The 56,502-nt window shown below is 72.2% G+C and carries 50 protein-coding genes and 4 tRNA genes (2 of these 54 cut by a window edge); 38 read left to right on the forward strand and 16 right to left on the reverse strand.

The genetic code is table 11. The features are described from left to right. The 4 genes from ABT118_RS01230 to ABT118_RS01245 all read right to left on the reverse strand — a co-directional run. Positions 1 to 362, reverse strand: partial view of a DUF5926 family protein gene (locus tag ABT118_RS01230; RefSeq protein WP_350644065.1) — the 5' portion only. 625 nt of this gene lie to the left of the window's left edge; 362 of the gene's 987 nt are visible here — the first part of the coding sequence; it begins with the start codon at positions 360 to 362; its stop codon lies off the left edge, out of view. A gap of 116 nt (positions 363 to 478) precedes the next feature. Further along, on the reverse strand, positions 479 to 1,006 hold the full coding sequence (locus ABT118_RS01235) for an ATP-binding protein (RefSeq protein WP_502884446.1): 528 nt from the start codon (positions 1,004 to 1,006) through the stop codon (positions 479 to 481). Between the two features lie 221 nt (positions 1,007 to 1,227). Then, a complete protein-coding gene (locus ABT118_RS01240) occupies positions 1,228 to 2,037 on the reverse strand; it encodes a glycerophosphodiester phosphodiesterase (RefSeq protein ID WP_350644066.1) in 810 nt (269 codons plus the stop codon). A 90-nt stretch (positions 2,038 to 2,127) separates the two neighbouring features. Next, entirely contained in the window at positions 2,128 to 3,477 is a 1,350-nt protein-coding gene (locus tag ABT118_RS01245) for a purine-cytosine permease family protein (RefSeq protein ID WP_350644067.1), read from the reverse strand. A gap of 342 nt (positions 3,478 to 3,819) precedes the next feature. On the opposite strand from ABT118_RS01245, the gene ABT118_RS01250 reads away from it, so the two are divergent. The 10 genes from ABT118_RS01250 (at position 3,820) to ABT118_RS01295 (ending at position 13,324) form a co-directional block, all read left to right on the forward strand. Further along, positions 3,820 to 5,496 (forward strand): S1C family serine protease, encoded by a 1,677-nt coding sequence (locus tag ABT118_RS01250; protein WP_350644069.1) that lies wholly within the window; start codon positions 3,820 to 3,822, stop codon positions 5,494 to 5,496. A 47-nt stretch (positions 5,497 to 5,543) separates the two neighbouring features. Further along, a tRNA-Ser gene (locus ABT118_RS01255) sits at positions 5,544 to 5,631 on the forward strand. A gap of 301 nt (positions 5,632 to 5,932) precedes the next feature. After that, positions 5,933 to 6,442, forward strand: coding sequence for a hypothetical protein (locus ABT118_RS01260; RefSeq protein WP_350644071.1), 510 nt, complete (start codon positions 5,933 to 5,935; stop codon positions 6,440 to 6,442). A gap of 164 nt (positions 6,443 to 6,606) precedes the next feature. Next, positions 6,607 to 7,035 carry a transketolase-like TK C-terminal-containing protein gene (locus ABT118_RS01265; protein ID WP_350644073.1) on the forward strand — a complete coding sequence of 143 codons (429 nt, stop codon included), beginning with the start codon at positions 6,607 to 6,609 and terminating at the stop codon, positions 7,033 to 7,035. A gap of 434 nt (positions 7,036 to 7,469) precedes the next feature. Continuing rightward, positions 7,470 to 8,693, forward strand: a complete 1,224-nt coding sequence (locus ABT118_RS01270) for a 3-deoxy-7-phosphoheptulonate synthase (protein ID WP_502884447.1) — start codon at positions 7,470 to 7,472, stop codon at positions 8,691 to 8,693. Positions 8,694 to 8,774: 81 nt separating this feature from the next. Continuing rightward, entirely contained in the window at positions 8,775 to 9,548 is a 774-nt protein-coding gene (locus tag ABT118_RS01275; RefSeq protein WP_350644074.1) for a 2,3-dihydro-2,3-dihydroxybenzoate dehydrogenase, read from the forward strand. 255 nt (positions 9,549 to 9,803) lie between these two features. Beyond that, a complete protein-coding gene (locus ABT118_RS01280) occupies positions 9,804 to 10,439 on the forward strand; it encodes an isochorismatase family protein (protein WP_350644075.1) in 636 nt (211 codons plus the stop codon). Positions 10,440 to 10,469: 30 nt separating this feature from the next. Continuing rightward, positions 10,470 to 12,380 carry an anthranilate synthase family protein gene (locus tag ABT118_RS01285; protein ID WP_350644076.1) on the forward strand — a complete coding sequence of 637 codons (1,911 nt, stop codon included), beginning with the start codon at positions 10,470 to 10,472 and terminating at the stop codon, positions 12,378 to 12,380. Positions 12,381 to 12,441: 61 nt separating this feature from the next. Then, positions 12,442 to 12,783 (forward strand): hypothetical protein, encoded by a 342-nt coding sequence (locus ABT118_RS01290; RefSeq protein WP_350644078.1) that lies wholly within the window; start codon positions 12,442 to 12,444, stop codon positions 12,781 to 12,783. Between the two features lies 1 nt (position 12,784). Continuing rightward, positions 12,785 to 13,324: a shikimate kinase gene (locus tag ABT118_RS01295; protein ID WP_350644079.1), complete on the forward strand. Its 540-nt coding sequence runs from the start codon at positions 12,785 to 12,787 to the stop codon at positions 13,322 to 13,324. Positions 13,325 to 13,335: 11 nt separating this feature from the next. Here ABT118_RS01295 and ABT118_RS01300 read toward each other — a convergent pair whose 3' ends face one another. Then, positions 13,336 to 13,998, reverse strand: a complete 663-nt coding sequence (locus ABT118_RS01300) for a ScbR family autoregulator-binding transcription factor (RefSeq protein ID WP_350644080.1) — start codon at positions 13,996 to 13,998, stop codon at positions 13,336 to 13,338. Between the two features lie 492 nt (positions 13,999 to 14,490). Here ABT118_RS01300 and ABT118_RS01305 point away from each other — a divergent pair, with 492 nt between their 5' ends. Together ABT118_RS01305 and ABT118_RS01310 are read left to right on the forward strand one after the other, a co-directional pair. Next, on the forward strand, positions 14,491 to 15,408 hold the full coding sequence (locus tag ABT118_RS01305) for a ScbA/BarX family gamma-butyrolactone biosynthesis protein (protein WP_350644081.1): 918 nt from the start codon (positions 14,491 to 14,493) through the stop codon (positions 15,406 to 15,408). A 2-nt stretch (positions 15,409 to 15,410) separates the two neighbouring features. Continuing rightward, positions 15,411 to 16,394, forward strand: coding sequence for an NAD-dependent epimerase/dehydratase family protein (locus ABT118_RS01310; RefSeq protein WP_350644082.1), 984 nt, complete (start codon positions 15,411 to 15,413; stop codon positions 16,392 to 16,394). Here ABT118_RS01310 and ABT118_RS01315 read toward each other — a convergent pair. Beyond that, positions 16,331 to 17,149 carry a ScbR family autoregulator-binding transcription factor gene (locus tag ABT118_RS01315; protein WP_350644083.1) on the reverse strand — a complete coding sequence of 273 codons (819 nt, stop codon included), beginning with the start codon at positions 17,147 to 17,149 and terminating at the stop codon, positions 16,331 to 16,333. The genes ABT118_RS01310 and ABT118_RS01315 overlap by 64 nt on opposite strands. 302 nt (positions 17,150 to 17,451) lie before the next feature. Here ABT118_RS01315 and ABT118_RS01320 point away from each other — a divergent pair, with 302 nt between their 5' ends. Continuing rightward, complete coding sequence (locus ABT118_RS01320) at positions 17,452 to 18,666, forward strand: IS701 family transposase (RefSeq protein ID WP_502884448.1); 1,215 nt, start codon at positions 17,452 to 17,454, stop codon at positions 18,664 to 18,666. Between the two features lie 119 nt (positions 18,667 to 18,785). Here ABT118_RS01320 and ABT118_RS01325 read toward each other — a convergent pair whose 3' ends face one another. Continuing rightward, on the reverse strand, positions 18,786 to 19,661 hold the full coding sequence (locus ABT118_RS01325) for a shikimate dehydrogenase (RefSeq protein WP_350644085.1): 876 nt from the start codon (positions 19,659 to 19,661) through the stop codon (positions 18,786 to 18,788). Positions 19,662 to 19,991: 330 nt separating this feature from the next. Here ABT118_RS01325 and ABT118_RS01330 point away from each other — a divergent pair, with 330 nt between their 5' ends. From ABT118_RS01330 to ABT118_RS01390, 13 genes are all read left to right on the forward strand, one after another. Further along, complete coding sequence (locus tag ABT118_RS01330; RefSeq protein ID WP_350644086.1) at positions 19,992 to 21,449, forward strand: multicopper oxidase family protein; 1,458 nt, start codon at positions 19,992 to 19,994, stop codon at positions 21,447 to 21,449. Positions 21,450 to 21,601: 152 nt separating this feature from the next. Beyond that, positions 21,602 to 22,219, forward strand: coding sequence for an NAD(P)H:quinone oxidoreductase (gene wrbA / locus ABT118_RS01335; RefSeq protein ID WP_350644087.1), 618 nt, complete (start codon positions 21,602 to 21,604; stop codon positions 22,217 to 22,219). A 183-nt stretch (positions 22,220 to 22,402) separates the two neighbouring features. Beyond that, positions 22,403 to 22,903 carry an AtaL-like protein gene (locus ABT118_RS01340; protein ID WP_350644088.1) on the forward strand — a complete coding sequence of 167 codons (501 nt, stop codon included), beginning with the start codon at positions 22,403 to 22,405 and terminating at the stop codon, positions 22,901 to 22,903. A gap of 32 nt (positions 22,904 to 22,935) precedes the next feature. Beyond that, complete coding sequence (locus ABT118_RS01345) at positions 22,936 to 23,697, forward strand: SDR family NAD(P)-dependent oxidoreductase (protein WP_350644089.1); 762 nt, start codon at positions 22,936 to 22,938, stop codon at positions 23,695 to 23,697. Continuing rightward, positions 23,697 to 24,824: a transaldolase family protein gene (locus ABT118_RS01350; protein WP_350644090.1), complete on the forward strand. Its 1,128-nt coding sequence runs from the start codon at positions 23,697 to 23,699 to the stop codon at positions 24,822 to 24,824. The genes ABT118_RS01345 and ABT118_RS01350 overlap by 1 nt, the downstream gene beginning before the upstream one ends. A 93-nt stretch (positions 24,825 to 24,917) precedes the next feature. After that, on the forward strand, positions 24,918 to 26,147 hold the full coding sequence (locus tag ABT118_RS01355) for a 3-hydroxybenzoate 6-monooxygenase (RefSeq protein WP_350644091.1): 1,230 nt from the start codon (positions 24,918 to 24,920) through the stop codon (positions 26,145 to 26,147). Between the two features lie 2 nt (positions 26,148 to 26,149). Then, positions 26,150 to 27,334: a chorismate synthase gene (aroC, locus tag ABT118_RS01360; RefSeq protein WP_350645079.1), complete on the forward strand. Its 1,185-nt coding sequence runs from the start codon at positions 26,150 to 26,152 to the stop codon at positions 27,332 to 27,334. A gap of 206 nt (positions 27,335 to 27,540) precedes the next feature. Further along, positions 27,541 to 29,193, forward strand: a complete 1,653-nt coding sequence (locus ABT118_RS01365; protein ID WP_350644092.1) for a (2,3-dihydroxybenzoyl)adenylate synthase — start codon at positions 27,541 to 27,543, stop codon at positions 29,191 to 29,193. Positions 29,194 to 29,220: 27 nt separating this feature from the next. Then, the gene (locus ABT118_RS01370; RefSeq protein ID WP_350644093.1) at positions 29,221 to 30,261 is read left to right on the forward strand and encodes a ketoacyl-ACP synthase III family protein; all 1,041 of its coding nucleotides are present in this window, start codon (positions 29,221 to 29,223) and stop codon (positions 30,259 to 30,261) included. A gap of 159 nt (positions 30,262 to 30,420) precedes the next feature. After that, positions 30,421 to 30,846, forward strand: a complete 426-nt coding sequence (locus ABT118_RS01375) for a PPOX class F420-dependent oxidoreductase (RefSeq protein WP_350644094.1) — start codon at positions 30,421 to 30,423, stop codon at positions 30,844 to 30,846. A gap of 97 nt (positions 30,847 to 30,943) precedes the next feature. Further along, on the forward strand, positions 30,944 to 32,026 hold the full coding sequence (locus ABT118_RS01380) for an LLM class flavin-dependent oxidoreductase (RefSeq protein WP_350644095.1): 1,083 nt from the start codon (positions 30,944 to 30,946) through the stop codon (positions 32,024 to 32,026). Next, complete coding sequence (locus ABT118_RS01385; RefSeq protein WP_350644096.1) at positions 32,023 to 32,619, forward strand: CE1759 family FMN reductase; 597 nt, start codon at positions 32,023 to 32,025, stop codon at positions 32,617 to 32,619. Before ABT118_RS01380 ends, ABT118_RS01385 begins: the two co-directional genes overlap by 4 nt. Before the next feature lie 38 nt (positions 32,620 to 32,657). After that, the gene (locus ABT118_RS01390) at positions 32,658 to 33,590 is read left to right on the forward strand and encodes a glutathione S-transferase family protein (RefSeq protein ID WP_350644097.1); all 933 of its coding nucleotides are present in this window, start codon (positions 32,658 to 32,660) and stop codon (positions 33,588 to 33,590) included. A 52-nt stretch (positions 33,591 to 33,642) separates the two neighbouring features. On the opposite strand, the gene ABT118_RS01395 is transcribed toward ABT118_RS01390, so the two are convergent. The 3 genes from ABT118_RS01395 to ABT118_RS01405 all read right to left on the reverse strand — a co-directional run bounded on the left by ABT118_RS01395 (position 33,643) and on the right by ABT118_RS01405 (position 37,126). Continuing rightward, complete coding sequence (locus ABT118_RS01395) at positions 33,643 to 35,019, reverse strand: aldehyde dehydrogenase family protein (RefSeq protein ID WP_350644098.1); 1,377 nt, start codon at positions 35,017 to 35,019, stop codon at positions 33,643 to 33,645. Beyond that, positions 35,019 to 36,089, reverse strand: a complete 1,071-nt coding sequence (locus ABT118_RS01400; RefSeq protein WP_502884449.1) for an AMP-binding protein — start codon at positions 36,087 to 36,089, stop codon at positions 35,019 to 35,021. The genes ABT118_RS01395 and ABT118_RS01400 overlap by 1 nt, the downstream gene beginning before the upstream one ends. A gap of 86 nt (positions 36,090 to 36,175) precedes the next feature. After that, positions 36,176 to 37,126 (reverse strand): oxidoreductase, encoded by a 951-nt coding sequence (locus tag ABT118_RS01405; protein ID WP_350644100.1) that lies wholly within the window; start codon positions 37,124 to 37,126, stop codon positions 36,176 to 36,178. Between the two features lie 571 nt (positions 37,127 to 37,697). On the opposite strand from ABT118_RS01405, the gene ABT118_RS01410 reads away from it, so the two are divergent. Beyond that, positions 37,698 to 38,027: a hypothetical protein gene (locus ABT118_RS01410; protein ID WP_350644101.1), complete on the forward strand. Its 330-nt coding sequence runs from the start codon at positions 37,698 to 37,700 to the stop codon at positions 38,025 to 38,027. A gap of 227 nt (positions 38,028 to 38,254) precedes the next feature. Here ABT118_RS01410 and ABT118_RS01415 read toward each other — a convergent pair whose 3' ends face one another. Beyond that, positions 38,255 to 39,205 carry an EamA family transporter gene (locus tag ABT118_RS01415; protein ID WP_350644102.1) on the reverse strand — a complete coding sequence of 317 codons (951 nt, stop codon included), beginning with the start codon at positions 39,203 to 39,205 and terminating at the stop codon, positions 38,255 to 38,257. 120 nt (positions 39,206 to 39,325) lie between these two features. Here ABT118_RS01415 and ABT118_RS01420 point away from each other — a divergent pair, with 120 nt between their 5' ends. The 3 genes from ABT118_RS01420 to ABT118_RS01430 all read left to right on the forward strand — a co-directional run bounded on the left by ABT118_RS01420 (position 39,326) and on the right by ABT118_RS01430 (position 42,546). Beyond that, positions 39,326 to 40,219 (forward strand): DUF1906 domain-containing protein, encoded by an 894-nt coding sequence (locus ABT118_RS01420; RefSeq protein ID WP_350645081.1) that lies wholly within the window; start codon positions 39,326 to 39,328, stop codon positions 40,217 to 40,219. Positions 40,220 to 40,380: 161 nt separating this feature from the next. Beyond that, positions 40,381 to 40,764, forward strand: coding sequence for a DUF3761 domain-containing protein (locus ABT118_RS01425; RefSeq protein ID WP_350644103.1), 384 nt, complete (start codon positions 40,381 to 40,383; stop codon positions 40,762 to 40,764). 123 nt (positions 40,765 to 40,887) lie between these two features. Continuing rightward, positions 40,888 to 42,546 carry a long-chain fatty acid--CoA ligase gene (locus ABT118_RS01430; protein ID WP_350644104.1) on the forward strand — a complete coding sequence of 553 codons (1,659 nt, stop codon included), beginning with the start codon at positions 40,888 to 40,890 and terminating at the stop codon, positions 42,544 to 42,546. 76 nt (positions 42,547 to 42,622) lie between these two features. Here ABT118_RS01430 and ABT118_RS01435 read toward each other — a convergent pair whose 3' ends face one another. Further along, a complete protein-coding gene (locus ABT118_RS01435; protein ID WP_350644105.1) occupies positions 42,623 to 45,778 on the reverse strand; it encodes a response regulator in 3,156 nt (1,051 codons plus the stop codon). A 202-nt stretch (positions 45,779 to 45,980) separates the two neighbouring features. Here ABT118_RS01435 and ABT118_RS01440 point away from each other — a divergent pair. From ABT118_RS01440 to ABT118_RS01450, 3 genes are all read left to right on the forward strand, one after another. Beyond that, a tRNA-Ser gene (locus tag ABT118_RS01440) sits at positions 45,981 to 46,074 on the forward strand. 129 nt (positions 46,075 to 46,203) lie between these two features. Next, positions 46,204 to 46,279, forward strand: a tRNA-Arg gene (locus ABT118_RS01445). Between the two features lie 39 nt (positions 46,280 to 46,318). Further along, a tRNA-Arg gene (locus tag ABT118_RS01450) sits at positions 46,319 to 46,391 on the forward strand. A 79-nt stretch (positions 46,392 to 46,470) separates the two neighbouring features. Here ABT118_RS01450 and ABT118_RS01455 read toward each other — a convergent pair. Continuing rightward, positions 46,471 to 47,655: a globin domain-containing protein gene (locus tag ABT118_RS01455; RefSeq protein WP_350644106.1), complete on the reverse strand. Its 1,185-nt coding sequence runs from the start codon at positions 47,653 to 47,655 to the stop codon at positions 46,471 to 46,473. A gap of 372 nt (positions 47,656 to 48,027) precedes the next feature. Between ABT118_RS01455 and ABT118_RS01460 the strand changes: the two genes are divergently transcribed. The 3 genes from ABT118_RS01460 (at position 48,028) to ABT118_RS01470 (ending at position 53,456) form a co-directional block, all read left to right on the forward strand. Further along, positions 48,028 to 51,096 (forward strand): Ig-like domain-containing protein, encoded by a 3,069-nt coding sequence (locus ABT118_RS01460; RefSeq protein ID WP_350644107.1) that lies wholly within the window; start codon positions 48,028 to 48,030, stop codon positions 51,094 to 51,096. 165 nt (positions 51,097 to 51,261) lie between these two features. After that, positions 51,262 to 52,512, forward strand: coding sequence for an SPFH domain-containing protein (locus ABT118_RS01465; protein WP_350644108.1), 1,251 nt, complete (start codon positions 51,262 to 51,264; stop codon positions 52,510 to 52,512). Positions 52,513 to 52,703: 191 nt separating this feature from the next. Beyond that, positions 52,704 to 53,456 carry a C40 family peptidase gene (locus ABT118_RS01470; RefSeq protein ID WP_350644109.1) on the forward strand — a complete coding sequence of 251 codons (753 nt, stop codon included), beginning with the start codon at positions 52,704 to 52,706 and terminating at the stop codon, positions 53,454 to 53,456. Positions 53,457 to 53,526: 70 nt separating this feature from the next. On the opposite strand, the gene ABT118_RS01475 is transcribed toward ABT118_RS01470, so the two are convergent. Both ABT118_RS01475 and ABT118_RS01480 read right to left on the reverse strand, forming a co-directional pair. Continuing rightward, on the reverse strand, positions 53,527 to 53,772 hold the full coding sequence (locus ABT118_RS01475) for a hypothetical protein (RefSeq protein WP_350644110.1): 246 nt from the start codon (positions 53,770 to 53,772) through the stop codon (positions 53,527 to 53,529). A 295-nt stretch (positions 53,773 to 54,067) separates the two neighbouring features. After that, positions 54,068 to 55,036 (reverse strand): aldo/keto reductase, encoded by a 969-nt coding sequence (locus ABT118_RS01480; protein ID WP_350644111.1) that lies wholly within the window; start codon positions 55,034 to 55,036, stop codon positions 54,068 to 54,070. A 188-nt stretch (positions 55,037 to 55,224) separates the two neighbouring features. Between ABT118_RS01480 and ABT118_RS01485 the strand changes: the two genes are divergently transcribed. Both ABT118_RS01485 and ABT118_RS01490 read left to right on the forward strand, forming a co-directional pair. Then, a complete protein-coding gene (locus tag ABT118_RS01485; protein WP_350644112.1) occupies positions 55,225 to 55,437 on the forward strand; it encodes a hypothetical protein in 213 nt (70 codons plus the stop codon). A 150-nt stretch (positions 55,438 to 55,587) separates the two neighbouring features. Then, on the forward strand, positions 55,588 to 56,481 hold the full coding sequence (locus ABT118_RS01490) for a tyrosine-protein phosphatase (protein WP_350644113.1): 894 nt from the start codon (positions 55,588 to 55,590) through the stop codon (positions 56,479 to 56,481). 12 nt (positions 56,482 to 56,493) lie between these two features. On the opposite strand, the gene ABT118_RS01495 is transcribed toward ABT118_RS01490, so the two are convergent. Continuing rightward, positions 56,494 to 56,502, reverse strand: the end of a protein-coding gene (locus tag ABT118_RS01495) for an RNA polymerase sigma factor SigF (RefSeq protein WP_350644114.1). 891 nt of this gene lie beyond the right edge of the window; the window shows 9 of its 900 coding nt (coding positions 892–900); its start codon lies off the right edge, out of view; its stop codon occupies positions 56,494 to 56,496.

Genomic DNA, 56,502 nt, shown 5'->3' on the forward strand with positions numbered 1-56,502 from the left:
AGGATCGAGCCGTCCTGGCGGCGGAGCGCGGGCCAGGCCAGCGGCAGCACGGTGGCCAGCGTGACCGAGGGGACGTCACCGGTGGCGCTCTCGGCGATGCCCTTGGCCAGCGTCAGCGGGACGGTGGCGGCGGGGACCAGCTCGCGCAGCGCGACCCAGTCGGCCTCGCCGGGCAGGCCCTCGAACGGACGGTGCACCAGCTCGGTGACGGCGTGCGCGGCCTCCCGGCCGTGGCAGGCCTTGTACCGGCGGCCGGAACCGCACGGGCAGTCCTCGCGGGCCCCGACCACGGGGATCTCACCCGAGGTCACGGCGGTGGACGGACGGTTCTGCGGCGACTTCTTCGCGGCCTTCTTGGCCATGGTGCGGCTCTCCCGGTACGGCGACGTGCTTGCCCGGGCAGCCTACTGAGCTTTCCGGGTCGGCCGGCGCGATCCGGCCCCGTGCGGGTGTCAGGCGGTGCGTGCCGCCCCGGCGGTCAGGCGCTGCGGGCACCCTGCCGGGGGTGCAGCGGGAGCTCGGCCCAGACCGTCACCTGCCCGGGTGCGTCCCGGACGCCCCAGTCACCGGCCAGTCGGCCGACGATGGTCAGGCCGCGGCCACCGCGCGAGGTGAGCGAGGGCCTGGCCGGCAGCGGCCTGGTCACCGCGCCGCCGTCGGTCACCTCCAGCGTCAGCAGCCCGTCCCCGGACAGCTGCCAACGGACCGTCACCCCGCCGGGCTCGCCGTCCTCGCCGGTCCGTACGCCGACCAGGACGGGTGCGGGCACGGGGGCCGGCGCGTCGTCCTTGAGGTCGGCCAGCCGGCCCAGCGGGCGGGCGTACCGGCAGGAGTTGCTGAGCAACTCGGAGAGGATCAGGACCGCGTCGTCGACCACCGCCTCGGCGACCTCGTGGTCGCCGAGATCACGCCGTAGTCGGCGTCGTGCCGCTCCGACACCGGCGGGCCCGTGCGGCACCGCCATGGTCGATGAAGTCGGCACCTCGTGTGCCACCATCAACGCCACCCCCGGACCTCCTTCAGCATTCGCCGAGGGATGGATGCCCCTTGGTAATGCGTCGGAAACGGACGTCCGGCGATCGCGGCGGGACATTAACGGGCAGCGCAACTCACGGTACGCAAATGGTGATTACTCGCTCACGGACCGTTGTTCAAACGGCCGGAATTGGCCACTCCCGGTACTTCACGCCGGAGTTCACGCCAGTTCACGCCCCTCGCGCGGGGCGTTTATCGGCCGAGTTGTGCGAGCACGGCGTGCGGCCGATTGGTGATGATCGCCTCGACGCCCAGCTCCAGGCAGAGTTCGACGTCGGCCGCCTCGTCCACGGTCCAGACGTGCACCGGGTGCCCGGCCCGGCGCAGCGCGCGCACCAGCCCGGGGTTGGACCGGACCAGGTCAATGCCGGGGCCGGCGATCCTGGCGCCGCCGGGCAGGGCCCTGGTCCGCCCGAGCAGCGGCAGCCTGCGGTCGAACAGGTAGACGGTCGGCACCGCGGGCGCGGCCCGGCGGATCCGGTGCAGCGAGAGCTCGGAGAAGCTCATGATCCGGACCGAGGACTGCTCGGGACTGTCCGGAAGCAGCCCGTACCGGGTCAGCAACCGGAGCAGTTCGGCCTCCGTGCGCCCCGCGTACCGGGTCGGGTGCTTGGTCTCGATCGCCAGCTCCACCCGCCGCCCGGCGTCCGCGACCAGCTCCAGCAGCTGGGCCAGGGTCAGCACGGGGCTGGGTTCGGGCGATTCGGGGTGCTTCCAGGAGCCGAAGTCGAGCTCGTTCAGCTGAGCCAGCGTCAGGGCGGAGACCGCGCCCCGGCCGTCCGAGGTCCGGCGCACGGTCCGGTCGTGCACGCAGACCAGCTGGCCGTCGGAGGTCAGCCGGACGTCGGCCTCCAGACCGTCGGCGCCCTCCTCGATCGCGAGCCGGTACGCCGCCAGGGTGTGCTCGGGGCGGGCGGCCGAGGAGCCGCGGTGCGCGATCACCCGCACCGCCGTGCGGTCGACGGCGGGCTGGGCGGTCAGGGGCTCGTTCCGGGTGTCCACATCAACCACCCTACGAGGCCCCGGATGACCGGGAGGCGCCGCCACGGGGAACGTGCGGTGAAGAGTCACCGTGGCGGCGGCCCGGGGGTCTCAGCGGACCCGGTCGGCCTTGGAGCACAGCCAGGTGGCCACGGCCGCGACCAGGAAGGCGAACAGCGACGCCGAGGTCCAGGGCTGCGCCTCGAAACCGACCGCCGTCTGCAGGTCGTGCCAGAAGCCGCTCCAGCCGTCGATCGCGGTCGGCGCGATGAACTGGTAGGTCGCGAAGCCGAGCGCCCAGGGCAGCAGCATCAGCCAGCGGGCGGGGGCGTCCTCGGAGAGGTTCCAGCCGCGCCGGCCCGAGCCGAGGAAGTAGTCGGCCGCCAGCACCGCGAACATCGGCACGAAGACCGAGCCGATCAGGCCGAGGAAGGCGTAGTACGAGGCGGTGAACTCGTCGGTCAGCAGCGCCAGCACGGTCACCAGCGCGCCGATCCCGCCGGTCAGCAGCCGGCGGTCCACCTTCGGCAGCAGGTTCTGCACCGACATCGCGGTCGAGTAGACGTTGGCGAAGGACTGGTCGGTCTCCCGCACCACCAGCACCAGCAGGAAGGCCCAGCCCGCGGCCACCCCGGTGAAGGAGGAGAAGATCTTCTCCGGGTCGCCGTCGGACTGCAGCAGCGCCACCGCACCCAGCAGGTAGCACCAGACCTGCGCCAGCGTGTAGCCGGAGAAGGTGGCCCAGAACGCCGAACCCGCGGTGCGGGCGTGCCGGGTGTAGTCGGCGGCCAGCGGCACGAAGGAGATCGAGATCGCGATGATCGCGTCGGTGGCGGAGAGGAAGCCGGTCCAGTTGCCCGCCCCCGGGTTCGGCACGCCCTGCCGGACCAGCTGGACGGTGAAGTAGACCATCGCGACGCCCACCGCGATCGTCACGTACTTGCGCAGCACCGCGATCGAGCCGAGCGGCCAGATGGTCAGCGCGGTGGTCAGCGCACCCGCCAGCACCACGAACAGCCAGTGCCAGCCCTGGGTGCCGGTGACCGCCTGGGCCCCCATCGTGATGACCAGCAGCTCGTACACGCCCCAGCCGATGCACTGGACGATGTTCAGCACGGTGGGGACGTACGAGAGCCGGGTGCCGAACAGGCCGCGCAGCACCGTCATCGCGGGCGCGCCGGTCCTGGCGCCGATCAGGGCGGCCACCCCGAGCATCGCGGTGCCGATCACGGTGCCCGCCACGGTGGCGGTGACCGCGGCGGCCAGCGAGAGCTCGGAGCCCTTGGCGCCGATCACGGTGGCCGCGCTGGTGAAGCCGATCAGGCTGACGCCGAGGTTGGCCCAGAGCGAGAACAGCGCCCGGAAGTCGAGGGTGCGAGGAGGTGCGGTGTCCAGGACCAGCGGCGCCTCGGCGCGCGCGGCGGTCGGTTCCTGGACAGGGGCAGGCGAAACAGCCGTCATGGCCGAAGCTCCCTACGCCGGCATTACCCGGACAGGTTCGAGCGGTCTGCGCTCCCTCGCCGCAAGGCCAGCATCAGCATGGCGTACGGTCGTTCCGCGCACTCTCAGCCTGGACGGTCCAAGCTCCCGCGTGTCAGTTTGGAGCGCCAGGCTAGCGGCCGTGCGGCCGAACACCAAGGCGAGCGGGGCGCCGTCCGGATCGCGGGACGGCTCCGACCCCTCGGGGGCGATGTCGGGAACAGGTAAGGATTCTTAAGAGTTCTTCACCGGGCCCCATACGACAACCGAATCACGTATGCGAAAAACTGTGGGCCAAGGTCCTGTCAGCTATGGAGGTCGTCCGTGAGCACCGAGCACGCGAGTGGGTCCACCGGGCCCGAGGAGGATCGCACCTCCGCGGGCCAGGGGGTGGAGGGTCCGGCTGACGCCGTGTCGGCCGACACCCCCGCTGCTCCGCCCGTCCCGCCGGCCGACGGGCCCGCGCCGACGATCGCCTTCGGCAAGGTGACCCCGCCGGCGCCGCCGGCCGCCCCGGCCCCGGCTCCGTCCTACCTGGACGCGCCGCCGCCGGTGCTGCCGCCCGCTGCCCCGGCTCCGTCCTACCTGGACGCGCCGCCGCCGGCCGTGAACCCGTACGCCGCGCCCAGCGCGCCGGCTCCGGCCGCGCCCGTCGCTCCGGCCGCGGTCGTGGCCCCGGCCCCGCTGCCCGCCCCGGCTCCGGAGCCGACGGTCGCTGCGCCCGCACTGCCGCCGGTGCCGCCGACCGCCGAGCAGCCGCACCACCCGTTCGGTGCGGGCACCCCGCTCGGCGGCTGGGCCACCCCGCCCGGCGGTGGCGGCCCCGGCCTGCCGGGCTACCCCGAGTACCCCGGTGCGGCCGCCTCCTCGCCCGGTCGCAAGCGCGGCGGGCTGATCGCGCTGGTCGCGGCCGTCGCCCTGGTGGCCGGTCTGGCCGGCGGCGCGATCGGCGTCTCGCTGACCGACCGCAACGACAGCTCCAACTCCTCGTCGGGCCGCGGCTCCAGCACCACCGTCCAGGCCAGCGAGAACAAGCAGGCGATCAACCGGCCGCCGGACTCGGTCGCGGGCATCGCCGGCAAGGCGCTCCCGAGCGTGGTCACGATCAAGGCGCAGGGCTCGCAGGAGTCCGGCACCGGCACCGGTTTCGTCTTCGACACCGAGGGCCACATCCTGACCAACAACCACGTGGTCGCCCCGGCGGCCAGCGGCGGCAAACTGACCGTCAAGTTCTCCGACGGCTCCTCCTACCCGGCCTCGGTGGTCGGCCGGGCCCAGGGCTACGACGTGGCCGTGATCAAGCTGGACAGCCCGCCCAAGGACAAGCTCGTCCCGCTCCCGCTCGGTGACTCCGACAAGGTCGCGGTCGGCGACGCCACCGTGGCGATCGGCGCCCCGTACGGCCTCGAGGGCACCGTCACCACCGGCATCATCAGCGCCAAGGACCGCCCGGTGGCCTCCGGCGACGAGACCGGCGCCCAGTCCTCGTACATGAACGCGCTGCAGACCGACGCCTCGATCAACCCGGGCAACTCCGGCGGTCCGCTGCTGGACGCCTCCGGCGCGGTGATCGGAATCAACTCGGCGATTCAGTCCAACAGCGGCGGCTCCGGCCGGGCCGGCTCGATCGGCCTCGGCTTCGCCATCCCGATCAACCAGGCCAACCGGGTGGCCGGCGACCTGATCAGGACCGGTACCCCGGTCTACGCGATCCTCGGTGTGCTGCGCAACGACGAGTACAAGGGCGACGGCGCCCAGATCCGCACCTCCGCGGTCAAGGACACCCCCGCCGTCACCCCGGGCGGCCCCGCCGACCAGGCCGGCCTCAAGGCCGGTGACGTGATCACCAAGCTCGGCGGCCACGTCATCGACAGCGGCCCGACCCTGGTCAGCGAGATCTGGACCTACAAGCCCGGCGACAAGGTCGAGGTCGAGTACACCCGTGACGGCAAGGCCGCCAAGACCACCGTCACCCTGGGCGAACGCAAGGGCGACAACTAAACGCTGTACACGGAACCCTGTCGGAACCGTTAGGCTGACCTCCGCCTGGAGAGTTGCCCGAGCGGCCTAAGGGACCAGTCTTGAAAACTGTCGTGGCGTAACCCGTCACCGTGGGTTCAAATCCCACACTCTCCGCACGTGGGGGTCTCCCCAGTTCAGGGCGGGTACCGGCGAGCAGCCGGTACCCGCCCTGTTCGTTGTGCTCCCACCGTTCCCGTGGAACGGTTCTGACGCTGCCTCAGTGGCCGCCACCTGGTCGGCCGAACCAGGGCCTCCGCAAGGTGGCAGTGCGCAGAATCCTTCCGGCAACGGGGAGATGGGGCGTACGCCGCCCGGCCGAGGCGTCCGGCGGGCGCCGCTCGGATGGCTGATATCCCTGGGCGGCGGAGGGTGCTTGAGTCCCCTTGTCACTCAAGTCGCTCCCAGGGAGACCCTCATGTCCCACCGTACGAAGCTGCGCGGCGCCGTGGCCGCCCTCGCGTGCACCGCCGCGCTGATGGCCGGCAGCACCCTGCTCTCCCTCCCCGCCCAGGCCGAGAACCGGTCCGCAGCGGCGACCGCCCCCGCAGCGGCGCCCTCGACCCGGCAGATGATGCCGACAACACAGATCGAACTCTTCCTCCGGGACTACCTCGACGCGATCAACGGGCAGCACAGCGAAGGCCACAGCCCTGCCAAGGTCCGCGAGGACCACCTCACCAAGAAACTCGACGCAGCCCTCACCGACTGGGGTGTCGCCCACCAGGCCGACCCCATCTTCCGCGCCCAGAACCTACCCACCGGCTGGTCGTTGAGGGACGCCGACAGCAGCCCCGAAGGTCACGCGACCGTCATCGTCACCGAGAACTTCGAATCCGGCACCACCATCGACGTCTGGTTCCAGATCAACCTCGACGGCCGCCTCATCGACGGCATCACCGATCCCCCGGCCCCGGCCGCGTCCTGATCCCGCCGCCACACGGCCCCCGACCAGCACTTGCCGGTCGGGGGCCGTCGGCGTTCCCGGGGACAGCTGACGGAGTCGGGCGGGGCTGATTGCCCGTCAGGGTGGCGGCACGGAGAGTCGGTCGGGTCAGTCGACGCCGCCGCCCGGAGAGGACCGCCCACGTGTTGGAGACCCGGGGAGAGAGTCTGGGCGGATACGTGCTGGCCGAGGCGGCCTGCGGGGTGCCGGAGGTGGTCCTGGTCGCGGCCCGGGGCGAGGTGTCGGTGGCACTGCGGGCCCGGGAGATCCTGGAGGCCGACTCGATCGCCACCCGGGTGGTGGCGATGCCCGGCGTCGAGCGGTTCGACGAGCAGTCGGCCGCGTACCGGGAGTCCGTGCTGCCCAAGGGAGTTGGCGCCCGGGTGTCGGTCGGCGCGGGGTCCGCGCTCGGTTGGTACGCCCTGGCCGGCCAGGCCGGGGCGGCGGTGGGCCTGGACCTGTCCGGGCTGTCCGCGCCGTACCGGACGCTGTACGAGCAACTGGGCTTCACCCCCGAACGGGTCGCCGCCCAGGCCCGGTCGGTACTGGCGCAGGCGCGCGAGCGGGCCGCCTGAACCCACCCTCCCCCTGCGTTCCGACGAAGCGCCGTCCGGCTGGTCCGGGCGGCGCTTCCGTCTGTCCTGGCCCGGCCGGGGAGCTGACGGAGTGCCCGGCCGACTTCCCGGCCGGAGGGCGACCTGGCGGAGTACGGCGCCCGGTCCCGCCCGGCCCGGAAAAGTGACGGGGAATTCCCTGGACACCGTCGGTGGCGGGCGTCCTGACAATTCGCCCCGAGTGCTCCGTCAATTCTCGAAAAAACCCAACCGTTTGGTATCCAATGACACAGTGTTCGACACCTGACGGAGTTGGAAACACGCCGTTGACCTCGTAGTTTGCCCTACTCAGACTCATGGAAGGTTGCCTTCCGCGCCAATCCAGAACACCACGGTGCTCTTCGGCAGCCTCACTTTCCGGGCATCTGAACAATTCATGACCACGGAGGTTCTGAGTGAGTAGCGACGTCATCGCGGCACAGTCGGCCAAGGCCGGCCCGCCGCTGCCGGAGAGCGAACTCGACTACTGGAAGTCGCTCCCGGCCCAGCAGCAGCCGGACTGGGAGGACACCGGCCTGCTGGCCGAGGTCACCACGGAGCTGGCCGACCGGCCCGGGCTGGTGGGCTTCGGGGAGATCGCGGAACTGCGCGCCCTGCTGGCCGAGGTGGCCACCGGCCGCCTCCAGGTGGTCCAGGCCGGCGACTGTGCCGAGGACCCGGCCGAGTGCGAGCCCGGCTACGTGGCCCGCAAGGTCGGCCTGCTGGACGCGCTGGCCGGGGTGGTCTCGATGAGCACCCTGCGTCCGGTGGTCCGGATCGGCCGGATGGCCGGTCAGTTCGGCAAGCCCCGCTCCCGTCCGACCGAGACCGTCAACGGTGTCGAACTCCCGGTCTACCGCGGGCACATGGTGAACAGCCCGGAGCCCGACCCGGAGCTGCGCCGTCCCGACCCCAACCGCCTGCTGAGCGGCTACGACGCGGCCGAGGCCGTGTACCGCGCCCTGCGGGCCCGCTCCGACGCCGGCCTGCCGGTGGCCGGTGCCCCGGTGTGGACCAGCCACGAGGCCCTGCTGCTCGACTACGAGGTGCCGCTGCTGCGCCGCACCGACGACGGCCGGATCTACCTGGCCTCCACCCACCTGCCCTGGATCGGCGACCGGACCCGCCAGTTGGACGGTGCCCACGTGGCGCTGCTCGCCGAGGTGGCCAACCCGGTGGCGTCCAAGGTCGGCCCGAGCATGAGCACCGAGGACCTGCTGACGCTCTGCGAGAAGCTCGACCCGAACCGCGAGGCGGGCCGGCTCACCCTGATCGCCCGGATGGGCGCCGACCAGGTCGCCGACAAGCTGCCCGCGATGGCCGCGGCGGTCAAGGCGGCCGGCCACCCGGTGGTCTGGCTGACCGACCCGATGCACGGCAACACCGTGAACGGGCCCGGCGGTCTGAAGACCCGTCTGGTCGAGACCGTGGCGCGCGAGGTGCGCGACTTCCAGAGCGCCCTGCTGAGCGTCGGCGCGGTGCCCGGCGGCCTGCACCTGGAGACCACCCCCGACGACGTCACCGAGTGCGCGCTGAACGAGCACCACGTGGCGAACATCGGCGACAAGTACACCAGCTTCTGCGACCCCCGGCTCAACCCGGAGCAGGCCCTTGAGGTCGCGGCTGCCTGGCGGGGCTGACCAGCCCCAGCAGATCAGTAACTACCGGCCGACAACGGTCGATCATCCTCGATCTTTGGGGTCGCTATGAGTGTCCATGGAATGGAAAACAGGGTCGCGATGGTCACCGGGGCAGCCGGCGGTATCGGCGAGGCCGTGGTGCGCGCGCTGTCCGAACGTGGCGTCACGGTGGCCTTGGTCGACCGCAACGGTGACCGCCTGGAGGAGCTGGCCAAGGAGCTGCGCAACGAGGGCGGGCACGCGGAGGCGTTCCCGGCCGACGTGACGGACAGCGCCGAGGTGGAGCGCGTGGTGGACGCCATCGAGCAGCAGCTCGGCGGTGTTGACTACCTGGTCAACGGTGCCGGCGTGCTCCGGCTCGGTCCGGCCAAGGAGTTGAGCGACCAGGACTGGGCCACCACCTTCGCGGTGAACACGACCGGGGTGTTCTTCATCTCCCGGGCCGTGGTCAACCGGATGGTGGCCGGCGGGCGCCGGGGCGCGATCGTCACGGTGGCGTCCAACGCGGCAGGCACGGCCCGGGTCGACATGTCGGCGTACGCGGCCTCCAAGGCGGCGGCCACCATGTTCACCAAGTGCCTCGGCCTGGAGGTGTCGAAGTTCGGCATCCGCTGCAACGTGGTGGCGCCGGGCTCGACCGACACCCCGATGCTCTCCTCGCTCTGGGCGGACAGCAGTGCCGCCCAGGCGTCCATCGACGGAGTCGCCTCGGCCTACCGGGTCGGCATCCCGCTGGGCCGGATCGCCCAGCCCTCGCACATCGCGGACGCGGTGCTGTTCCTGCTCTCGGACCAGGCCGCCCACATCACCATGCACGACCTCACCGTCGACGGCGGTGCGGCCCTCGGCCACTAGCCCGTCCGACCGTCCCTGACCGTCCGGCGGTCCCTGACTGTCCGACAGTCCTTGACCGTCCGAACGTCAGCCGATCCCTGACCGTCCGCCGATCCCCGACCGTCCAGGAAGCCCCGACCGATCCCGGTGTCCCCCACCGCCGGGGTCGTACCTTCCGCGGTTCCCCGGCGACGGGCTGCCCCACCAGCCCGTCGCCGCCCCCACTCCGGCCGCCAACCGCCCCCAGCGACACGAGACTTGAGAGGAGCCCCCGTCATGGGCATCCCGACCATCAGCCCGTACCCGATGCCGCAGCAGGGCGACCTGCCGGAGAACACCGCCCAGTGGACGGTCGACCCGAAGCGGGCCGTCCTGCTGATCCACGACATGCAGAAGTACTTCCTCAAGCCCTTCCCGGCCGGCGAGGCCCCGGTGGTCGACCTGGTCGCCAATGTGACCCTGCTGCGCGAGCGCGCGGTCGAGCTGGACATCCCGGTCGCCTACACCGCGCAGCCGGGCGGCATGACGGTCGAACAGCGCGGCCTGCTCGCGGACTTCTGGGGCCCGGGGATGACCCCCTCGCCCGAGGACAAGCAGGTGGTCGACCCGATCGGGCCGACCGAGGGCGACCTGGTGCTGACCAAGTGGCGCTACAGCGCCTTCCACCGCACCCAGCTGCTGGAGTCGATGCGCGAGCAGGGCCGCGACCAGCTGATCGTCTGCGGCGTGTACGCGCACGTCGGCGTGCTGGCCACCACCCTGGACGCCTACACCCACGACATCCAGCCCTTCCTGGTCGGCGACGCGATCGCCGACTTCACCCTCGAGTACCACCGGATGGCACTGAAGTACGCGGCCGAGCGCTGCGCGATGGCCGTCACCACCAAGACCGTGCTCACCGACCTGGACTGATCAGAACAACCGACGCTGGAGGAGAGAGACATGACGGACAGTCAGGCGGGCGAGGCGCTGCTGGGACGGATCCTGGCCGGGCAGGAGCCCGCATTCGCGCTGCTGTACCGCCCGGAGACCGGCTCGCCGGACCGGGTCGACGTGCTCGGCGGCACGGTGACCGAGGTCGCCCGGCTGGCCGACCTCCCGCTGGCGGACGGCGCTCCCGCGACCGGCCGGGACGAGCACGAGGTGCTCGCGGTGGTGCCGTACCGGCAGATCGCCGAGCGCGGCTTCGCCGCCGCCGACGACGGGGCGCCGCTGATCGCCTTCGGTGTGCGCGAGCAGAGCTCGGTGCCGCTGGCCGAGCTGCTGCCGCAACTGCCGGAGCTGGACATCGAGTTGGTGGACGGCGCGTACGACGTGGACGATCAGGAGTACGCCGCGGTGGTGCGGCGGATCCTGGCCAACGAGATCGGCAACGGCGAGGGCGCCAACTTCGTGATCCGGCGCGCGTTCGTGGCGGACATCTCCGACTACGACCCGGCCGCCGCGCTGACCTTCTTCCGTCGGCTGCTGGAGCGCGAGCGCGGCGCCTACTGGACCTTCGTCATCCGCACCGGCGAGCGGACCTTCGTCGGCGCCACCCCCGAGCGGCACGTCAGCCTCTCCGGTGGGGTCGCGGTGATGAACCCGATCAGCGGCACCTACCGCTACCCCGAGTCGGGCCCCACCCTGACCGGGGTGCTCTCCTTCCTGGCCGACCCCAAGGAGGCCAACGAGCTCTACATGGTGGTCGACGAAGAGCTCAAGATGATGGCCCGGATCACCGACGCGGGCGGCCGGGTGACCGGACCGCACCTGATGGAGATGGCCCGGCTTGCGCACACCGAGTACTTCATCGAGGGCGAGACCTCCAGGGACCCGCGCGAGATTCTGCGCGAGACGCTGTTCGCGCCGACCGTCACCGGCAGCCCGCTGGAGAGCGCGGCCAAGGTGATCAGCCGGTACGAGCCGCAGGGGCGGGGCTACTACAGCGGCCTGGTCGCGCTGATCGGCCGGGACGCCGAGGGCGGCCGCACCATGGACTCGTCGATCCTGATCCGCACCGCCGAGATCTCCGCCGCGGGCCGGCTGACCATCGGGGTCGGCGCCACCCTGGTCCGGGACTCGAAGCCGGAGTCCGAGGTGGCCGAGACGGCCGCCAAGGTGGCCGGCCTGCTGGCCGCGCTGGGCACCCGCGAGGCACCCGCGAAGCAGGCGGCCGAGCCGGTCCGCTTCGCCGAACACCCCTATGTCCTGGCCGCGTTGGAGCAGCGCAACATCGCCCTGGCGCCGTTCTGGCTGGAGGACACCGGGGCCCGCAGGCGCCCGGTGCCCGAGCTGGCCGGCCGCCGGGTGCTGGTGGTGGACGCCGAGGACACCTTCACCGCGATGTGGGACCACCAGCTGCGCGCGCTCGGACTCACCGTCACGGTGCGGCGGTTCGACCAGGAGTACTCCTTCGACGGGTACGACCTGGTGGTGCTCGGCCCCGGCCCCGGTGACCCGCAGGAGGTGGCGCACCCCAAGATCGCCCACCTGCACGGCGCGACCCGGCACCTGCTGGCCGCCGGAACGCCGTTCCTCTCGGTGTGCCTGAGCCACCAGGTGCTCAGCACGGTGCTCGGCTTCGACCTGGTCCGCCGGGACATGCCGAACCAGGGGGTGGCCCGGAAGATCGACCTGTTCGGCCGGACCGAACTGGTCGGCTTCTACAACACCTTCGCCGGGCGCACCGACCAGGACGTGGTCGAACTCCCGGTCGGCACCGTCGAGGTGAGCCGCGACCCGGAGAACGGCCAGATCCACGCCCTGCGCGGTCCCGGCTTCCGGTCGATGCAGTTCCACCCGGAGTCGGTGCTGAGCCAGGACGGTCTGCACATCATCACCGAGGCGCTGGTCTCGCTGCTGGCCGGCTGACCTCCCCCCGCGGGGCGGCCGCCCCGGCCGCCCCGCACCCCTCTCAACCTGGAGCACTTCCATGCGAGTTGTCGTTGTCTGGTGGGACCTGACCGCCTCGGCGGTGGGCATCGACGAGCTGCGCGGCTTCCTCCGCGACGAGGCGGTGGAGCGGTTCACCGGCCACCCCGGGCTGGTGCTCAAGACCTGGATCTCGGACCGCGAGGCCAACCGCTGGGGCGCGGTCTTCCTCTGGGAGTCGGCCGAGGCGGCCGCCCGCCCGATCCCGCCCCGGGCCGCCGAGCTGATCGGCTACCCGCCCACCCACCGGGCCGCGTTCGACGTGGAGGCCACGGTCGAGGGCAGCCACGGGCTGACCGCCCTGGCCGGGCTCGGCCTGGCCCTAGACCCGGCCGGGGCCTGACATGGGCAGCCCGGTCGTCGTGCTGATCGGCCCGCCCGGATCGGGCAAGACCACCATCGGCCGGGCGCTGGCCGAGTACCTCGGGGTCGGCTTCCGGGACACCGACGCCGATATCGAGCGGACGGCCGGGTGCGGGATCGGGCAGATCCTGGAGCGGGAGGGCGAGGCGCACTTCCGGGTCCGCGAGCGCCGGGCGGTGCACCGGGCGCTGGCCGAGCACCGCGGGGTGCTCGCCCTCGGCGGCGGAGCCGTGCTGGAGGAGTCCACCCAGCGCCTGCTCCGCCGCCGCACCGTGGTCCATCTCGCGGTCGCCCCGGAGCAGTTGGCGGCCCGGATCGGTTCGGCCGCGACCCGGCCGCTGCTCGCCGACGACCCGGAGGGACGGCTGCGCACGCTGCTGGCTGTGCGCACCCCGATCTACCGCCGGCTCGCCACCTGGACCGTACCGGCCGGTGGCCGGAGCCGGGTGGTGGCGGCCCGGATCGCCGCGCTGCTGGCCGCTCAGCCCTCTCCCCGGGAGCTGGCGCCCGCCGTGCGGTGACGGGCCGGCCGTCAGGCGCGCCGGCGCACCGAGGCCCGGGCGATCCGCTCGGGCGTGAGGTGCGCGGTGGTCTTGGCCGAGCCGCCGTACTCCAGCCGGGGGAGCACCTCCGCCTTGACCAGCCCGGGCGCGAGCAGGGCCCACCAGGCGGAGACCCGCTCCAGCAGGTCGGCCCGGCCGCTCAGCACCTGCGAGGTGAGCTGGATGCCGGTGAACGAGGACGTCACGGTCGGCGCCGCCACGTTGATGTCCACGTTCGGCAGCAGGTCGTCCTGGGCGGCCGTCAGCAGGTCGCGGACGAGGTTGATGTTCACCTCCCAGGCGTCGATCTGCGGCTTGTCGAAGGCGCCGTGCTCGATCACCAGGCGTACGGTGGCGCGGATGATCGGGTCGTTCTGCAACGCGCGCGCGTACGCGATGGTCAGGTCGATGACCCCCTGGAATCCGGGGCCGGAGAGGTCCAGCTCCTCCAGCCACGGTGACTGGGCCTCGGTGACCGCGAGCGCCAGCTCCTCCTTGGAGGCGAAGTGGAAGTACACCGCGCCCTTGGTGAGCCCTGCGACGGCCAGAATCTCGGCCATCGTGGCTGCTGCGTAGCCCCGTCTGGCGAAGACCTGCGCGGCGGCGTTCAGGATCTGCTGTCGGGTGTGCACTGCACGTGCCTGCTGAGCCATCGTTCTCCTGTTTCTCGTGCGCAACCCCCACACTACAAACCGACCGGATGGTACTCTATCGTTGCCTGGAGCGGCGCCGCACCAGGGCTTGGACGTGGTCAGTGGCCGAGGAGGTGGGACTACTTGTCTGGTCGAACCATGTGCTTCGCATTCGACCTTCGCGGGCGACCCCCTCGAGGGCCGCTGCCGGTCGACTGCGCCTGAGTCGATCGACGACTGCCGTCAAAGCCTATCCTGGCGTGGCGGTGCGCACGATGAATGCGATACGGAGCGGGCCTTCATTCGGTCTCGCATCCTCCGTAGGTTCCGTGACGTTCTCCTGCACTCTCACGCACAGAGCTTCCTCGACGGTTCGGACAGCGCCGGACTGTCGTCCCGGGTCTGTCGGCCAGTGGGCCGACGGACTCTTCTACTCATCCCAGGGGGAGATTGAACATGGGGTCAGTACTGTCGGAAACCGGATGTCTGCAGCAGATAGCGAGCATCGATCACATGGACCCGGAGCTGCACGAGCAGACCGTTCCACGTCGTTTCGTGCACCGTGCCTCGGTGTCCGAAGTCATGCTCACCGGATGGCGCCAGACCGGCGCGGACAGATTCCTCCTCGGCGCCCAATGGCCGAGGACACACAGCTTTTACCGTCCCATTGCAGGCTGCTATGACCCGCTGATGCTCGCCGAGACGATCCGGCAGTCCGCCATGCTGATCTCGCATGCCGGCTACGGAGTTCCGACGGACTATCCCTTCCTGCTCTGGAGCCTTTCCTACCGGGCCGATCCGGCCGCCATGGCGGTCGGCCAGACGCCGGCCAACCTGACGATCAGCGCCACCTGCCAGGACGTCCGCTTCCGCCGGGGCATCATGGCCGGAATGCAGTACGAGACGGTCATCCACCGCGGCGCCACCCGGCTGGGGGTGGGGAGCCTGCGGATGGACTGCATGGCCCCGGACACCTACGCCCGGCTCCGGGCGCCCTATCTGGCCCAGCGGCTGCTCGACACCGTGCCGCCGCAAGGCGAGTACCAGGACGTCAAGGCCGACTCGGTGCTCGCTCCCACCGGCGAGCAGTACACCTGGCGGCTCCAGGCGGACCGGCGCCACCCGGTGCTCTTCGACCACCCGGTCGACCACGTGCCCGGCATGGTGATCGTCGAGGCGATGCGCCAGGCGGCGAACAGTGTGGTCGGGGTGACCGGAGTGGCCCCGTTCGAGCTGGAGACCAATTTCGTCCGCTACGCCGAACTGCACCAGCCGGTCTTCGTCAAGGCTTTCCCCGGACCGGCCGGGCGGAACGGCGAGATGAGCATCCGGATAGCGGTGGAGCAGGACGGGGCATCGGTCGCCACCGGCCAGCTGAATGTCCGCAGGACCGCCCGGGAGGAAACCCGGATGCCCCTGAAGGTCGGCTGAAGGTGGCCGGGCGGAAGACGATTCTGCTCACCGGCGGAACGGGATTCGTCGGCAGCAGAGTGCTGGAGCTGCTCATTTCCGGAGCCGGTCCGGAAATGCCGATAAGGGTGCTGACCCATCGCCGGTGCCTGCCTTTCGAGGAATCCGCCGCGGTACGGCCGGTGATCGGAGATCTCGCCGATCCCGGCTCGCTGTACGGCGTCTGCGAAGGAGTGGACACGGTCGTCCACCTCGCCTCGCAGATCGGCGGTGACCCGGATTCCCTGCGCCGGGTGAACGAGTACGGCACCGCGGCACTGCTCGCCGAAGCCGCCAGGGCGGGCGTGCGACGGGTACTGCAACTCAGTACGACCGCGGTCTACCGGGACGGCGTGCACCGTGACTTGACGGAGTATCAGCCCGATCTGGTGCCTGGATCCGAGACCAGCAGGACCAGGCTGGCCGCCGAGCGGGCGGTGCTGGCGGCGGGCGGTGTGGTGATCCGGCCGCACCTGGTCTACGGGACGGGTGACACCTGGGTCGTCCCGGCGCTGGCCGATCTGCTGCGGCGGCTGCCGCACTGGATCGACGGCGGGCGGGCCCGGATGTCGATGATCGCGGTGGACGACCTGGCCCGGCCGATCGCGGCGCTGGCCAGATCGCCCTGGGGGCCGGTGCCGGGCGGCCGGGTCTTCCACGCGAGCCATCCCGAGCCGGTCGGGATGCGGGAGCTGGTGACCCTGGTCTGTGCGGCCCTGGGCCGCCCGGTGCCCTCCGGCGACGTCACCCTGGCACAGGCCCGGCGGCTGCTGGAGGGCGCCGGGGATGCTGTCTGGGACCGGCGGCTGTCGCTGCTGGCGGTCGACCACTGGTACGAGAGCAGCCGGCTCTGGCGGTTCAGCGGCTGTGAGCCGGGACCGGGCCTCGCGGCCCGGTTCCCGGATCACGCCCCGTGGTACCGGGAACTGCTGCGCCCCTCGGCCGAGTTGGCGGGTGCCGCCGGATGACCCGGGGTGCCGGAGGGATCGGCCCCAGTCCGGGGCCGGCCGTCCGGCACCCCGGGTTCCCCTGTGTCAGGCGCCCCCGCCCGGCCGTGCTCGGCCGGCTCGGGCCGCCCCTGGGCGGGCACGGCGGGCAGGCCGCCGTCGACCGGGGTGGTGCGCAGCCGGGCCAGCTTCTCCGGATTGGCCAGTACGGGCAGCACGGCCTGCCAGAGCAGCGCGATCATCCGGGAGCTGAGCCAGTCCTGGTTGCGCCGGGCCAGTGACTCGACCCCCGCGCCGGCGGCGGCGAGCAGGGCCGCGGTCTCGTCGATCCGGACCTCGGGGCGCAGCCCCCCGCCCGCTGCGGCCCGGCCCAGCAGGCGGCCGATCATCCGGGCCCAGGCGGGGTGCGGGTCGGGCCGCAGCTCGGCCGGGAGCGCCCCGTCGTCGGTGAGCCGGAGCCCGGCCCTGAACACCACGTCCTCGGACAGCCGTTGGGCCAGGCCGTGGCTCAGGTCGATCAGGTACTGCAGCGGGCAGTCGCTGGAGTGCCGGGCGGAGCGGATCGCCTCCCTCAGCCCGGCCCTGGACTCGGCCATCACGGCCTCGGCGAGCTGCTCCTTGGAGCCGAAGTGGAAGTACAGCGCGCCTTTGGAGATCCCGGTCGGCCGGATGACGTCGTTCAGCCCCGTCATCGCGAAGCCCGCCTGGTCGAAGGAGGCCGAGGCGGCCTCGATGAGCAGTTGGCGGGTGCGCTCCGCCCGTTCCTGACGGGGCATCAAGGGTCTCCCTCTGGGCGTCGGTCGGAGCGGAGCCGGCTAACCGAGGCTCACGTCGACTGTTCATGTGGTTGCATCGCATCGTAACAAACCAACTGTGCGGTATCTAGTATGCTTCATCAGGTCCAGGTCAGTTCACCACTGTCCACCGGGGTCTTGCTATGGCAAGATGACGAAGTAGATGAAACCAACCAGTCGGTTCTGTATCGTATCCATCACCAGCACCACGCACTTGGCCCGTCGGCGCCGTCCGGCGCTCGGAGTACGTCAAGGTCGCGACCGCAGAAGAGGGGACGGGGGCTGTGGAAGGTGTTAGCGAGAAGAACGTTCCTGAGCACATCTGGGGGGACGTGGCGGATGACTTCGTTACGGAGTTCTCCCGCCGCATGCTGGCTTCGCTGAAGCGCCGCGACCAGCGCGCCAGGGGCGAGTGGTACATCGAGGGGCTGCTCTCGGTGCAGGGCCGCAAGTCCATGCGGGCACTGGCGGCGGTGGCCGGTTACGGTGCCGCCGAGCAGAGCCTGCACCACTTCATCAGCGATTCGTCCTGGCGGTGGACCCCGGTTCGGCAGGCACTGGCCAAGAACCTGGACCGCGTCCTGCTGCCGCAGGCCTGGGTGCTCAACTCGATGGCGATCCCGAAGGCCGGCGAGCACTCGGTCGGGGTCGAGGAGTCGTTCCGCACCGAGCTCGGCCGGGTGGTCAACAGCCAGCAGGCGTACGGCGTCTGGCTGGCCGGCGAGGACATGAGCGCGCCGGTGAACTGGGGCCTGGTACTGCCGGCGGACTGGTTGGCCAACGAGGAGCGGCGCAAGCGGGCCAAGATTCCCGACGAGGTCTCGGCCACCACACCGGAGCTGTGTGCGGTGAACAGCGTGGTGGAGCTGGCCGGGCCGGACTGGGGGCTGCGCCGCCGCCCGGCGGTGCTGGACGCGCGCGAGCTCGACGCGGCGGTCCTGGTCGAGGAGTTCTGCCGGCGCGGGGTCCCGTTCGTGATGCGGGTCAGCGGGTCGACCAGGCTGGTCGGCTTCGACGGCAGCCTGCCGGGTCGCGGCGAACGGGTGTTCCAGGCACAGCAGTTGATCGAGTGGGCGAAACGGTTCTCCCGCCCGGTCGGCTGGGTCGACCCGGACTACTCGATCACCAGGTCGATCCTGGTGAGCGGCACCAGGGTCACCATGCCGACGGTGCGGCGGCCCGGCGCGAAGCTCCCGCCGGAGCGGGCGCTGGCCCTGGTCGGCGGCTGGTCGGGCGCCAAGGGCAAGCCGGCTGAGCTCTGGCTCTCCAACCTGGTGGACGTGCCGCCGGTCGCGCTGCTGCGGCTGGGCCGGCTCACCCGGCGGGTGGCCAAGGACTTCGCGGAGGTCAGCGGCCGGGTCGGGATGCGGGACTTCGAGGGCCGCTCCTATGCCGGTTGGCACCGGCACGCCACGCTCTGCTCGGTGGCGCACGCGATCTCGGTGCTCTCCACCGCGCGACGGCAGGGGTTCGACAAGTCCCAGGAACTGTCGGCCTGATGCCGGGGAGACCGGCTGCCCACGCAGGGGCGAGGGGCTGTGCCCGCCGGAGGGGCCACCGCACGACAGGTGGCGGTCCCTCCGGCGGGCACAGCCCCTCGCCCCTGCCTGCGACCTGCTCAGTCCGCGCGGCGGAGCAGCTCGGACTGGGCCGCCCGGCGCATCGGCTGGATCGGGATGTCGTTCCGTCCGGTCATCAACTCGACCTGGCGGGCGGCCTGGTGGACCGCGAAGGAGAGCCCGTCGACCACCGTGGAGCCGGCGAAGCCGGCCGCCTTGACCAGCCGGGTCGGCCAGGCCGAGGTGACCACGTCGAAGACCGCCGCCCGCGAGTGCATCACGGCCGCGGCGAAGGTGTCGGCGGCCCCGGCCGGCAGGGTGGAGATCACCAGCCCGGTCCCGGGCAGCAGCTTGTCCAGCTCGCCGAAGGTGTGCACGTCCACCGCGATGCCGAGCCGTCCGGCCGCGGCCGAGGCCTCGGTCGCGCGGCTGCGCTCCCGGACCACCACCGCAGGCTCCAGCACGCCGAGTTCGCGCAGTGCGGCCAGGGCGGAGCAGGCCGTCGCGCCGCCGCCGAGCACCACCGCCGAGCCGGGTGAGGAGACCCCGGCCTCGCGCAGGGCGGTGAGCATCCCGTACACGTCGGTGTTGTCGCCGTGGCTGCGGCCGCGGCGGTAGGTCACCGTGTTCGCGCCGCCCACGTCCAGGGCGAGGTCGCTGACCTCGTCGATCAGCGGGAGCACCGCGCGCTTCAGTGGCATGCCGAGGGAGAGCCCGGCCCAGCCGGCCTCCAGGCCGGCCAGCACACCGGGCAGGCCGGTCTCGTCGCACTCGATGCTCTGGTAGGACCAGTCCAGGCCCATCGCGGTGAGCGCGGCCCGGTGCAGCACCGGGCTGAGCGACTGGCCGACCGGGGATCCGAGGACCGCCGCGCGCCGGGCGGTCTGGCGGTGCGGCGCACCGGTCTCCAGCACGGGTGGCTGTTCGATGCGCATCGATGGTGCTCCTTCCGCCAGGGGAACGGACAACCGGACATTCGGTACCGATCGCCGTTCCAGTGCTTCCTCACCATAGGTACTTGGCCCGCGAAGCGGTTGACCGGGTTGACACAGAGTCACCTTCGCGGACGACCTGACGCGATCCTGTCGCGACTTCGTCAGCGCAGCGGAGTGTCGCCGCGCGGTGACGCCCCGGTCGGGTGTTTCGAACAACTGACAAGGTCCCCCATGTGCGTTTGATGCGTCGTGTGAAGAATCCGCATCCTTCCCGTGGGCCGCCTCCGATGGTCGCCCCGAGGTATCCAGACGCGGTAGGAGCGGGACCTGATGCTGTCACGTAGAAACGCCCTGAAAGCCGGTGTGGTCACCACCGGGATAATCGGCACGGCCGGCGTGGTCGCGCCGACCCTCACCTCCGGTTCGGCCGCGGCCGCCGACACCGGCACGGCGGCCCCGGCCGTCATCCCGCAGTTCGCGGTGCCGCTGACGATCCCGCAGGTGCTGGCCCCGGTGATGACCTCGGGCACCACCGACTACTACAACGTGACCATGAAGAAGGTGCTCAAGGAGGTCGTGCCCGGGAAGCCGACCGAGTTCTTCACCTACAACGGCCAGCTGCCCGGCCCGACCATCAAGGCGAGACGCGGCCGCCGGGTGGTGATCAGACAGACGAACCAGCTCGACATGCCGACCTCGGTCCACCTGCACGGTGCCGAGGTCCCGGTGGACAGTGACGGCTCGCCGATGAACACCGTCGCGCCGGGCGCCTCCAAGGTCTACACCTACCCCAACAACCAGGCCGCCGCGCCGCTGTGGATCCACGACCACGCGCACCACATGGAGTCCGAGCACGTCTACCGCGGGCTCTCCTCGATGTACCTGCTCACCGACGACCGGGAGCAGTCGCTCGGCCTGCCGTCCGGCCAGTACGACGTGCCGATCGTGATCCGGGACGGCCGGTTCGACGAGAACGGCCAACTCATCTACGTGATGGACGACTTCCTCAACCGGAACACCATCACGGTGAACGGCCGGCCGTGGCCGTTCTTCCAGGTGGCGGCCCGCAAGTACCGGTTCCGGCTGCTGAACTCCACCAACGTCCGGTTCTTCGTGCTGAAGCTCTCGGACGGCAGCACCTTCACCCAGATCGGTTCGGACGGCGGTCTGCTGGCGCAGCCGAACGTGACCAGCCAGATCTCGCTCTCGCCCGGTGAGCGGGCCGACGTGGTGATCGACTTCTCCCGCTACCCGGTCGGCACCCAGCTGGTGCTGGAGAACCTGCTCGGCCCCGGTCCGGCGGAGCAGGTCGGCCGGATCATGCGCTTCGACGTGACCCGTACCGCGCCCGACAACAGCACCGTCCCGGCCCGGCTGGGAGTGCTGCCGGCCCCCCGGCAGGGGACCGTGAACCGGACCTTCACGCTGCGGATGGACGAGGACGGCCGGCCCGACACCGGTGCGTACATCAACGGGCAGACCTACGACCCGAACCGGATCGACCTGCGGATCGCCTGGGGCACGACCGAGGTCTGGACGGTCACCAACGCCAACCAGTTCGCCCCGCACAACTTCCACGTGCACCTGGTGCAGTTCCGGGTGCTGGAGCGCAACGGCCAGGCGCCCGGGCCGGCCGAGGCCGGGCTCAAGGACACCGTCCAGGTGCTGCCCGGCGAGACGGTCAAGCTGGTCCTGACGTTCAACAGTTACCGCGGCGTTTACCTGTTCCACTGCCACATGTTCGACCACGGTGCCATGGGCATGATGGGCACGATGGAGATCGCCTGACCTGCGCCGACCCGTCGTCAATTCGTCGGCCGCGCAAGGTGATGAAGTACCGGAACCCCGATTGCCGCCCCGGCCCCGGGTGGGGGACAGTCGAGGTGACGGGTGACCGCAGGAACCCGAATGACTGACAATTCCGAATGGGAGCAGCGACCGTGACCAACGTCGCCATCATCTACTACTCGTCCACCGGCCACGTCCACAAGCTGGCCGAGGAGGCCGCGTCGGCCGCCGAGAAGGCGGGCGCCGAGGTCCGGCTGCGCAAGGTCGCCGAGCTGGCCCCCGAGGCTGTCGTCGCCACCCGCCAGGAGTGGGCCGACCACATCGAGGCCACCAAGGACGTCGTCGAGGTCTCCCTCGACGACCTGGAGTGGGCCGACGTCATCCTCCTCGGCACCCCGACCCGCTTCGGCCTGCCGGCCGCCCAGCTCAAGCAGTTCATCGACACCACCGGTGGCCTGTGGTTCCAGGGCAAGCTCGTGAACAAGGTCGTCTCCTCGTTCACCTCCACCTCCACCCTGCACGGTGGCCAGGAGAGCACCCTGCTCGCCCTGAACAACACCTTCTACCACTGGGGCGCGATCATCGTGGCCCCCGGCTACTCGGACGGCATCCAGTTCGCGCCGACCAACGGCAACCCGTACGGCGCCAGCCACGTCTCCAACAACCTGGTCGGCGAGCCGAACGAGGAGAACCTGGGCGCGATCGCGTACCAGACCCGTCGTGCGGTGCAGATCGCCACGGCGCTGAAGGTCGGCCTGGCCGCCGCCTGACGATCCGCCGCCTGACGGCGCGCAGCGAACGGCACAGGGGATTCCGGATTTCCGGAATCCCCTGTGCCGTTTTCGGTTCGGCAGCTGACGAAGTAGGCGATCCGTTGTTGCCGCCACCTGTTCGATTGATCCAGAGTTCTATACAGAGAACGGCTCGGTAATTCCCGGCGGGAGGAGCGACGGATGTCAGCAGTAACGATCTCCTGGACCATAGCGGTAAATTCCGGTGGGGTCCCGGAGCACGAACGGCTCGACGCCCGCGGACTCTGGCGGGAGTTGCTCAACAAGGCCGAGAATCCCATTCCCTATGTCCCCGCCATCACCGAGTGCACGGTGCTCGACCGGTTCTCCGGCGGATTCACCCGGAGCATTGTCCGGGACGGCCGGACGGTGTTCCAGCGGGTCGAGGTCGTACCGGGGGAGTCGGTCGTCTACCGGCAGCCGGGCGACCCCGAGATCGAGTCGATCTCCAACCGGGTCGACGTCACCGAGGACGGCTCGCCGGCCCTGACCATCTCGGTCCAGCTGGCCCCGGCGGGCATCGAGCGGGCGATCCGGGAGAGCAGGTTCCTGGAGGCCGCGGACGCCTACTTCACCGATGCGCTGCGGGCCGGGATCGACGAGATCCGGGCCGCCCGCCCGGTCCTCGACGGTCCGTCCGCCGGGCTGACCCACGCGGCCTGAACCGCACTGCACATCCCCACAGGAGGAACCTGATGACCGCACGATTCGACGGCAAGGTCGCCCTGGTCACCGGAGGCGGCTCCGGCATCGGCCGGGCCACCGCCCTGGCCTTCGCCCGTGAGGGTGCCACGGTCATGGTGGCCGGCCGGGAGCCGCACGAGCTGCGGGAGACCGTGGCCCTGATCGAGAAGGAAGGCGGCACCGGCGACTGCGTCCGGGCCGACGTCACCCACGGCATGGACGTCATCAAGCTGGTGCAGAGCACCGTCGAACGGCACGGCGGTCTGCACATCGCCTTCAACAACGCCGGTGTGATGGGGCGGCCCAGCCCGCTGGCCGAGGTCTGCGAGGCGGTCTGGGGCGACATCCTGGCCACCAACCTGACCGGCGCCTGGCTGCTGATGAAGCACGAGATCGCGCACATGAAGGCCAACGGCGGCGGCGTCATCATCAACACCGCGGCCAACATCGGCATCCACGGCCGGGTGCCCGGCTTCGGCGCCTTCGCGGCCTCCAAGGCCGCGCTCTCCACGCTGACCCGCACCGCCGCCCGCGAGTACATCAAGGACGGCGTCCGGATCAACGCGATCAGCCCCGGCACGGTCGACACCGACCAGGGCCGGCGCTTCAACGAGAGCGAGGAGCAGCGGGACGAGCGGGTCAAGGCGGGCGTGCCGATCGGCCGGGTGGCCCGGACCGAGGAGATCGCCAACACCGTGCTCTGGCTGGCCGGTGAGGAGTCGAGCTTCGTGGTCGGACACGACCTGGTGCTCGACGGCGGGGCCACCGCCTGATGGTCGGCATCCTGCGACGGCTCTCCGAGGAGGGCGTCTCACTCTGGTTGGAGGGCGTCGGCCGCGACCGCCTGGCCGACGGCGGCCTGGCCCGGCTGGTCCGGGACCGGTACGTGGTCGGTGTGACCGGCACGCCGGGCGACGGCGACGCCTACCGGGAGCAGCTGGCCGACCTGGCCGCCCGCGGGGCCTCGGCCGCCGCGGCGCTGCGCGAACTGACGGTCCGTGACCTGCGCTGGGCCTGCGAGGTGCTGGAGCCGGTCCATCTGCGGACGGCCGGCCTGGACGGGCTGGTCTCGGCCCGGATCGACCCGGCGTTCGTCCGCGGCGCCTGCGCCACCCTGGCCGAGGCCCGCTCGCTGAGCCTCGCGGTGGACCGCCCGAACCTGCTGGTGGAGATCCCGGCCACCCCCGAGGCGCTCCCCGCGATCGCCCGCTGCCTGGGCGAGGGGATCGGCGTGCACGTCTCGCTGGTGCTCTCCGAGCAGCGCTACGCCGAGGTCCTGGAGAGCTTCCTGACCGGCCTCGAACTGGCCGCGTCCAAGGGCCTGGACGTGTCCCGGATCAGCTCGGTCGCCGCCCTGCCGGTCGGCCTGCTGGACACCGCGGTCGACCACGAGCTGGACGTCATCGCCACCGCCGAGACCAGGGCGTTCCGCGGCCAGGCCGGGATCGCGCTGGCCCGGCTGGCGTACCGGCGGTACGAGCAGGTGCTCGGCTCGGCCCGGTGGAGCGCGCTGGCCGCGCTCGGCGCCCGGCCGCAGCGGCTGCTCTGGGACGCCACCGGGGTGACGGACCGTCGGCACCGCGACACCCGCTACGTCGAGGAGCTGGTGGCGCCGAACTCGGTCACCGTGCTCTCCGAGCAGACCCTGGCGGCGCTCGCCGACCACGGCCGGCCCGCCTCGGCGGCCCGGTTCGCCGGCGGGTACGCCGACGCCGAGCGGGTGCTGGGCTACCTGGACTGGTTCGGGATCGACCTGCCGGAGCTGCTGCTCCGCCTGGAGCGGGACAGCCTCGCGGGGCTGCGCCGGGCCAGGACGGAGCTGCTGGAGGCGGTCCTGGCCCGGCTGACCGAATTCCGGCTGACCGAGGCCCGGTCGCCCGAGGCGGCCAAGGCCGTCTGACCGGCGCCCGCCCTGCTCCACCACCCTCGCACCCGATCGGCGAGGCCGGCGTCCGGCCTCAACCAAACGACAGTGAAAGGCAGTAGACCCACGATGGCGAAGATCCTGATAGCCGGCGGCGGCATCGGCGGCCTGGCGACGGCGCTCAGCGTCTCCCGCCAGGGCCACCGGGTGGTGGTGCTGGAGAGCCGTGACACCTTCACCGAGCTCGGTGCCGGAATCCAGCTCGGCCCGAACGCGTTCCACGCGCTCGACCGGCTCGGTGTCGGCGACGCGGTCCGCGAGCGCGCCGTGCACATCGACGAGCTGCGGTTCATGGACGGCACCACCGGCGAGCAGGTGGTGAGCATGCCGCTGACCGGCGCCTACCGGGAGCGGTTCGGCAACCCGTACGCGGTGGTGCACCGCATCGACGTGTACGCCCCGCTGCTGGAGGCGGCCCGGGCGGACCAGCGCATCGAGCTGCGCACCGGCGCCACCCTGGAGGGCTACCGGCAGGACGAGCAGGGTGTGGTCGCGCTGCTCGCGGGCGGCGAGGGGGTGTACGGCGACGCGTTGATCGGCGCCGACGGCATCAACTCCTTCGTCCGCAAGCAGCTGATCGGCGACGGTTTCCCGCAGGTCTCCGGCCACACCATCTACCGCTCCGTCATCCCGATGGAGAAGGTGCCCGAGGAGCTGCGCTGGAACACCGTCACGCTCTGGGCGGGCCCGAAGTGGCACTTCGTGCACTACCCGATCGGCAGCGGCAAGTACCTCAACCTGGCCGCGACCCGGGACGACAACGCCCAGGAGGCGGTGATCGGGGCCCCGGCCGAGAAGGACTTCGTGCTGAACGAGTTCCCCGAGCTGGGCGACACCCCGCGCCAGCTGCTGGAGCTCGGCGAGGACTGGCGGGCCTGGGTGCTCTGCGACCGCGACCCGGTGGAGAAGTGGACCGACGGCCGGGTGGTGCTGATCGGTGACGCCGCGCACCCTATGCTGCAGTACGCGGCCCAGGGCGCCTGCCAGGCGCTGGAGGACGCGGTGGTGCTCGGCGAGCTGATCGGCACCGAGACGGACGAGTTCGCGGTCCGGTTCGAGAAGTTCAACGGCGAGCGGCGCGAGCGCACCGCCGCGACCCAGCTGGTGGCCCGGGAGATGGGCCGTCAGCTCTACCACCCCGTCGGCGAGGCGGCCAAGGCGCGCAACGCGATGCTCTCCGCGCTCTCCCCGGAGGAGCTGTACGAGAAGGTCGAGTGGCTGCACGGGGCCCGGGTCGGTGACGGCAGGGTGACCGAGCCGCCGCTGATCGGCCGTCAGACGGACGGCGAGGGCCGGTGACCGTGGGCAGTCTGCGCTGGCTCACGGCGGGGGAGTCGCACGGCCCCGCACTGGTGGCGACCCTGGAGGGCCTGCCCGCCGGGGTGCCGATCGGCACCGCTGCGGTGACCGAGGCACTGGCCCGCCGGCGGCTCGGCTACGGCCGGGGTGCCCGGATGAAGTTCGAGCAGGACGAGGTCACCTTCCTCGGTGGCGTCCGGCACGGCGAGACCATGGGGTCCCCGGTCGCGGTGATGGTCGGCAACACCGAGTGGCCCAAGTGGCAGCAGGTGATGTCGGCCGATCAGGTCGACCCCGAGGTGCTCGCGGGCCTGGCCAGGAACGAGGCGCTGACCCGCCCCCGCCCCGGCCACGCCGACCTGGCGGGCATGCAGAAGTACGGCTTCGACGACGCCCGTCCGGTGCTGGAGCGCGCCTCGGCCCGGGAGACCGCGGCCCGGGTCGCGCTCGGCGCGGTGGCCCGCTCGTTCCTGCTGGAGACGGCCGGGATCGAGCTGCTCTCGCACGTGGTCGGCCTCGGCGGCGCCTCGGCCCCGTCCTGGCTGATGCCGAAGCCGGCCGACGTCCCCTACCTGGACGAGGACCCGGTGCGCTGCCTGGACCCGGAGAGCTCGGCCCGGATGGTCGCCGAGATCGACCAGGCGCACAAGGACGGCGACACCCTCGGCGGCGTGGTCGAGGTGCTGGCGTACGGTCTGCCGCCGGGCCTGGGTTCGCACGTGCACTGGGACCGCCGGCTGGACGCCCGGCTGGCCGCCGCCCTGATGGGCATTCAGGCGATCAAGGGCGTCGAGGTCGGCGACGGCTTCGAGCTGGCCCGGGTGCCGGGCTCGCAGGCGCACGACGAGATCGTGCCGACCCCGGTCGGGGTGCGCCGGGCGTCCGCGCACGCGGGCGGGATCGAGGGCGGGCTCTCCACCGGGGAGGCGCTCCGGATCAGGGCCGCGATGAAGCCGATCGCCACCGTGCCCAGGGCGCTGCGCACCCTGGACGTCCGCACCGGTGAGCCGGCTCAGGCGCACCACCAGCGCTCGGACGTCTGCGCCGTGCCGGCGGCGGGCATCGTGGCCGAGGCGATGGTGGCCCTGGTGCTCGCCGACGCCCTGCTGGAGAAGTTCGGCGGGGACAGCGTGACCGAGACCCGACGGAATGTCACGGCCTATCTGGATTCCCTCGCCATTCGCTGACAAAGCGCACGATAAAGACCGTTGGGGCCACCCTTTAGGGGGTGGCCCCAACGGTCTTTTTGGTTCTCATAAAGAATATATATTTATGCCGCCATGTCAAAATGACGTATTTAATATGATCGAATTGCGGTGGGGGGATCGCGAGGACGATATTCGGAGCGCCGGAAAGCCCTCTGGTAACAACCTCGGCGAAGGGGACGCAGAGCATGGAACGTGTCGGAGTGGTGTCGTGGCCAAAGGAGGCCGAGGCCACCTATGTCGCCGAGGGTTACTGGCGGGAGCAGCCGCTCGGCGCGCTGCTGTGGCAGTGGGCGGACAGCTGGGGCGACCGGACCGCACTGGTCGACGGCGAGCGCAGGCTGAGCTACCGCGAGCTGGCGGTCACCGCGGACGCGCTGGCCGAGAACCTGGCCGCCCAGGGGCTCGCGGACGGCGACAACCTGCTGGTCCAACTCCCCAACGGCTGGGAGCTGGTGGTCCTGCTGCTGGCCTGCTTCCGGATCGGCGTGGCACCGGTGATGATGCTGCCGGCCCACCGCGACTACGAGCTCTCCGGTGTGGGTGCGCACACCCGGGTGGCAGCCATCGCCGTCCCCGACGTCAACCGCGACTACGACCACCAGGCGCTCGCCGCCCGGGTCGCGACCGGCTTCGACTGGCCCTGCCGGATCCTGGTGGCCGGCTCCGACGTCCGCCCCGGCAACGTGGACCTGCGGGCCCTGGCCGTGGTCGAGGGCGACGTCGAGGCCCGCCGCCGCCGGCTGGACGAGGTCGCCCCGAAGCCGGGCGACGTCGCGCTCTTCCTGCTCTCCGGCGGCACCACCGGCCTGTCCAAGGTGATCGCCAGGACGCACAACGACTACGAGTACAACGCCCGCCAGAGCGGCCTGGTCTGCGGCCTGGACCAGGACACGGTCTACCTGGTGGCGCTGCCCGCCGGGCACAACTTCCCGCTCGCCTCACCGGGCATCCTGGGCACCCTGCTGGTCGGCGGACGGGTCGTCATGCTGCCCACCCCGTCGCCCCGGACGGCCTTCGCCACCATCGCCCGGGAGCGGGTCACCACGGTGGCCGCCGTCCCGGCCGTGGTGCAGCACTGGACCACCGCCGTGGCCGAGCTGGAGCCGGACCTGTCCAGCCTGGAGCTGGTCCAGGTGGGCGGCTCGCTGTTCGCCCCGGAGGACCAGCGCCGGGCGGTCAAGGAGCTCGGCTGCCACGTCCAGCAGTCCTTCGGCATGGCCGAGGGCCTGCTCAACTACACCCGCTTCGACGACGACCCCGAGGTGGTGGCCACCACCCAGGGCCGGCCGATCAGCCCGCACGACGAGATCCTGATCGTGGACGAGGACGGCCACGCGGTCGCCCCCGGCGAGCCGGGCGAGCTGCTCACCCGCGGCCCGTACACCCCGCGCGGCTACTTCGCCGCGCCGGAGCACAACGCCCGGGCGTTCACCGCCGACGGCTGGTACCGCACCGGCGACGTGGTCCGGATCGACCCGGCCAGCGGCAACTTCGTGGTCACCGGCCGGATCAAGGACCTGATCAACCGGGGCGGCGAGAAGATCTCCGCCGACGAGGTGGAGCGGCTGGTGCTGCTGCTCGACCAGGTGGCCGAGGCGGCCGCGGTGGCCGCGCCGGACCCGGCGATGGGCGAGCGGGTCTGTCTCTTCGTCACCCTGCACGCCGGGGGCGAGCTCGGACTCGACGACCTGAAGCGGCTGTTCGCCGAGCACGCGATGGCCGCCTTCAAGGTGCCGGAGCGGCTGGAGATCATCGCCGAGATGCCGTACACCGCCGTCGGCAAGATCGACAAGAAGGTGCTGCGGCAGCTCGCCGCGGCCGTCCCGGCCGGCAGCTGACCCCAACAGGCAAGGGAGGCAAGCAAGATGAAGTACGAGGACCTGTACGTCAACGGGGTCGGCTCCTGGTACCCCAAGCCGGTGCCGGTGGACCACGCGGTCGCCGACGGGCGGTACGAGGCGGCCCTGCAGGAGCGCACCGGCATGGTGAGCGTGGCGATCGCGGGCGAGGACGACTCCCAGCCCGAGATGGCGGTCCGGGCCGGTCTCCAGGCGGTGGCCCAATCCGGGCTGGCAGACCGGGAGTTCGGGCTGCTGCTGCACGCCACCGCCGGGTTCAACGGCCTGGACGGCTGGAACGTCGGCTCCTACCTCCAGCACCGGATCATCGGCGGCGAGGGGACCGCGTTCGAGATCCGCCAGCTGTCCAACGGCGCGGTCGGCTCGATCGAGCTGGCGGCCGGCCACCTGCGTGGCGGCACCGACCGGAGCGCGGCGCTGATCACCGCCTCGGACCGGTTCGAGGCCCCGGTCTGGGACCGCTGGCACATGCACCCCGGGCTGATCTTCGGCGACGGCGCGAGCGCCCTGGTGCTCTCCCGCCGACCCGGCTTCGCCCGGCTGGTCTCCTCGGTCACGGTGGCCCACCCGGAGCTGGAGGGCATGCAGCGCGGCAGCCTGCCGTTCACCGCCAACTCCGACCCGGCCCAGCACCCGGTCCGGATCATCGACCGCACCAGGGACTTCGCGGCGCGCGAGCTGCCGCTGTCCCGGGTGGTCGAGCTGATGGACGCGGCGCTGGTGCGGACCGCCACCGCGGCCTGCGCCGAGGCGGGCATCCGGCCGACCGACGCCGAGCACGTGATCATGCCCAACTTCGGTCTGGAGATGGTCAAGCGGGAGACCCTCGACCCGCTCGGCATCGCGCTGGAGCGGACTCCGTGGCAGTGGGCCGTGGAGACCGGACACGTGGGCGCCACCGACCAGTTCGGGGCGCTCGACCACCTGGCCCACCAAGGGCTGCTCGAACCCGGCCAGCGGGTGCTGATGACGGGCATCGGCGGCGGTTTCAACTGGACCTCCGTGGTCCTGGAGATCGTCGGCCGACCCGCCCCGACTCCCCGCTGAGCCACCCGGGCCGGCCACTTCCCCCGGTGGCCCGGCCCGCTTCCCCCGGCCCGGTCCGGCGCGGTCTTCCCCACCGCGCCGGGCCGGGCCCCAGGCCGAGTTGACGGAGTATCGCTCCACGCTTTCCCAGGCATTTCCGGACCGCCCACGATTGACGGTATGGAGAAGATGACGCAGGAGGAGTGGCGCGATTTCGTCAGCGCCGGGACGCGCACCGGGAAGCTCGCCACCGTCCGGGCGGACGGCCGCCCGCACGTGGTGCCGGTCTGGTTCGTCCTGGACGGCGACGAGCTGCTCTTCAACTGCGGTCCCGGTTCGGTCAAGGCCCGCAATCTGCTCCGGGACCCGCGCGTCACCATCTGCGTGGACGACGAGCAACCCCCCTTCGCCTTCGTGCAGTTGGAGGGGGTGGCGGCCGTCGCCGACGACCCGGTCCAGCTCCGCCGCTGGGCCGGGGCGATCGGCGGCCGCTACATGGGCGCGCACCGCGCCGAGGAGTTCGGGGCCCGGAACGGGGTGGCGCCCGAGCTGCTGGTCCGGGTCAGGATCGGCCGCGTGATCGCCTCCCGCGGCATCGCCGACTGACGCGGCCGCGGCGCACAGGACTTCGGGGCGGGCCCGGCGTGAGCCGGGTCCGCCCTTCCGGCCGTTCCCAACCCCCTACAGACGAGACGAGAGTGACATGCAGTTCGGGATCTTCACCGTCGGCGACCTCACCCCCGACCCGCACAGCGGCCGGCCGCCGGGCGAGCAGGAGCGGCTCAAGGCGATGGTGGCCATCGCCCGCAAGGCGGAGGAGGTCGGCCTGGACGTGTTCGCCACCGGCGAGCACCACAACCCGCCGTTCGTGACCTCCTCGCCGACCACGCTGCTGGCCTACATCGCGGCCCACACCGAGAAGTTGATCCTCTCCACCTCCACCACGCTGATCACCACCAACGACCCGGTGAAGATCGCCGAGGACTTCGCGGTGCTCCAGCACCTCTCCGACGGCCGGGCCGACCTGATGATGGGCCGCGGCAACACCGGCCCGGTCTACCCCTGGTTCGGCAAGGACATCCGCCAGGGCATCCCGCTGGCGATCGAGAACTACGCCCTGCTGCACAAGCTCTGGCGCGAGGAGTCGGTCGACTGGAAGGGCCGCTTCCGCACCCCGCTGCAGGGCTTCACCGCCGTGCCCCGCCCGCTGGACGGGGTGCCGCCGTTCGTCTGGCACGGCTCGATCCGCAGCCCCGAGATCGCCGAGCAGGCGGCGTACTACGGCGACGGCTTCTTCGCCAACCACATCTTCTGGCCGACCCAGCACTTCCAGCAGCTGATCGAGCTGTACCGGACCCGCTACGCGCACTACGGCCACGGCACCGCCGAGCAGGCGTACGTCGGTCTCGGCGGCCAGATCTTCATGAAGAAGAACTCGCAGGACGCGATCCGCACCTACCGGCCGTACTTCGACAACTCGCCGGTCTACCGGGGCGGTCCCGCCCTGGAGGAGTACATCGAGCAGACCCCGCTCTCGGTCGGCAGCCCGCAGGAGATCATCGAGAAGACGCTCACTTTCCGGGAGCATTTCGGCGATTACCAGCGGCAGTTGTTCCTGATGGACAGCGGCGGTATTCCGCTGAAGACGGTGCTGGAGCAGCTGGACATCCTGGGCGAGGAGGTGCTGCCGGTGCTGCGCAAGGAGTTCGCGCTCGGCCGCCCGGCCGACGTCCCGGCCGGCCCGACCCACGCGGCCCGGGCGGCCCGGGCAGCGGGGGCCCGATGAAGCTGGTGGTGATAGCCGCGGGCCTGAGCGAGCCGTCCTCGACCCGGCTGCTGGCCGACCGGCTGGCCGGGGCCACCGGGCGGCTGCTGCCGGTGCGGACCCGGGTGGTCGAACTCCGGGACCTGGCCGTGGACATCGCCAAGCACCTGGTCAGCGGCTTCCCGTCGCCCGCGCTGCGGGAGGTGCTGGAGGCGGTCGCGGCGGCCGACGGGCTGATCGTGGTCACCCCCGTCTTCACCGCCTCCTACAGCGGGCTGTTCAAGTCCTTCTTCGACGTGCTCGACCGCACCGCGCTGGTCGGCAAGCCGGTGCTGCTGGCCGCCACCGGCGGCTCGGCCAGGCACTCGCTGGTGCTGGAGCACGCACTGCGGCCGATGTTCAGCCACCTGCGGGCCGCGACCCTGCCCACCGCCGTGTTCGCGGCCTCGCCGGACTGGGGCTCGGGCGCGGAGGCCGGCGGCGAGGAGCTGGCCGGCCGGATCGACCGGGCCGCCGCCGAGCTGGCGGCCGCGCTCGGCCACGCCGCACCGGTTCGTACGAACGACGAACTCGTCCCGTTCGCCGAGCAGTTGGCCGCGCTCGGCCTGGACTGACGGCAGCACAGCAGATCCCCAACCGAGAAGAGGACAGCATGAGCACCGAGGCCAAGGAGCACGTCCGGGCCCCGCAGCACTTCACCTCCCGGCCGACCGCCGACGGCCGCAGCGGCTGGCCGGTGGAGGCCGGCCGCTACCGGCTGGTGGCCAGCCTGGCCTGCCCCTGGGCGCACCGGGTGATCATCACCCGGCGGCTGCTCGGCCTGGAGGACGCCATCTCGCTCGCCGTCACCTCGCCGATCCAGGAGATGATCGACGGCGAGTACCACTGGGTGTTCACCGAGGAGAACGGCAACGCCGGCGGCGTGGACGAGGTGCTCGGCATCCACGCCCTGCGCGAGGCCTACCTGGCGGCCGAGCCGGACTACACCGGCGGCGTCAGCGTGCCCGGCCTGGTGGACGTCCGGACCGGGCACCTGGTGAGCAACGACTTCGCCAACCTCACCCTGGACCTCGGGACGGAGTGGCGCTCGCTGCACCGCGAGGGCGCCCCCGACCTCTACCCGGAGCACCTGCGGGCGGAGATCGACGCGCTCAACGCGGTCACCTACGAGGAGGTCAACACCCAGGTGTACCGGGCCGGTTTCGCGCCGACCCAGGCCTTCTACGACCAGGCGGTGCAGGTGCTGTTCCACCGCCTGGACCAGCTGGAGCAGCACCTGGCGGAGCGTCGCTACCTGACCGGCGACACCATCACCGAGGCCGACATCCGGCTCTGGACCACCCTGGTGCGCTTCGACGCGGTCTACCACGGCCACTTCAAGTGCAACGTCCGCAAGCTGATCGAGTACCCCGCGCTCTGGGGCTACACCCGGGACCTGTTCCAGACCCCCGGCTTCGGCGACACGGTCGACTTCGACCACATCCGCCGGCACTACTACGCCGTCCACGACAACATCAACCCGACCCGGATCGTCGCGGCCGGGCCCGACCCGGCCGGGTTCCTCACCCCGCACGGCCGGGGCTGAACGGCGAAAGGGCGGCCTCCCCGGTGGGGAGGCCGCCCTTTCGCGGTGGTGCTCAGTCCCGGATGACGGTCTTGCTCCGCATCAGGAAGTCGCCGAGGAAGCCATCGTGCGGCACCCCGGGCTCCATCCAGTACGTGGGGTGGTCGCCCAGGTAGAGGTTGCTGACGGTGGGTTCGTCGAGCAACCGGTCGATCAGCGCCTCGTCCTTGGTGAAGGCGTTCAGCACCAGCGAGTGGCGCAGCGGCGCGACCCCGTCGGCCGGCGTCCAGGGTGCCACCCAGACGCAGGGGAAGGAGAGCTCGATGTCGAGCTGACCGCTGTCCCAGCGGTCCAGCTGGTGCACCGCCGGGCGCAGCGCGGCGCTGCCGTCGCCGAGCTCGGCCAGCACGCCGTCGCCGCCGAGGTGGGCGGTGCTGCCCTTGGCCTGGCTGAGCAGGTAGTCGGAGACGGTCCGGGCGGAGTCGGTCCGCTGGACCGGCAGCACCGCCTCGGGGTGCTCCGGCGGCAGCACCGGGATGGCCGCCAGCCGCTCGGCGATCGCCTCGGCCAGCGGGCCCGGGTCACCCTCGACCAGCACCGCGGTGGTGTTGATGCACTTGACGCCGCCGTGGTGGCTGATCGAGTCCACGATGGTGTCGAGGTGCTCCCGCCAGTCCGTGTCCGCCGTGATCAGCGTCTTGGACCGGCCGGGGCCCTGGGCCAGCACGGTGGTGTCGTTGGCGTACTTGCGCACCACCGTGTCACCGCCGTACACGATGCCCAGGTCGGCCGCGCGCAGCACCTCGTCGGCGCCGTCGTGGTCGGTGGGCAGCAGGATCACCTGGTCGTCCGCGAAACCGGCCTGACGGAGCGCCAGGATCAGCCGGTGCGGGGTGAACGGCTCGCGCCGGGACGGCCGGACGGCGACCCGGTAGCCGAGCGCCAGTGCCTCCAGCCAGAGCGCGTGCGGGGCCGGGTGGTTGCCGGCCGCGTGCACGGCGAAGACCTCGCCGCGCCTGGTCCACACCGCGCGCCCGGTCCGGGTGAGCGGGTCGCGCCAGTCGGCCACCGCGCCGCCGGGGCGGGCCTGGAAGGTGGCGAAGTGCGCCTTCAGCGCGGCGTTGTGGATCTCGTCGGCAGCGGACCTGACGGCCTGCCGGGAGACGCCGGAGACCCGGCTGACCGAGTACTCGTACTGGTCGTACGAGAGCCCGGCGACCTCGCCGTGCCGGAAGATCTCCGCCGCCCGGGCCATCGCGGCCAGCCGCTGCTCGACCGGCAGGTTGCTGCCGGCCCGCAGTGCGGCCATCGCCCGGGTGACGAACAGCCGTGGCACGATGCTGAGTTCGGCGAACGGAGCGCCCGTCACATCGGGGATGGTGGCCCGCTTGCGGGTCCGGTACGGCCCGGCCGGGCCGAGCGCGTCGAGCGCGATCGGCTCGGGCGCCATTAGTAGACCCCTTCGATCACGGTCTCGTTGTCGAACTCCTTGACCGGGGCGACGTCGGCGATCGAGTCGCCGATCTGGCCCTCGACCGGCTGGATCCGGGTCGCGTAGTCCCGCTCCAGGTTGTTCGGCAGGAACAGGCTCTTGCCGACGTAGTGCATGACCACCCGGCCGCGCTCGCCGTACGGGACGGACTCGCCGGTCGCCTCGTCGATCACCCGGTACGTCATGTACGGGGAGAACGGGTCGTAGACGCAGGGCTCGTCGTCGGTCAGGCCCGGGCGCTCGGTGACGTGACCGAGCGTCATGGTGTTGCCGAAACCGCTGACGAAGACCGCCTCGGGGAAGAGCTCGGTGCGGTACAGGTCACGGGTGTCGGGGTCGAGCTGGGTGCCGACCCACATGATCGCCTTGACCTTCTTGCGGACCAGGGCGACCAGGTCGTCCCGGCGGCTCAGGCGCTCCAGGGTGGGCGGGGTGAGCATCAGCACCCCGATCTCCTGGGACTCCAGCGTGAAGGCCAGCTGGTCGATCAGGTGCTCGGTGTAGAGCTCGGCCTCGGCCTTCTCACCGCGGCCGATCAGCTTCTTCACCCAGCGCGGGTCGACGTCCACGGTGAACGCCAGCCCGCCCCGGCGGCGGACCAGCTGGTGGAAGGTCTCGCCGACCATGTGCGGTCCGGACGGGATCACCATCAGCCAGTTCACGTCCTGCGGGACGCCGTGGGCGTCCAGCTGGGCGCTGCTGTGCTCGACCAGGATGTCGAGCCACTCACGGAGCATCACCACGCGCTTGGGGGCGCCGGTGGTGCCGCCGCTGTCGTAGATGCCGGTGATCTCCGGCTTGGGGCCGTACCCGCGCGGGATCAGCTCCTCGACCGGGACGTCACGGAGCGAGTTGGCCACGTTCGGGAACCGGGACAGGTCCTCGAAGCTGCGGATCTCGGTCAGCGGGTCGAAGTCGAGCGTCTCGGCCAGCCGGAGCCAGAACGGCGACCCGGTCTCGGGCGAGAAGTGCCACTTGATCGCGGCGCGCAGGAACTCCTCCGGATCGGGCCGGACATCGAAAGGCAATTCGAGAATCGGGTCAGAGGCGGACAACAGCGTGTTCCCTTCGGCAGTACCGCGATCGGTTCGCGTTGGAGTGTGGGTGAGGTGGCTCAGGCCTGCAGGGTGTCCAGCTCGGCCAGGTCCTCGGCGGTGAGCCTGACCGCGGCGGCGGCGATGTTCTGCTCCAGGTGCGCGACCGACGAAGTGCCGGGGATGCAGACCAGGTTGGGGGAGCGGTGCAGCAGCCAGGCCAGTGCGATCTGGTAGGCGGAGGCGCCGTGGCGCTCGGCGACGACGTCCAGCGCGCGGTTGTCCAGCGGGGTGGCGAGCGGGACCTTGGCGTCCTGGCCGGCCGGCTTCTCGTGCCGCAGGGTGTAGGTGCCGAGCGGGAAGAAGGACATGAAGGCGATGCCCTCGGCGGCGCACAGCCGGAGCAGCTCCTCGTCGTCCCGCTGGACCACGTTGTACTCGTTCTGCACGCAGACCACCGGCGCGATGGTGCGGGCCTCGGCGAACTGCGCGGCGGTGACGTTGCTGACGCCCAGGTGGCGGATCAGGCCCTGCTCACGCAGCTCGGCCAGCGCGGTGAACGGCTCCTCGATCGAGTCGTTCGGGCCGAGGCCGCCGCCCTCCTCGACGATCCGCAGGTTGACCACGTCGATCCGGTCCAGGCCCAGGTGGTCGAGGTTGTCGTGGACGGCCTGCACCAGCTCGGCCGGCTTCAGCGCGGCGGGCCAGTCCTTCTCCGGGGTGCGCCGGGCGCCGACCTTGGTGACGATCACCAGGTCGTCCTGGTACGGGTGGATGGCGTCCTTGATGATGCCGTTGACCACGTGCGGGCCGTAGTAGTCGCTGGTGTCGATGTGGTTGACCCCGAGCTCGAGCGCACGGCGCACCACGGCGAGCGCGGTCTCCCGGTCCCGCGGCGGTCCCCAGACACCGGGGCCGGCGAGCTGCATCGCGCCGTATCCCATCCGGCGGATCGTCAGGTCCCCGCCGAGCGAGAACTCCCCGGCGGCACCCGCATGCACGTCGGTGCCGTCGCCGAAGGTGGTTGCCATGGCCGATTCTCCTTGCCATTTCGATGACCCGACGGGCCGTGTAGCCCGATTCAACGGTGTCCCGACGCGCCCCGGCCAAAGAAGCGGGGCGATTCTGTCAAGTGCCTTCCGGGGGGACGGCGGGAGTTCCGGCGGCGAGAGTTGACATACTGTCTGTCATTTAAATCACTGTCCTATGCATATCGGGGGTGGCCGAATAGCCCGGCCTGAATGGCCGGTTCGGACCGGGAAGGGGCGTGCACAGGATTCAGTGCGCCGGGGTGGCGCGATGCAGGTGACCGACCCGGGCCGCGCGCCGGGCCGAGGTCCCGGCCGAGCCGCCGCCGTTCGGGGGAAGCCGCAGGTGGGTGGCGGTGTGTCTGCCTACGAACCGGCTATTCCCGCACTATGCGGATCGCGGGTTACGTCACGCTAATGGGCGAAAAGGTCGGGCGGTGCTGGCGCTTTGTCGATTTGTTAAGGAAACCTGGTGCTCGGCGTCGCAGCCACCGCAGTAGTTCGTCTGGCCGCGAACTCTGCACGCAGTAAGCGCATTACCTGATGTACAGCAGCAGCTATCTGGAGGCTTTACATGGCTCGCACTCGCACCACCCGACTGGTCGGCCTGCTGGTCGCCGCCCCGCTCGCAGCCGGTCTGCTGCTCGTGGGCGCCGGCGCCGCCGCTGCCGACAACGGAGCCCTGGCGGGCGACGGCTCCAACAGCAGCGTGGTGTCCAACGTCGGCAGCGGGAACATCTTCGGCACCGTCACCGGCAACTACAACCAGACCCAGCAGGTGGCCACCGGCTCCGGCGCGTCGAACCAGAACAACAACTTCCAGGTCAAGGACAACACCGGCTTCATCTTCAGCGACCAGGGCAACCGGGACTTCAACTTCGTCTTCGCGCCGGTCTTCCACTGAGTGGTCCCGCACCGCTCGGCGGGGGCGCCGGGCAGCGGGAGCGGGTACGGGTGAGCTGAGCACCCGGCCGCACGACCGACCGACCGAGCCGTTCGGGGTGGAGAGGGTCACTCACTCCCGGTTCATCGCACACACCTCTGTGGGCGGCGCCGCACGACGGCGCCGCCCACGGGGCGTTCACGGGGCGTGCTCAAGCGGCGTTCAAGCGGGCATTCAAGGGGCGGGCGCTAGCGTCGGCCGGTGAGCGTGGCGCCCAGGCTGGCCAGCACCACGCAGGCGATCCCGGCCAGTTGGGCCGGCCCGAGCAGCTGGTGCAGCACCAGCAGGCCGATCAGCGCGCTCACCGCCGGGTCCAGGCTGACCAGCACGCTGAACACCCGCTGCGGCAGCCGCCGGAGCGCGGCCATCTCCAGCACGTACGGAATCACCGGCAGCAGCAGCGCCACGCCCGCCACCGCGAGCAGCAGCAGCCAGGGCGAGTCCGAGCCGGCCAGTCCGTGCCACGCCTCGGCCGCCCCGAACGGGGCCACCAGCACCGCGCTGACGGTCAGTGAGACCGCCAGCCCCTGGAAGCCGTGGAAGCTGGCCCCGACCTTGTCGGTGAGCAGGATGTACCCGGCGTAGCAGGCGGCCGCACCGAAGGCACAGGCCAGCCCGACCGGGTCGAGCCCGCCGCCGCTGTTCCCGCCCTCCCCGAGCAGCGTGAGCAGGGCCACCCCGCCGCCCGCCAGCAGCGCCCAGAGCAGGTGGGTGAGTCGGCGGGCCAGGGCCAGCGCGACCGCCAGCGGGCCGAGGAACTCGATGGTCGAGGCGGTGCCCATCGGCAGCCGGTCCACCGCCCCGGCGAAGAGCAGCGTCATCCCGGCGGAGGCCAGCCCGAGCAGCGCGGTCGAGCCGAGCTCGCGCGGACCGTACCCGCGCAGCCGGGGCCGGGTCAGCGCCAGCAGTACCGCCGCCGCGAAGACCAGCCGCAGGAAGGTGGCCCCGCCGACCCCGAGCTGCCCGAACAGCGGCTTGGACAGTGCGATGCCGAGCTGCACGGTGAACATCGCCACCACGCACAGCACCGGCGCGGGGATCCGGGCGGTGCCGGTCGGGCCGGCGGGCGCGGCGGGGGCGGTCGGTGCGGCCGCGGGGGAGTGGCCGGTGGGCACTGCGGACAGGTCGACGCTGGACATGGCGAGCAGTCTCGCGTAAGGACCGTCGGGCAGGCAAGCGCATGACGCGGCAGGTGCGGACGGGTGAACCCGGCGGGCCACGCCGGTATTCGTCTGACGATCGGTCAGTATCTAGAGGTGATGCGCTACCTGGGCCCCGCTGCCCTCACCGCGGCTTCGCTGGTCCTGCTGCTGGCCACCGACGGGCTGCCCGACGCCGCGCCCGCCGCAGCGAACGAGCCGGCCGCCCGGGTCGTCGCACCGCCCCCCGACACCCTCCGGGCCACCGTGCTCGCCGAGGACCTGCGGATCGGGCCGCGGGCGACCGGCAAGGTCTTCGCCGGGCCCGGGTTCGACGCCTGCACCGCCCCGCCGCTGGAGACCATGGCGGCCTGGAAGCAGGGCTCCCCGTACGGCGCGGTCGGCATCTACGTGAGCGGCGGTCAGCGCGGCTGCTCGCAGCCCCGGCTCACCGCGGACTGGGTCCGGCAGGTCACCGCGATGGGCTGGCAGCTGCTGCCCACCCACGTCGGCCTCCAGGCCCCGTGCAGCACCCTGGGCAACAAGCCCCGGCGGATCGACGCCGCCACCGCCGTCCAGCAGGGCCGGAGCGAGGCGGCCGAGGCTGCCGCCGCCCTGCGCGCCCTCGGCCTGGGCCCCGGCAGCCCGGTCTACCTCGACATCGAGTCCTACCCCCGGGGCGACCGCGCCTGTGCCCAGGCGGTGATGGACTTCACCGTCGCCTGGACCCACCGGCTGCACCAGGACGGCTTCCGGTCCGGCTTCTACTCCAGCGCGGACTCCGGCGTCGCCGACCTGGTCGCCGCCGCCCGCGCGGGCAGCTCCCCGCTCCCCGACGCGGTCTGGTACGCCCGCTGGGACGGCCGCGCCGACACCGCCGGAGCCGGTGTCCCCGACCTGTCCCACTGGCCCGACCACCAACGCGTCCACCAGTACCAGGGCAACGTCCAGGAGACCTGGGCCGGCGCCACCCTCACCGTCGACCGCAACCAACTGGACGGCCCGGTCGGCTGAACCCGGGCCCTTCGGCGCCGGGGACCAGACCTTCGCCCCTGCCCCGCCGCCCGCAGCCGTTGGTAGACCTGAACGACAGCTGCTGGTGAACGGAACCGAGGGTCGAGTCAGAAGTGAAGAGTGGATCAACTGCCCGGGTACCGGCGCGGGTACTGTCGCCGGTGCTCTGGACCGGCCTGGTCGCCCTGGCCCTCGCGGCCGCAGCCTGCGATCCCGCCCCCTCGGGGCCGGCCACGCCGCCGAGCCCGTCCGTCGCCGAGGCCACCGAGTCGCCCACGCCCACCCCCACACGGACCGGCACACCCGCCCGGTCCGTGGTGCCGGCGCCCGCGCCCACCACGGCGACGGCCTCGCCGACCACCGCCGATCCGACCCGGGGCGGTACCTGCGCGAGGCACACCACCGGTGAATGCGGCTGGGACCACGGCCTGACCCCGACCGTGCCGGGCCAGACGGCCGTCTGCAGGAACGGCGACATCTCGGATGCGGCGAACTTCCGCGGGACTTGCTCCAAGAACGGCGGGGTCCGGTACTGGTTCCGGTGAGGACGTGACTTCGGCCGCTGACAGCCCGGTGCCTTGACGACAGAATCGGGGCCGAGCAGCATCGCACTACTCGCCAGTAGTAGGGGCGGGCTGCCCTGCCCCGCCCGGTCAAGGAGGACCCGCGTGTTCAGCACGATGCAGGACGTACCGCTCAACGTGGCCCGGATTCTGACGCACGGCTCGACCCTGCACGGCAGTTCCACCGTCACCACCTGGGACGGTACCGGACCGGTGGTCCGTACGTACGCCGAGGTCGGGGCCCGGGCCGGGCAGCTGGCGCACGCGCTGCGGGACGAGCTGGGCGCGACCGAGGGCAGCGTCATCGCGACGCTGATGTGGAACAACGCCGAGCACCTGGAGACGTACCTCGCGGTGCCGTCGATGGGCGCGGTGCTGCACACCCTCAACCTCCGCCTGCCGGGGCACCAGCTGGCGTTCATCGTCAACCACGCCGCCGACCACGCGATCCTGGTCGACGGCAGCGTGCTGCCGCTGCTCGCGGCCGTGCTCCCGCAGCTCAACCCGACGCTCAAGCACATCGTGGTGAACGGCCCCGGCGACCGCTCGCTGCTGGACGGCTTCGCCGGGCGGGTGCACGACTACGAGGCGCTGATCGCGGACCGGCCGACCGGCTACCCCTGGCTGACCGACCTGGACGAGCGCCGGGCCGCCGCGCTCTGCTACACCTCGGGGACCACCGGCGACCCCAAGGGCGTTGCCTACAGCCACCGTTCGGTCTACCTGCACTGCATGCAGGTCAACTCCGCCGACAGCTTCGCCCTGACGGCCCGTGACATCGCCCTGCCGGTGGTGCCGATGTTCCACGTGAACGCCTGGGGCATGCCGTACGCCGCCTTCATGTCCGGCGCCAAGCTGCTGATGCCGGACCGCTTCCTCCAGCCCAAGCCGCTGGCCGAGATGATCGACCGGGTGAAGCCGACGGTCGGCGCCGCCGTGCCGACCATCTGGAACGGCCTGCTGGACGAGCTCGACGCCGGCTCCTACGACACCTCCTCGATCCGGATGGTCGTCATCGGCGGCTCCGCCTGCCCGCCCGCGCTGATGCGCGGCTTCGAGGAGCGGCACGGCATCCGGGTGGTGCACGCCTGGGGCATGACCGAGACCTCGCCGCTCGGCTCCTTCGCCCAGCCCCCGGCCGGGCTGACGCCGGAACAGGAGTGGCCGTACCGGGTCAGCCAGGGTCTGTTCCCCGCCTCGGTGGAGGCCAGGCTGATCGGGCCCGGGGGCGAGCGGATGCCCCACGACGGCCTTGCCGCCGGTGAGTTGGAGGTGCGCGGCCCGTGGATCGCCGGGGCCTACTTCGCCGGCGCGGGCAACGAGCCCGAGCGGCCCGAGGACAAATTCAGCCCGGACGGCTGGCTGCGCACCGGCGACGTCGGCACCATCACCCCCGACGGCTACCTGACCCTGACCGACCGGGCCAAGGACGTGATCAAGTCCGGTGGCGAGTGGATCTCCTCGGTCGAGCTGGAGAACCAGCTGATGGCCCATCCGGACGTGGCCGAGGCCGCCGTGGTCGCGGTGCCCGACCAGAAGTGGGGCGAGCGCCCGCTCGCCACGGTGGTGCTGCGGCCCGGCGCGACCGTCGGCCTGGCCGAGCTGCGGGCCTTCCTGGCCGAGCGGATCGCCGCCTGGCAGCTCCCCGAGCGCTGGTCGATCGTCGAGTCCGTCCCGAAGACCTCGGTCGGCAAGTTCGACAAGAAGGTCATCCGGGCCCAGTACGCCGCCGACGACCTGGACGTGACGCTGCTCGGCAAGTGAGCAGCCGGCTGCGGCCGGGGGCCCGGAGTCGCGCGTCAGCGCCGCCCCGGGCCCCCGGCCGCAGCCCGACCCGGCGTCAGCGGGACGTGCTCACCTCGGCGAGGGAGCCGATCCGGCCGAGCAGGTCGACGATGCGGGACTGGACGTCCTCGGAGGTGGAGCGCTCGGCCAGGAAGAGCACGGTCTCCCCGGTCCGCAGCCGCGGCAGCTCCTGCGGGTCGAGGTCGACCGAGGTGTAGACGACCAGCGGGGTGCGGTGCAGCCGGTCGTTGGCGCGCAGCCAGTCGAGCAGGCCGACCCGGCGGCGCCGGATCTGCAGCAGGTCCATCACCACCAGGTTGGGCTGCACGCTGCTGGCCCGGGAGACGGCGTCGTTCTCGTCGGTGGCGTGCTCGACGTGCATGCCGCGCCGCTCCAGGCTGGCGATCAGCGCGGCGGCGATGTCGGGGTCGGACTCGACCAGCAGCACCCGGGAGGAGTGGTTCTCGCTGTCCTTGGGCGCCAGCGCCCGCAGCAGCACGGCCGGATCGGCCCCGTACCCGGCGTCCCTGGTGGCCTGGCCGAGGCCGGCCGTGACCAGGACCGGGACCCGGCTGTTGAGCGCGGCGGTGCGCAGCGACTGGAGCGCGGTGCGGGTGATCGGCCCGGTCAGCGGGTCGACGAAGAGCGCGGCGGGGTACGCGGAGACCTGGGCGTCCACCTCCTCGCGGGAGCGGACGATCACCGGCCGGTAGCCGCGGTCCTGGAGCGCCTGCTTGGTGGACGGGTCGGGCTCGGGCCAGACCAGCAGCCGGCGCGGGCCGCCGTCCACGGTCGGCACCACCATGGTGGGCGGATCCTCGGCCGGGACCGTGACCACCGGGGCCGGGACCCGCTCGGCGGGGGCGGGTTCGGGGACGGGCTCCGGGGTCGGCCGGGAGTGCGTACGGGGATCGACCAGCGCGGGGTTCTCCTCGACCTGCTCCGGCGCACCGGGCAGGGCCGGGCGCTCGACCGGCGCGGGTTGCTGCGGGAAGGCGTTCGGGAACGCCCCCGCAAATCCGCCCAGCGGGCGCGGCGGAGCCAGCTCCCCCAACCCGCTGCCAACCGGCTTCGGCTGCTCGGGGGCGACCGGAGCCGCCGGGGCGGCCTCGGGCCCGGCCACCGCGAGCTCCGACGACGGCTCCGACACCGGTTCCGCAGCGGGCAGTTCCAGCGCCCGGCGGGCCTCCGGCACGGGGGCGGTCTCCGGCTGCGCGGGCAGCGCGAGCCGGCGGCGCCGTCCGGTCGGCTGCACGGCGGGCGGCTCGACCGGCTTCGGCGGGACCTCGGGCAGGGCCAGTTCGAGGCCGGGGTAGACCGGCGTGCCGGGGTCGGGCACCCCGGGGATCGACAGGGACTCCGGCAGGCTCCGGCGCCGGCGTCCGCCGCGCCCGGTCTCCTCCTCGGGGGCCGGCTCGGCCGCAGGGGCCTCCGGTCCCGGCCCGAGCGCGATCGGGCCCTTGGCGGGCTCGTCCTGACGCTCCGTCGCGGGCTGCTGCTCGGCACCGTCCGGCTGACGGCCGGTCACCTCGGCGGCGGGCTCGGCCTCGGCCGTCCTGCGGTCGCGACCCTTTCCGCCACCCGCGCCGTCCACCGCCTGCTCGGCGTCCTTGGCGTCGGCAGGCGGGACCTCGGGGAGGTCCGGGAGCATCGCGGTGTCGGTCTCCTTGGGGACGCTGCGCTGCCCCTCCGCCCCGGCCCTGGCCACGGCGGCCGGGTCGAGCGGGAGTTCCACCACGTACGTGGTGCCGGCCCGGGACGGGAGTTCGTGGCGCTGGAGCACACCGCCGTGCCGCTCCACCGTGCCCCGGGCGATCGGCAGGTGGACCGGGTTGGCGGTCCTGGACGGCCCGCGGACCTCGATCCGGGCGACCTCGCCGCGCTGGGCGGCGGCCAGCACCACCATCGGGGCCTCGGCCGGACCGTCCGGGCTGCCCGGGGCAGCCGCGGGGCTCTCCAGCGAGAGCCCGACGCCGCTGACGTCCGCCACCAGGTGGGCCAGGGCCTGGGCGAGGCGCTCGCGGTCGGCGACCACCTCGACCGGCGCGGCGTGCACCGAGTACCTGACCCGCCCGGCGCCGACCAGCTCGCCGGCCTGCTCGACGGCGCGCTGGACCACCTTGTCCAGGCCGACCGGGCCGCGGTCCAGCTCCTGCAGGCCCGCCTCGGCCTCGGTCTCGAACCGCTGGTGGGCCAGCACCCCGTCGATCAGCGTGCCGAACCGGCGGCACTCGTCGGCCAGCCGCCGCAGGGTCCAGTTGGCCTCGGGCCAGAGCTGTCCGGCCGGGTCGGCGGCCAGCGCGTCGATCCGCCGGTGCAGCGTCTCCAGGGCGCCGCCCAGCTCGCTCTCCAGCACGGCCGTCAGGTGCTCGTTCCGCGCGACCAGGGCCAGCTCCCTGGTCCGGTCGGTGAACGTCATCACCGCGCCGACCAGTTGGTCGCCGTCCCGGACCGGGGCGGTGGTCAGGTCGACCGTCACCGGCCCGCCGTCCTTGCGCCAGAGCACCGCGCCCCGGACCCGGTGCTTGCGTCCCGAGGTCAGGGTGTCCAGCAGGGCCGAGCCCTCCAGCGCCAGCGGGCTGCCGTCCGCCTGCGAGTGCTGGATCAGCGGGTGCAGCTCGCGGCCGCCCAGCTCGCTGGCCCGGTAGTCGAGGATGTGCGCGGCGGCCGGGTTGACCAGCACCACGCGGCCTTCGAGGTCCACCCCGAGCACGCCCTCGGCGGCGGCCCGCAGGATCATCTCGGTCTGCTTGTGCTGACGGCGCAGCTCGGCCTCGACGCCGAGCCGGCTGCTCAGGTCGCGGACCAGCAGGAGCAGCAGCTCGTCGGCGGAGGAGGCGTCCCGGTAGAAGGTGCTGTACCCGGAGCCGCCGCGCTCCTCGCCGTCGTCGGTGAAGTCGTTGCCGGAGACCTCGACCGGGAAGGTCGACCCGTCGGTGCGCCGGGCGGTCATCCGCACCGGCCGGTCCAGGCCCTCCGGCTCGCGCGGGGCCGGACGCATCGAGCCGGGGATCCGGCTCGGGTCGAACTCGGGCAGCAGGTCCAGCACGCCCATCCCGACCAGCGAGGTGCCGGGGGTCTGGAGTGCCTGGACGGCAGCGGAGTTGGCGTCCACGACGGTGCCGTTGCTGTTCACCAGCAGCAGCGCGTCGGGCAGTGCGTCGAGTATGGCGGCGAGGCGAGCAGCGCCTCGGATCGGCCTGCTGCTCACGTCGACAGGGCTCCTCACGGCTTGTGTCACGGCGTGCGACCGGCGGCTCGCGCTCTCCTCGGGAGACTGGAGTATCTCATTCTTCTTTGCGCCGTGGACGACCCGGCCGGTAACGTTGTCGGTGGTTGGTGTCAGGCCTTGGGGTTGTGGCATCATCTCAGTCGCACGGAGTGCACCGCTGGTCGGTGCGGTCCGTCGTGGAGGAGGCTTCGCCTAGTCCGGTCTATGGCGCCGCACTGCTAATGCGGTTTGGGCCTTCAAGCCCATCGAGGGTTCAAATCCCTCAGCCTCCGCCACTGGAGCCCCGCCGGTCATCGACCGGCGGGGCTCCTGTCGTAGCCCGGGGCAATCGATTTCGCCCCAGGTCGAGGGTCATGTAATGTTGCTTCCGCACCGCCCCGCAAGGCCCAGGCCGCACGGGGCGAGCGCTCATAGCTCAACGGATAGAGCACTTGACTACGGATCAAGAGGTTGCAGGTTCGAATCCTGCTGAGCGCACCACGCACCACCGCTCTGCGGCCCGCACGTTGGGTCGCCCGAGCGCTCATAGCTCAACGGATAGAGCACTTGACTACGGATCAAGAGGTTGCAGGTTCGAATCCTGCTGAGCGCACAGACCGAAGGCCCCGGGTGATTCACCCGGGGCCTTCGCCGTTCCCCTGCCGGGAGCACGGCCGCTGCCGGGCCCGCGGTCACTGCCGGGCCCACGGCGCGGCCCGGGGCGTCAGGAACCACTCGGACGAGGAGAGCGGTCGGCCGCTGCGCGCGGTCAGCGGCGCGGGGTCGTACCGGATCAGCCCGGGTTCCGCGTGCAGCTCGACCAGCAGCTCGGCGAGTTCGGGGGCGAGGTCCGGCGGGCCGCTGAGGTAGATGTCGTGGCCGGACCAGTCGGAGCCGTGCCGCAGGCCGGTCCGCAGCAGGTCGACCGCGGCCTCGCGCTCGGCGCCGTCCTCCGGGGCGGCGAGCACCACCTCCAGCCAGGCGTGCTCGGCGACCAGGGCCCGGACGGCCGGCAGGTCGTACTGGTCGGCGTCCTGGCGGGCGGCCAGGAAGACGGTGGCGGAGCGGGCCCGGCCCCGGGCCAGCTGCTCTATCAGGGCCTTGACGGTGGCCCAGCCGGTGCCGCCGGCCACGGCCAGCAGCGGCCGGTCCGAGCGGGGGTCCAGCACGGTGTCGCCGATCGGCGGGCCCAGCAGCAGCTTCTCGCCGGGCAGTACGTCGTTCACCAGGGCGCTGCTCAGCCGTCCGCCGAACACCCGGCGGACGTGCAGTTCCAGGGTGCCGTCGCCCCGGGGCGCGCCGGCGATCGTGTACGAGCGCCAGAGCCGGGGCAGCCGGGGCGAGCTGAGGCTGAGGTACTGGCCCGCGACGTAGGGGTACGGCTGGTCAGGCCGGAGGGTGAGCACCACCAGGTCGGGCGCGGCCCGCCGACGGTCCGTCACCTCGGCCTCCCACCAGACCGGCGCGACGGTGTCGGCCTCGGCGGCCGCGATCATCGTCTGCGAGATCACCGTGTACGCCTCGGTCCAGGCCTTCTCGATCTCCTGGGTCCAGGAGTGGCCGGAGAAGTGCCGCAGCGCGGCGATCAGGCTGCTGCCGACGGCGGGGTAGTGCTCGGCGGTGGTCCGGAACTTCCGGTGGTCCCGGCCGAGGGCGCGCAGGTACTCGGTCAGCTCTCCCGGCTGTTCGAGTCGGAGCACCAGTTCGGTGAGCGCGTGGAACAGGCGGTCGCGCTGCTCGGTCAGCTCCGCCGGGAAGAGCCGGCGGAGCTCGGGGCTGTGTGCGAACAGGTGCACGTAGAAGTACTTGGCCAGCTGATCGGCCCGGCGCTCGACGACGGCGAAGCTGGCACGGATGAGCGCGGGGTCGAAGGACACTGCGCAGACTCTACTCACCCGGCGATTTATTCGAACAGGTATCACTAATGAATGGTCAAGCACCGGACAGTAACGACCGGTTGGCCACCAACCCCGAGTGGCGGAAAACCGGGGGCCCGTTTGCTTCCTAGGCTGCCGGACGAGTGACCGCCAATCGGGTAGCACTAGGGCATTCGTCGCGGTGTCACGGTATGACGGACTCCATGTCGTGATTCCGTTTTGTCAGAACTTATGCCTGCCGCGCCGGTTGGCGGCCGACACCCGAAGGAGAGCCGGATGAGCCGACAGTCCTCCCACCCCGCCGAGTCGTCAGCCACCCGCTCGGGCCGGTGGGCGCCGAGACCGCCGAGGCGGAACGGAATCACCCGGAGAATGGCCGTCGTCCTGGCCACCGGGCTGCTGATCGGCTGGAATTCGCCCTTGCTCGGCCCGGCTGCCCAGGCGCAGCAGACGCCGGACTCCTGGACCGCCGAGCACCGCGCCGTGCTGCCGTCCGGGCTCGGAATCCAGCTCGACTTCTCCCCCCTCCCCGGAATCGCCGTCAAGTCCGTCCCCGGAAAGCTCGCCACCGGCGGGGCCGGATACGCGGACGGGCTGCGCGGCGGGGATCCCGCCACGCTGTTCGAACTCGGTGCGGAACGTCCGGCGGCCGACGGCTCGTGGCGGACCCTCGGCACGCTCCAGCTCTCCTTCGGCCGAGCCGTCCGCAACCCCCGGCTGCACCTGAGCGGCCTGGCCGCACTGGCCACCGGCAAGGGTGGCTCCACCGGGACCGCCGGCCGACTGACCGTCACCGGCGGTTCCCCCAGTGCCCCCAGCCTGGTCGCCCGGACCGAGTGGGCCGGCTGGACGGTCGGCGACAACGCCCTCACCCCGACCGGCGAGGGCGCCACCGACGGCACCAACCCCGGCAGCGGCACGCTCGAACTCTCCGGCACCGTCAGCACCGTGACCTTCCGGGTGGAACAGCGCAGCACCGCCAGGGACGGCTCGACCACCGCCCCCGCGCCGCTCGCACAGGCGTACACCGTCACGCTCGACGAGGGCGTCGGCACCGCCCCGCAGAGCTACGGCAACGCCTCGCACCTGGTCTCCGACCTCTTCCTCGGGCGGACCGCCACGGCCGGTGCCGGAGTGCGCCCGAACGCCGCCGGCTCCGCCCAGCGGCTGCTGCCGCCCGGCGGCGACGCACCCCAGGTGCCGGCCGAGCTGCGCGAACTCGACCAGCCGATGGTCGAGTTGGACGGCGGCGCGAGTCGCCGCAGCCCCTGGGCCAACCCGGCCCCGCCGGAGCTCCAGCCCGGCCGCGGTGAGTACCAGGGCGCCGATCCGACCGTGCAGTTCCCCGCCGAGGCGGCCATCGGCCGGTACTACGACCTCACCGTCCCGGTCAGCTCCGGGGCCGGCCCCGCCACCCTGGCCGGCTGGATCGACTTCGACCACAACGGGAAGTTCGACGCCACCGAACGGGTGCAGAGCGAGGTCGTGGTCGGCGCCAAGAGCGCCCGGCTGGAGTGGACCGTCCCCGGCAACGCCGCCGCCGGCGAGGCCTGGGCCCGGCTGCGGATCGCCCGCAGCTCCGCCCAACTGGTCACCCCCGGCGGCTTCGCCGACTCGGGCGAGGTGACGGACCAGCGGATCAAGCTCACCGTCGGCGCCGCCCGCCCGGAGATCACCGGGCCGGTCAGCGGTGCCGTGGTGGCCGAGGCCCGGCCGGAGATCCGCGGCGAGGGAGGGGTCCAGGGCGCCACCGTCGTGATCACCTCCGGCGACACCACGCTCTGCCGGGCCACCGTCGGCAAGGACGGCGGCTGGGCGTGCCGCCCCGACGCGCCGCTCCCGGCGGGCCCGCACGCCCTCACCCCGGTGGAGACCACCAAGGGCGGTGTGGTGCTGCGCGGCGAGGAGGTCAGGATCACGGTCAAGACCGACCCGCCGGCCGCCCCCGTGCTGACCCTGCCCGAGTTCACCAACGACCCCGGACTGCTGCTCACCGGCACCGGCGACCCCGGCAGCACCGTGTCGGTGGTGGACGCCGCCAACGCGCCGGGCGCCGGGCGGATCGCCGGCGAGCTGTGCAGCACCGCCGTTGCGGCCGACCGCAGTTGGTCCTGCCTGCCGGTCGAGAACCTCGCCGACGGCAAGCACCAGCTGACCGCCGCCGCAACGGACGGCGCGGGCAACCGGACGGCCGGCAAGCCCGTCCCGCTCACGGTGGACACCGTCGCGCCGCCCCGGCCCGTCCTCGGCTCGCCCGGCCCGGGCACCGCACTCACCTCCGCCCGGCCCCGGCTGACCGGCCGGGCCGAACCTGGCTCGACCGTCACCGTCACCACCCGGGGCGGGACGGCCGGGGAACGGGTGGTGCTCTGCACCGCCCTCACCGGGGTCGACGGCGCCTGGAGCTGTACGCCCGCAAGGGACCTGACGGAGGGTCCGCAGAGCCTGGTGGCCACCGCCACCGACCGGGCCGGCAACGCCACCTCGGCGGAGGCGGTCGCGGTCACGGTGACGCTACCGGCTGCGCCGTCGCCGTCGGTGGCGCCCTCGCCGTCCCCGTCGGGGTCGGCGTCGGTTCCGGCAGTGGCTTCGCCGTCGGTTTCGGCCTCTCCGTCGCCGGCGGTGGCGCCGTCCGTATCGGTGCCGCCCGTGGCCGTTCCGTCCCCGTCGCCCTCCCTGAGCCCCTCGTCGTCGGTGGTGGCGCCCTCGCCGCTGCCGTCCGCAGTGTCGGGCTCGCCCTCCCTGCTGCCGTCCGTCCCGGCTCCGAGTGCTGAACCGCCGGTGAAGGTGCCGGTGTTGACGCCGGAGGAGGCGGCGGCGATCCTGCCGATCGTGGTCCCGCCGGTCGTGGTGGTCGACCTTCCTGCGGTCGTGCCTTCGCCCGTCGCCTCTCCTTCGCCGTCGATCTCGCTCGCGCCGTCGCCGTCGCCGTCGGTTTCGGCGGCCGCGTCCCCGGCGGTGCCGTCGGCCGACGCCGGGTCGGCACCGGCCCTGCACGTGCCTGTTCCCGGGACCGCTCCGGTCCCCATGGTGTCGCCGTCGCCGTCCTCGGCCCCGGCCCCGGTTGTGGCGTCCGCGGTCGCGCTGTCGCCGTCCCCGTCGCTGTCGGTCGGTGGGTCAGCCTCGGCTTCGGCGTCGCCGTCGCCGTCGGTGAGCGCAAGCCCGTCCGCGAGTCCCTCCAAGGCTGCGGTGGTCGCAGCGCCCAAGGGCAACGGCTCCAGCGGCCGGTCCGCGTCCGCGTCGGCATCCCCGTCCGCGACGCCGAGCGATCCGACGGCCCCAGAGGCCCGTAACCTCGCCGCGCCGCCGGCCGCCAACGGGCGTCCGAGCTCCGAGGCCTGGCGCAATGCGGCCTGCGGCGTCCTGCTGCTGCTCGTGGCCGTCGGGCTGGTGGTCCGGAGGGTGTTCGGGCGAGGCCCGGGCGGTCGGCGACGCCCCTGAGCTGGCGATCTGACGGCGTGTCGGCCGACACGCCGTCAGATATGCTGCGACACGCCACGTCAAAATGTCGCATTTGATGACTTATCAACCTAGCCTGAATCTGGCACCGCCCGTTCAGATCCGGGCCGCCCGTTGCGCGACACACCGACCCCCAAGGAACCGTGCATGGACGTCACCCGCGAATCTTCGCCCCGCCCCGACTCCTGGCCCCCCGTCCTGCCGGAACCGCCGTCGGGCGGCGGTGGTGGCGCCACCCAGCTCAGTCGGGCGGTGGCCGACGCGGTGGCCAAGCCGCTGATCAAGCCGCTGGCCAAGCCACTGACCAAGGCCCGGCCGGTGCCCGTCCAGGACGAACTCGACGGCGACCCCGGGCTGCCTCCGACACGCCGTCAGGACGACTCGCCGGTCGGCGCGTCGAGCATCGAGTCCCGGGCGAGTCGCCGTCCGCCCCGGGTCGACCCGGTGATCAGGGAGCACCAGGCCCGTTCGTTGCCCGGCTGGCTCGCCCTGCTGGTGCTGCTGACTGCGGTGGCGGGCGTGGTGCTGGTGCTGGCCCGGACCGGGGCGATCCCGCATCTCGACGCACTGCCCGACCTGCGCGGCAGCGCCGCGAAGGCCAGTGGCGGAACGGAGCTCGACGCCCGCTCGATCGCCGCGCTCGCTGCGGCCGGACTGCTCGTGCTGATGACGCTGGCCGGACTGCTGGTCAACGCCGGCGGCGAGACCCGGGTGCTCACCCGTTGGGGCCGCTACCGGGGCACCGTCCGCCGGACCGGCCTGCTCTGGGTCAACCCGCTGCTGCGCCGCCGCCGGGTGGACGTCCGGCTGCGGCACTGGCGCAGCGAACCGGTCAACGTCTCCGACCGGACCGGCACCCCGATCGTGGTCCGGCTGCTGGTGGTCTGGCGGGTCAGGGACACCGCCCGCGCGACGCTCGCCATCGCCGAGCACGAGGGCTACCTGCGGGAGCAGGTGCACGCGGTGCTCACCCGTACCGCCAGCACCCTGCCCTGTGACAGCAACTCCGCACCGGGGCCAGCGCTTCGGGACGGTCAGTGGTTCGCCGACGAGCTGACCAGGTCACTGGCCGCCGAGGCGGCCCCGGCCGGGATCGAGGTCTACTCGGTCCAGCCGCTGGCCCTGGACTACGCGCCCGAGGTCTCCGAGAGCATGCGCCGCCGCCGTCTCGCCGAGCTGGACGCGGGTCTCCGGACCGTCCTGGTGGACGACGCCGTCGAGGCCGCCGCGCTCGCGGTCCGGCGCCTGGAGCGGGCCACCGCACACGAGTTGGACGAGGCCGCCCGCAGCGCGCTGATGGAGCAGCTGCTGGTCGCGTTCGTGGCCCCCGCAGGGGTGTCCGCCTCGGTACCCTCGCCGGCCGCCCGGGCCGGGAGGAAGGAAGGGAAGCTCGCGTGAAGATAGCCACCGACCCCGCTCTGATCGGCTTCGCCGACATCTCCCCGGCGGACGGGCGCTGCACCTGCGCCCACTGCCGGTCCGCCTCCCGGGAGTACCTGGCTCCCCGCGGTCGGGGTGAGGCCGGGCCCGGCAGCGGGGAGGGCGGCCGAATACATCGCGCGGTCCGGGCCACCTGTGTCGCCACCACGGTGCTGGCCGGTGCGGGAGTGGTCGGCCTGGGCCTCGGTGCGACCAACGCGAACGCGATGCCGGCGCCCGCCAAGCCGGGCTGGGACGGTTCGAAGTACTGGTTCAAGAACGCCAACGGCGAGTGGCGCTACACCAGTTACCTCTCCGTCTACCAGGCCCGCTCCGGGTCGGGGGGCGGAGCCGCTCCCTCCTCGCCCACGAACTCCGGTGGTATTCAACCGGGTTGGGACGGCTCGAAGTACTGGTTCAAGAACAGCAGCGGTGAGTGGCGCTACACCAGCCACCTCTCGGTGTACCAGGCCCGTACCGGCCGGTCCGGCGGCGGCAGCACCACCCCGGCGCCCACGGCGCCGGTACCCGCACCGCCGGCGCCCTCGACGCCCGCGAACGGCAGTGTCGAGTCGGCGATCGCCTTCGCCACGGCCCAGTTGGGCAAACCGTACGTCTGGGGTGGCAACGGACCGTCCGGCTTCGACTGCTCCGGCCTGGTCCAGCAGGCGTACCGCCGGGCCGGGATCAACCTGCCGCGGGTCGCGGACGACCAGTACGCGGCCGTCGGGCAGATCGGCTCGGGGCAGCTCCGCCGGGGTGACCTGATCTTCTGGTCCAACAGCAGCCGGGCCTCGGGCATCCACCACGTGGCGATCTACCTCGGCGACAACAGGTACCTGGAGGCGGCCCGCCCGGGCACCACCATCCGCATCTCCACCCTGAGCAAGGGCTACTACCCCACCCACTTCGGCCGTCCGTGAGCGGGCGAGAGGCCCCGCACTCGGTGCGGGGCCTCTCGGGTCGGTCGGTGTTTGCCGTGCAGGGGGACTGTCAGCCGACGGGGAAGGGCCACCACGCGGGGCCGTGGTTGCCGACGTTGGAGCCGGTGGCGGTGATCGAGGAGACGGTGGAGTTGTTGGACGAGGTCCCGCCGCCGTTGGCCTCGGAGCTCTGTCCGACGGCGACGTTGCCGGAGCCGTTCTGGGCGGCGCCGTTCTCGGCGGAGGCGGTGGTCGGGATGATCGCAAAGGAGCAGGCGACGGCAACAGCGGCAACGGTCTTGATCAAAGTGCGCATGGCGCGAATCATGCCAAACGAGTAGCCACGCAGTCACGTTACGTCACCCGTTCGGTCGGATACTACTTTTCCGGTATGTCTCGCACACGCACGATCCCCGTCATGGAAGCTCTCGGACGGCACCCCGGCGGCAGGTGGCGGAACGGGCCGTCGGACGGTGCACGCCAATGGCTGTCCGCCCACCGGGCGAAGTTTCAGCGGTGCCCGTCGAGGGGCGCGGGACTCCGCGTGAGCCGCCCAGCGGGCAGTTCGCGCGGTCCCGCGCCCCCGGTCGCCCCCAGGGGCTGAGCAGCCGTCAGGCCGAGGCCGCGTCCAGCAGGGCCAGCTCCTCCGCCGCGAGCACCAGCCGGCCCGCCGCGAGCAGCGGCGGCAACTGCTCCACCGTCCGCGCGCTGGCGATCGGCGCGGCGACGGTGGGCTGCGCCGCCAGCCAGGCCAGCGCGACGGTGGCCTGTGCCACGCCGTGCGCGGCGGCCACCCGGTCGAGGGCGTCCAGCACCTTCGGCCCGCGCGGGTCCTCCAGGTAGCGCGCGGCGCCCAGGGAGCGGGCGCTGTGCACCGGGCCGCCGCCCGGCCGGTACTTGCCGGTCAGGAAGCCGGAGGCGAGCGCGTAGTACGGCACGGCCGACAGCCCGTGCGCCGCGACCACCTCGGCCAGCGGGCCCTCGTAGGTCGAGCGGGAGACCAGGTTGTAGTGCGGCTGCACCGCGACGTACGCCGCCAGCCCCTCCCGGGCCGAGAACTCCAGCGACTCGGCCAGCCGCTCGGCGCTGATGTTGGAGGCGGCGACCGCCCTGACCTTGCCGTCCCGCACCAGCTGGTCGAGCGCCGTCACGAACTCCTCGACCGGCGTCCCGGTGTCGTCCCGGTGGGTGTAGAGCAGGTCGATGTACTCCACCCCGAGCCGCCGCAGCGACTCCTCGGTGGCGGACTTGATGTTCACCGCCGACAGTCCTTCGGCCTGCGGGTGGGCGCCGACCTTGGTGGCCACCACGATGTCCGCGCGGTTGGCCCGGCTGCGCAGCCAGTCGCCGAGGATGGTCTCCGACTCGCCGCCGGTGTTGCCGGGCACCCAGGCCGAGTAGACGTCGGCGGTGTCGACGAAGTTGCCACCGCCGTCCGCGTACGCGTCGAGGACGGCGAAGGACTGCGCGCGGTCGGCGGTCCAGCCGAACACGTTGCCGCCGAGGGAGAGGGTGGACACGGCGAGATCCGAACCGCCGAGGGTCACCTTGTGGGGAGCGTCACTGAGGTTGTCGGTCATGACCGAAGTCAACCCGAAGGCCCCGGGCGCCATTCCGGCCGGGGCCGACTCTTCACGAGGCTGTCGTACGCCCGTTGCAGACGGGTTCTTCACCGGTCTGCCGCAGGTCCGCCGCAGACCGGTGGCCGGTCACTCCTACGAGGGGTCCGGGGTGTTCGCCGACCGGCCGGGTTGGCTAGAGTCCTGCCATGGCTGACAACGACTACGACCCCGCCGGCAACACCCAGATGTTCCGGGCGTTCGTCGAAGAGACCCCGGCCGCCCAGGCGCCCGGCTCGGTCACCACCTACGGCAGCGCCACCACCAACGGCAGCAGCAGCCGCAGCACCGGCATGGTCGCCGGCATCGCGGTGCTCGCCCTGCTGGTGCTCGGCGCCGTGGTCTGGCTGGCCGTCAAGTAACCCGCCCGGAGACCGCTCCGGGGACCGCTGCCACGACCGACCCGTGCCGCCCGCCGGCCCGGCCTGGTTCCGTACGACTGCGTCGCTCCGGCCCCGCCTAGACTGGCCGGGCCCGAGCGACCCGTACCACCAGTGCCACCGGAGGCCCCCGTGACCCAGCAGTCCACCGAGATCGCCCGCAGCCTCGGGCTGGCGGGAGCGGCCAACGCCCGCGACCTCGGCGGCTACCGGACCACGGACGGCGCGTTGGTCCGGCACGGCGTCGCGCTGCGGGCCGACGCGCTGAACCGGCTGACGGCCGAGGACGGCGCGCTGCTGGTCGCGGCCGGCGTCCGCCGGGTGGTCGACCTGCGCAGCACGGACGAGGTCCGCGAGGCCGGTCCCGACCTGATACCCGGGCTGCCCGTCGCCGACCCGGCCGAGCTCGCGCGTGCCGCCGGGCCGGTCGTCATCGAGGACACCGCTGACCACCCTGGTCCGACCCTGCACCACCTGCCGGTCTTCGCCGCCGACTTCGACATCTACGTGGCGCTGCGCGACGCGCTGGCCGACCGGGACGCGGCGAAGCAGCACGCGCTGCTCGGCGACGGCAAGGCGGCCGGGATGATGACCGGCCTGTACCGCTGGTTCGTCACCGACCCGGTGGCCCGGGACCGGTTCGCCACCGTGCTGCGGCTGCTGGCCGCGCCGGACGGCCCGCCGGTGCTGTTCCACTGCTCGGCGGGCAAGGACCGGACGGGCTGGGTGGCCGCGCTCACCCTGACCGCGCTCGGCGTCGACCGGGCCACGGTGTTCGAGGACTACCTGCTCACCAACACCCGCTCCGCCGCGCTGATCGCGCACATCGTGGAGAGCTTCGGCACCCAGGGCCTGATGAAGGACCCGACCCTGCTGCTGCCGGTCTTCCGGGCCGAGTCGGAGTACCTGGAGGCGGCCCTCGAGGAGGTCGCGACCGGCTGGACCTCGTTCGAGCACTTCTGGCAGGACGGTCTCGGCCTGGACGACACCGTCCTGGCCGGCCTCCGCACCAACCTGCTCGCCTAGAGCCGCCGGCGCCTACTCGCT

Origin of the sequence: Kitasatospora sp. NPDC002040 (assembly GCF_040296785.1) — a bacterium.
GTDB lineage: Bacteria > Actinomycetota > Actinomycetes > Streptomycetales > Streptomycetaceae > Kitasatospora.

Bases quoted from the DNA above. Each gene is read 5' to 3' on its own strand.
- ABT118_RS01245 (WP_350644067.1), bottom strand. From the start codon at position 3,477: ATGACGGCTGTTTCGCCTGCCCCTGTCCAGGAACCGACCGCCGCGCGC.
- ABT118_RS01260 (WP_350644071.1), top strand. From the start codon at position 5,933: ATGTCCCACCGTACGAAGCTGCGCGGCGCCGTGGCCGCCCTCGCGTGC.
- ABT118_RS01275 (WP_350644074.1), top strand. From the start codon at position 8,775: ATGGAAAACAGGGTCGCGATGGTCACCGGGGCAGCCGGCGGTATCGGC.
- ABT118_RS01280 (WP_350644075.1), top strand. From the start codon at position 9,804: ATGGGCATCCCGACCATCAGCCCGTACCCGATGCCGCAGCAGGGCGAC.
- ABT118_RS01285 (WP_350644076.1), top strand. From the start codon at position 10,470: ATGACGGACAGTCAGGCGGGCGAGGCGCTGCTGGGACGGATCCTGGCC.
- ABT118_RS01290 (WP_350644078.1), top strand. From the start codon at position 12,442: ATGCGAGTTGTCGTTGTCTGGTGGGACCTGACCGCCTCGGCGGTGGGC.
- ABT118_RS01295 (WP_350644079.1), top strand. From the start codon at position 12,785: ATGGGCAGCCCGGTCGTCGTGCTGATCGGCCCGCCCGGATCGGGCAAG.
- ABT118_RS01300 (WP_350644080.1), bottom strand. From the start codon at position 13,998: ATGGCTCAGCAGGCACGTGCAGTGCACACCCGACAGCAGATCCTGAAC.
- ABT118_RS01305 (WP_350644081.1), top strand. From the start codon at position 14,491: ATGGACCCGGAGCTGCACGAGCAGACCGTTCCACGTCGTTTCGTGCAC.
- ABT118_RS01315 (WP_350644083.1), bottom strand. From the start codon at position 17,149: ATGCCCCGTCAGGAACGGGCGGAGCGCACCCGCCAACTGCTCATCGAG.
- ABT118_RS01325 (WP_350644085.1), bottom strand. From the start codon at position 19,661: ATGCGCATCGAACAGCCACCCGTGCTGGAGACCGGTGCGCCGCACCGC.
- ABT118_RS01330 (WP_350644086.1), top strand. From the start codon at position 19,992: ATGCTGTCACGTAGAAACGCCCTGAAAGCCGGTGTGGTCACCACCGGG.
- ABT118_RS01340 (WP_350644088.1), top strand. From the start codon at position 22,403: ATGTCAGCAGTAACGATCTCCTGGACCATAGCGGTAAATTCCGGTGGG.
- ABT118_RS01345 (WP_350644089.1), top strand. From the start codon at position 22,936: ATGACCGCACGATTCGACGGCAAGGTCGCCCTGGTCACCGGAGGCGGC.
- ABT118_RS01350 (WP_350644090.1), top strand. From the start codon at position 23,697: ATGGTCGGCATCCTGCGACGGCTCTCCGAGGAGGGCGTCTCACTCTGG.
- ABT118_RS01355 (WP_350644091.1), top strand. From the start codon at position 24,918: ATGGCGAAGATCCTGATAGCCGGCGGCGGCATCGGCGGCCTGGCGACG.
- ABT118_RS01365 (WP_350644092.1), top strand. From the start codon at position 27,541: ATGGAACGTGTCGGAGTGGTGTCGTGGCCAAAGGAGGCCGAGGCCACC.
- ABT118_RS01370 (WP_350644093.1), top strand. From the start codon at position 29,221: ATGAAGTACGAGGACCTGTACGTCAACGGGGTCGGCTCCTGGTACCCC.
- ABT118_RS01375 (WP_350644094.1), top strand. From the start codon at position 30,421: ATGGAGAAGATGACGCAGGAGGAGTGGCGCGATTTCGTCAGCGCCGGG.
- ABT118_RS01380 (WP_350644095.1), top strand. From the start codon at position 30,944: ATGCAGTTCGGGATCTTCACCGTCGGCGACCTCACCCCCGACCCGCAC.
- ABT118_RS01385 (WP_350644096.1), top strand. From the start codon at position 32,023: ATGAAGCTGGTGGTGATAGCCGCGGGCCTGAGCGAGCCGTCCTCGACC.
- ABT118_RS01390 (WP_350644097.1), top strand. From the start codon at position 32,658: ATGAGCACCGAGGCCAAGGAGCACGTCCGGGCCCCGCAGCACTTCACC.
- ABT118_RS01395 (WP_350644098.1), bottom strand. From the start codon at position 35,019: ATGGCGCCCGAGCCGATCGCGCTCGACGCGCTCGGCCCGGCCGGGCCG.
- ABT118_RS01405 (WP_350644100.1), bottom strand. From the start codon at position 37,126: ATGGCAACCACCTTCGGCGACGGCACCGACGTGCATGCGGGTGCCGCC.
- ABT118_RS01410 (WP_350644101.1), top strand. From the start codon at position 37,698: ATGGCTCGCACTCGCACCACCCGACTGGTCGGCCTGCTGGTCGCCGCC.
- ABT118_RS01415 (WP_350644102.1), bottom strand. From the start codon at position 39,205: ATGTCCAGCGTCGACCTGTCCGCAGTGCCCACCGGCCACTCCCCCGCG.
- ABT118_RS01420 (WP_350645081.1), top strand. From the start codon at position 39,326: ATGCGCTACCTGGGCCCCGCTGCCCTCACCGCGGCTTCGCTGGTCCTG.
- ABT118_RS01460 (WP_350644107.1), top strand. From the start codon at position 48,028: ATGGCCGTCGTCCTGGCCACCGGGCTGCTGATCGGCTGGAATTCGCCC.
- ABT118_RS01465 (WP_350644108.1), top strand. From the start codon at position 51,262: ATGGACGTCACCCGCGAATCTTCGCCCCGCCCCGACTCCTGGCCCCCC.
- ABT118_RS01475 (WP_350644110.1), bottom strand. From the start codon at position 53,772: ATGCGCACTTTGATCAAGACCGTTGCCGCTGTTGCCGTCGCCTGCTCC.
- ABT118_RS01480 (WP_350644111.1), bottom strand. From the start codon at position 55,036: ATGACCGACAACCTCAGTGACGCTCCCCACAAGGTGACCCTCGGCGGT.
- ABT118_RS01485 (WP_350644112.1), top strand. From the start codon at position 55,225: ATGGCTGACAACGACTACGACCCCGCCGGCAACACCCAGATGTTCCGG.